The sequence below is a fragment of the Bacteroides clarus YIT 12056 genome, assembly GCF_900129655.1.
GTDB classification, from domain to species: domain Bacteria; phylum Bacteroidota; class Bacteroidia; order Bacteroidales; family Bacteroidaceae; genus Bacteroides; species Bacteroides clarus.
Window position 1 is genome coordinate 57,672 of sequence record NZ_FQWK01000008.1, and the last position, 57,671, is coordinate 115,342.

The 57,671-nt window shown below is 45.0% G+C and carries 52 protein-coding genes (2 of these 52 cut by a window edge); 16 read left to right on the top strand and 36 right to left on the bottom strand.

The features are described from left to right. From BUB52_RS14115 to rimP, 10 genes are all read right to left on the bottom strand, one after another. A protein-coding gene (locus BUB52_RS14115) for a sodium-translocating pyrophosphatase (protein WP_009120288.1) crosses the window boundary here: on the bottom strand, window positions 1-34 show its 5' portion. 2,168 nt of this gene lie to the left of the window's left edge; 34 of the gene's 2,202 nt are visible here — the first part of the coding sequence; it begins with the start codon at window positions 32-34; its stop codon lies off the left edge, out of view. Between the two features lie 100 nt (window positions 35-134). After that, window positions 135-455, bottom strand: coding sequence for a heavy metal-binding domain-containing protein (locus tag BUB52_RS14120; protein WP_009120287.1), 321 nt, complete (start codon window positions 453-455; stop codon window positions 135-137). Between the two features lie 65 nt (window positions 456-520). Continuing rightward, the gene (locus tag BUB52_RS14125; protein ID WP_039950134.1) at window positions 521-1,732 is read right to left on the bottom strand and encodes an aminotransferase class V-fold PLP-dependent enzyme; all 1,212 of its coding nucleotides are present in this window, start codon (window positions 1,730-1,732) and stop codon (window positions 521-523) included. A 92-nt stretch (window positions 1,733-1,824) separates the two neighbouring features. Next, window positions 1,825-3,168, bottom strand: coding sequence for a Fe-S cluster assembly protein SufD (gene sufD / locus BUB52_RS14130; protein ID WP_009120285.1), 1,344 nt, complete (start codon window positions 3,166-3,168; stop codon window positions 1,825-1,827). Window positions 3,169-3,254: 86 nt separating this feature from the next. Beyond that, entirely contained in the window at window positions 3,255-4,010 is a 756-nt protein-coding gene (sufC, locus tag BUB52_RS14135; RefSeq protein ID WP_009120284.1) for a Fe-S cluster assembly ATPase SufC, read from the bottom strand. 134 nt (window positions 4,011-4,144) lie between these two features. Continuing rightward, the gene (sufB, locus tag BUB52_RS14140; protein WP_009120283.1) at window positions 4,145-5,599 is read right to left on the bottom strand and encodes a Fe-S cluster assembly protein SufB; all 1,455 of its coding nucleotides are present in this window, start codon (window positions 5,597-5,599) and stop codon (window positions 4,145-4,147) included. Next, a complete protein-coding gene (locus BUB52_RS14145) occupies window positions 5,599-6,105 on the bottom strand; it encodes a CvpA family protein (RefSeq protein WP_009120282.1) in 507 nt (168 codons plus the stop codon). Before BUB52_RS14145 ends, sufB begins: the two co-directional genes overlap by 1 nt. 101 nt (window positions 6,106-6,206) lie before the next feature. Beyond that, window positions 6,207-9,158 (bottom strand): translation initiation factor IF-2, encoded by a 2,952-nt coding sequence (gene infB, locus BUB52_RS14150; RefSeq protein WP_009120281.1) that lies wholly within the window; start codon window positions 9,156-9,158, stop codon window positions 6,207-6,209. A gap of 92 nt (window positions 9,159-9,250) precedes the next feature. Next, complete coding sequence (gene nusA / locus BUB52_RS14155) at window positions 9,251-10,516, bottom strand: transcription termination factor NusA (RefSeq protein WP_009120280.1); 1,266 nt, start codon at window positions 10,514-10,516, stop codon at window positions 9,251-9,253. Window positions 10,517-10,520: 4 nt separating this feature from the next. Then, complete coding sequence (gene rimP, locus BUB52_RS14160) at window positions 10,521-10,988, bottom strand: ribosome assembly cofactor RimP (protein WP_009120279.1); 468 nt, start codon at window positions 10,986-10,988, stop codon at window positions 10,521-10,523. 196 nt (window positions 10,989-11,184) lie between these two features. On the opposite strand from rimP, the gene BUB52_RS14165 reads away from it, so the two are divergent. After that, complete coding sequence (locus tag BUB52_RS14165; RefSeq protein ID WP_009120278.1) at window positions 11,185-11,586, top strand: hypothetical protein; 402 nt, start codon at window positions 11,185-11,187, stop codon at window positions 11,584-11,586. Window positions 11,587-11,699: 113 nt separating this feature from the next. On the opposite strand, the gene BUB52_RS14170 is transcribed toward BUB52_RS14165, so the two are convergent. Next, window positions 11,700-12,404, bottom strand: a complete 705-nt coding sequence (locus BUB52_RS14170) for a YgjP family zinc-dependent metalloprotease (protein WP_009120277.1) — start codon at window positions 12,402-12,404, stop codon at window positions 11,700-11,702. Window positions 12,405-12,668: 264 nt separating this feature from the next. Here BUB52_RS14170 and BUB52_RS14175 point away from each other — a divergent pair, with 264 nt between their 5' ends. Continuing rightward, a complete protein-coding gene (locus tag BUB52_RS14175) occupies window positions 12,669-13,532 on the top strand; it encodes a head GIN domain-containing protein (protein WP_039950133.1) in 864 nt (287 codons plus the stop codon). Between the two features lie 195 nt (window positions 13,533-13,727). Here BUB52_RS14175 and BUB52_RS14180 read toward each other — a convergent pair whose 3' ends face one another. The 6 genes from BUB52_RS14180 to BUB52_RS14205 form a co-directional block, all read right to left on the bottom strand. Then, window positions 13,728-14,210, bottom strand: a complete 483-nt coding sequence (locus BUB52_RS14180) for a hypothetical protein (protein ID WP_009120275.1) — start codon at window positions 14,208-14,210, stop codon at window positions 13,728-13,730. Continuing rightward, complete coding sequence (locus BUB52_RS14185) at window positions 14,200-14,709, bottom strand: RNA polymerase sigma factor (protein ID WP_009120274.1); 510 nt, start codon at window positions 14,707-14,709, stop codon at window positions 14,200-14,202. Before BUB52_RS14185 ends, BUB52_RS14180 begins: the two co-directional genes overlap by 11 nt. Window positions 14,710-14,768: 59 nt before the next feature. Beyond that, entirely contained in the window at window positions 14,769-15,542 is a 774-nt protein-coding gene (gene argB, locus BUB52_RS14190; protein WP_009120273.1) for an acetylglutamate kinase, read from the bottom strand. Further along, the gene (speA, locus tag BUB52_RS14195; RefSeq protein ID WP_009120272.1) at window positions 15,542-17,434 is read right to left on the bottom strand and encodes a biosynthetic arginine decarboxylase; all 1,893 of its coding nucleotides are present in this window, start codon (window positions 17,432-17,434) and stop codon (window positions 15,542-15,544) included. The genes argB and speA overlap by 1 nt, the downstream gene beginning before the upstream one ends. A 110-nt stretch (window positions 17,435-17,544) precedes the next feature. After that, window positions 17,545-18,072, bottom strand: a complete 528-nt coding sequence (locus tag BUB52_RS14200) for a shikimate kinase (protein WP_009120271.1) — start codon at window positions 18,070-18,072, stop codon at window positions 17,545-17,547. A gap of 57 nt (window positions 18,073-18,129) precedes the next feature. Further along, window positions 18,130-18,732: a nitroreductase family protein gene (locus BUB52_RS14205; protein ID WP_009120270.1), complete on the bottom strand. Its 603-nt coding sequence runs from the start codon at window positions 18,730-18,732 to the stop codon at window positions 18,130-18,132. A 163-nt stretch (window positions 18,733-18,895) separates the two neighbouring features. Here BUB52_RS14205 and BUB52_RS14210 point away from each other — a divergent pair, with 163 nt between their 5' ends. Next, entirely contained in the window at window positions 18,896-19,540 is a 645-nt protein-coding gene (locus BUB52_RS14210; protein ID WP_009120269.1) for a ribonuclease H1 domain-containing protein, read from the top strand. A gap of 134 nt (window positions 19,541-19,674) precedes the next feature. Here BUB52_RS14210 and BUB52_RS14215 read toward each other — a convergent pair whose 3' ends face one another. Beyond that, a complete protein-coding gene (locus BUB52_RS14215; RefSeq protein WP_009120268.1) occupies window positions 19,675-21,513 on the bottom strand; it encodes an ABC transporter ATP-binding protein in 1,839 nt (612 codons plus the stop codon). 210 nt (window positions 21,514-21,723) lie between these two features. Between BUB52_RS14215 and glf the strand changes: the two genes are divergently transcribed. Beyond that, complete coding sequence (gene glf / locus BUB52_RS14220; RefSeq protein ID WP_009120267.1) at window positions 21,724-22,845, top strand: UDP-galactopyranose mutase; 1,122 nt, start codon at window positions 21,724-21,726, stop codon at window positions 22,843-22,845. Here the strand turns inward: glf and BUB52_RS14225 are convergent. From BUB52_RS14225 to BUB52_RS15920, 8 genes are all read right to left on the bottom strand, one after another. Continuing rightward, window positions 22,835-23,752: a WaaS/CpsH family glycosyltransferase gene (locus BUB52_RS14225; RefSeq protein ID WP_009120266.1), complete on the bottom strand. Its 918-nt coding sequence runs from the start codon at window positions 23,750-23,752 to the stop codon at window positions 22,835-22,837. The genes glf and BUB52_RS14225 overlap by 11 nt on opposite strands. Window positions 23,753-23,768: 16 nt before the next feature. Further along, window positions 23,769-24,653 (bottom strand): capsular polysaccharide synthesis protein, encoded by an 885-nt coding sequence (locus BUB52_RS14230; protein ID WP_009120265.1) that lies wholly within the window; start codon window positions 24,651-24,653, stop codon window positions 23,769-23,771. Between the two features lie 24 nt (window positions 24,654-24,677). After that, entirely contained in the window at window positions 24,678-25,592 is a 915-nt protein-coding gene (locus BUB52_RS14235; protein ID WP_009120264.1) for a glycosyltransferase family 8 protein, read from the bottom strand. Between the two features lie 12 nt (window positions 25,593-25,604). Further along, complete coding sequence (locus BUB52_RS14240) at window positions 25,605-26,621, bottom strand: glycosyl transferase family 90 (RefSeq protein WP_009120263.1); 1,017 nt, start codon at window positions 26,619-26,621, stop codon at window positions 25,605-25,607. Between the two features lie 86 nt (window positions 26,622-26,707). Beyond that, a complete protein-coding gene (locus BUB52_RS14245) occupies window positions 26,708-27,604 on the bottom strand; it encodes a glycosyltransferase family 2 protein (RefSeq protein WP_009120262.1) in 897 nt (298 codons plus the stop codon). Between the two features lie 7 nt (window positions 27,605-27,611). After that, a complete protein-coding gene (locus BUB52_RS14250) occupies window positions 27,612-28,376 on the bottom strand; it encodes a lipopolysaccharide kinase InaA family protein (protein ID WP_009120261.1) in 765 nt (254 codons plus the stop codon). A gap of 7 nt (window positions 28,377-28,383) precedes the next feature. Beyond that, window positions 28,384-29,100 (bottom strand): hypothetical protein, encoded by a 717-nt coding sequence (locus BUB52_RS14255; RefSeq protein WP_009120260.1) that lies wholly within the window; start codon window positions 29,098-29,100, stop codon window positions 28,384-28,386. 97 nt (window positions 29,101-29,197) lie between these two features. Beyond that, window positions 29,198-29,335 (bottom strand): hypothetical protein, encoded by a 138-nt coding sequence (locus BUB52_RS15920; protein WP_009120259.1) that lies wholly within the window; start codon window positions 29,333-29,335, stop codon window positions 29,198-29,200. 289 nt (window positions 29,336-29,624) lie between these two features. Between BUB52_RS15920 and pdxB the strand changes: the two genes are divergently transcribed. Further along, a complete protein-coding gene (pdxB, locus tag BUB52_RS14265) occupies window positions 29,625-30,674 on the top strand; it encodes a 4-phosphoerythronate dehydrogenase PdxB (protein ID WP_009120258.1) in 1,050 nt (349 codons plus the stop codon). 38 nt (window positions 30,675-30,712) lie between these two features. Here the strand turns inward: pdxB and purN are convergent, their stop codons facing one another. After that, a complete protein-coding gene (gene purN / locus BUB52_RS14270) occupies window positions 30,713-31,339 on the bottom strand; it encodes a phosphoribosylglycinamide formyltransferase (protein ID WP_009120257.1) in 627 nt (208 codons plus the stop codon). 98 nt (window positions 31,340-31,437) lie between these two features. Between purN and BUB52_RS14275 the strand changes: the two genes are divergently transcribed. The 3 genes from BUB52_RS14275 to rnc are packed head-to-tail and all read left to right on the top strand — an operon-like array spanning window position 31,438 to window position 33,915. Beyond that, entirely contained in the window at window positions 31,438-31,674 is a 237-nt protein-coding gene (locus tag BUB52_RS14275; RefSeq protein WP_004291965.1) for an acyl carrier protein, read from the top strand. Window positions 31,675-31,697: 23 nt separating this feature from the next. Next, window positions 31,698-32,960, top strand: a complete 1,263-nt coding sequence (gene fabF / locus BUB52_RS14280) for a beta-ketoacyl-ACP synthase II (protein ID WP_009120256.1) — start codon at window positions 31,698-31,700, stop codon at window positions 32,958-32,960. 7 nt (window positions 32,961-32,967) lie between these two features. Then, window positions 32,968-33,915, top strand: a complete 948-nt coding sequence (gene rnc / locus BUB52_RS14285; protein ID WP_039950125.1) for a ribonuclease III — start codon at window positions 32,968-32,970, stop codon at window positions 33,913-33,915. Here the strand turns inward: rnc and BUB52_RS14290 are convergent. Continuing rightward, window positions 33,874-34,884 carry an ATP-dependent 6-phosphofructokinase gene (locus BUB52_RS14290; protein ID WP_009120254.1) on the bottom strand — a complete coding sequence of 337 codons (1,011 nt, stop codon included), beginning with the start codon at window positions 34,882-34,884 and terminating at the stop codon, window positions 33,874-33,876. The genes rnc and BUB52_RS14290 overlap by 42 nt on opposite strands. A 129-nt stretch (window positions 34,885-35,013) precedes the next feature. On the opposite strand from BUB52_RS14290, the gene BUB52_RS14295 reads away from it, so the two are divergent. Beyond that, a complete protein-coding gene (locus BUB52_RS14295; protein WP_009120253.1) occupies window positions 35,014-36,531 on the top strand; it encodes a GH3 auxin-responsive promoter family protein in 1,518 nt (505 codons plus the stop codon). Here the strand turns inward: BUB52_RS14295 and mnmA are convergent. Continuing rightward, window positions 36,521-37,573, bottom strand: a complete 1,053-nt coding sequence (mnmA, locus tag BUB52_RS14300) for a tRNA 2-thiouridine(34) synthase MnmA (RefSeq protein ID WP_009120252.1) — start codon at window positions 37,571-37,573, stop codon at window positions 36,521-36,523. The two genes, BUB52_RS14295 and mnmA, sit on opposite strands and share 11 nt — an antisense overlap. A 73-nt stretch (window positions 37,574-37,646) precedes the next feature. Between mnmA and BUB52_RS14305 the strand changes: the two genes are divergently transcribed. Both BUB52_RS14305 and cysS read left to right on the top strand, forming a co-directional pair. Further along, window positions 37,647-38,468: a Cof-type HAD-IIB family hydrolase gene (locus BUB52_RS14305; RefSeq protein ID WP_009120251.1), complete on the top strand. Its 822-nt coding sequence runs from the start codon at window positions 37,647-37,649 to the stop codon at window positions 38,466-38,468. Between the two features lie 71 nt (window positions 38,469-38,539). Then, on the top strand, window positions 38,540-40,015 hold the full coding sequence (gene cysS / locus BUB52_RS14310) for a cysteine--tRNA ligase (protein ID WP_009120250.1): 1,476 nt from the start codon (window positions 38,540-38,542) through the stop codon (window positions 40,013-40,015). A gap of 4 nt (window positions 40,016-40,019) precedes the next feature. Here the strand turns inward: cysS and BUB52_RS14315 are convergent, their stop codons facing one another. The 3 genes from BUB52_RS14315 to BUB52_RS14325 form a co-directional block, all read right to left on the bottom strand. Continuing rightward, entirely contained in the window at window positions 40,020-42,050 is a 2,031-nt protein-coding gene (locus BUB52_RS14315) for a patatin-like phospholipase family protein (RefSeq protein WP_009120249.1), read from the bottom strand. Between the two features lie 188 nt (window positions 42,051-42,238). Continuing rightward, window positions 42,239-43,789 (bottom strand): sulfatase family protein, encoded by a 1,551-nt coding sequence (locus BUB52_RS14320; protein WP_009120248.1) that lies wholly within the window; start codon window positions 43,787-43,789, stop codon window positions 42,239-42,241. Beyond that, complete coding sequence (locus tag BUB52_RS14325) at window positions 43,786-44,985, bottom strand: glycoside hydrolase family 88 protein (protein WP_022217784.1); 1,200 nt, start codon at window positions 44,983-44,985, stop codon at window positions 43,786-43,788. The genes BUB52_RS14320 and BUB52_RS14325 overlap by 4 nt, the downstream gene beginning before the upstream one ends. A 187-nt stretch (window positions 44,986-45,172) precedes the next feature. On the opposite strand from BUB52_RS14325, the gene BUB52_RS14330 reads away from it, so the two are divergent. Further along, window positions 45,173-45,577 carry a hotdog fold thioesterase gene (locus tag BUB52_RS14330; RefSeq protein WP_009120246.1) on the top strand — a complete coding sequence of 135 codons (405 nt, stop codon included), beginning with the start codon at window positions 45,173-45,175 and terminating at the stop codon, window positions 45,575-45,577. Here the strand turns inward: BUB52_RS14330 and BUB52_RS14335 are convergent. Together BUB52_RS14335 and BUB52_RS14340 are read right to left on the bottom strand one after the other, a co-directional pair. Then, window positions 45,567-46,475 (bottom strand): DUF3108 domain-containing protein, encoded by a 909-nt coding sequence (locus BUB52_RS14335; protein WP_009120245.1) that lies wholly within the window; start codon window positions 46,473-46,475, stop codon window positions 45,567-45,569. The genes BUB52_RS14330 and BUB52_RS14335 overlap by 11 nt on opposite strands. Then, entirely contained in the window at window positions 46,396-48,360 is a 1,965-nt protein-coding gene (locus BUB52_RS14340; RefSeq protein ID WP_009120244.1) for an Ig-like domain-containing protein, read from the bottom strand. Before BUB52_RS14340 ends, BUB52_RS14335 begins: the two co-directional genes overlap by 80 nt. Window positions 48,361-48,620: 260 nt before the next feature. On the opposite strand from BUB52_RS14340, the gene BUB52_RS14345 reads away from it, so the two are divergent. From BUB52_RS14345 to lpxA, 4 genes are all read left to right on the top strand, one after another. Next, window positions 48,621-49,796, top strand: coding sequence for an efflux RND transporter periplasmic adaptor subunit (locus BUB52_RS14345; protein ID WP_009120243.1), 1,176 nt, complete (start codon window positions 48,621-48,623; stop codon window positions 49,794-49,796). 28 nt (window positions 49,797-49,824) lie between these two features. Further along, window positions 49,825-53,241, top strand: coding sequence for an efflux RND transporter permease subunit (locus BUB52_RS14350; RefSeq protein ID WP_009120242.1), 3,417 nt, complete (start codon window positions 49,825-49,827; stop codon window positions 53,239-53,241). Window positions 53,242-53,344: 103 nt separating this feature from the next. Continuing rightward, complete coding sequence (locus tag BUB52_RS14355; protein WP_009120241.1) at window positions 53,345-54,727, top strand: TolC family protein; 1,383 nt, start codon at window positions 53,345-53,347, stop codon at window positions 54,725-54,727. Between the two features lie 99 nt (window positions 54,728-54,826). Next, window positions 54,827-55,594: an acyl-ACP--UDP-N-acetylglucosamine O-acyltransferase gene (lpxA, locus tag BUB52_RS14360; RefSeq protein WP_009120240.1), complete on the top strand. Its 768-nt coding sequence runs from the start codon at window positions 54,827-54,829 to the stop codon at window positions 55,592-55,594. 310 nt (window positions 55,595-55,904) lie between these two features. On the opposite strand, the gene BUB52_RS14365 is transcribed toward lpxA, so the two are convergent. Beyond that, window positions 55,905-56,606 carry a carbohydrate-binding family 9-like protein gene (locus tag BUB52_RS14365; protein ID WP_373129599.1) on the bottom strand — a complete coding sequence of 234 codons (702 nt, stop codon included), beginning with the start codon at window positions 56,604-56,606 and terminating at the stop codon, window positions 55,905-55,907. A 23-nt stretch (window positions 56,607-56,629) separates the two neighbouring features. Next, a protein-coding gene (locus tag BUB52_RS14370; protein ID WP_009120238.1) for a phosphotransferase enzyme family protein crosses the window boundary here: on the bottom strand, window positions 56,630-57,671 show its 3' portion. 41 nt of this gene lie beyond the right edge of the window; only the last 1,042 of its 1,083 coding nucleotides appear in the window; its start codon lies off the right edge, out of view; its stop codon occupies window positions 56,630-56,632.

Here is a 57,671-nt window from a genome sequence, read left to right on the forward strand (position 1 = left end):
CGGCTGGAACCAGCCAGAAAAGCAATTGGTCCATAGCATAAATCGTATTAAAAGGTTGAACGAAAGCCTAAAAGTATTGATTTGGAATGAAATAAGCAAACGATTAACCGAATTTATGCCAGGGAGAGAACGCTTTATTCTATCGTTACAGCCGTACCGCAGGCAGTTACCATCAGCATACTGCCGCTGCCGCCTACCGTTTCGTAATCAAGGTCAACGCCAATCACAGCGTTAGCGCCCAACAGACGGGCTTGTTCCTGCATCTCGCGAAGCGCCGTGTCTTTGGCCTCGCGGAGCACTTCCTCGTACGAACCGCTGCGTCCGCCCACCACATCGCGGATACTGGCAAAGAAATCACGAAAGACGTTGGCACCGATAATCGTTTCACCGCTGACGATACCAAAATAACGGGTGATACGTGCACCCTCGATAGTGGGAGTTGTTGTTACTAACATAGTTCCGTATTTTTAAGTTCTTGATATATCTCAGACGCAGAGCAACTCAAAAAAGTTGCAAAGCATCAAAACATTTTACTGACGCGCTCGATACCTGCCGCCAATATATCTATCTCCTCTTTCGTATTATACAGGCCGAACGAAGCGCGTACCGTGCCTTCAATGCCGAGACGTTGCATCAGCGGCTGCGCGCAATGATGTCCCGTACGTACGGCAATGCCGAGACGGTCGAGTAAGGTACCCATATCGAAATGGTGGATATCGCCTACGAGGAAGGAAATGACGCTCCCTTTCTCTTGCGCCTCACCGAAGATGCGCATACCGGGAATCTCTTTCAGGCGGGACATAGCATACATGGTCAGTTCGTGTTCATGGGCGGCAATCTTCTCCATGCCGATGGCAGAAACGTAATCCAATGCCTTGGCAAGCCCGGTCGTACCGATATAATCGGGTGTTCCCGCCTCGAACTTGAAAGGGAGTTCATTGAAAGTAGTCCGTTCAAACGATACGTGTTGTATCATTTCGCCGCCACCTTGATAAGGGGGCATCTTGTCGAGCCATTCTTCTTTACCGTAAAGCACGCCCACACCGGTAGGCCCGTATACCTTATGACCGGAAAAAACGTAGAAATCCGCATCCAAGTCCCGTACATCCACCGGCATATGCGGAATGGACTGGGCACCGTCTACAAGCACGGGAACGCCCTGCTCGTGGGCATAGCCTATCATCTCCCCAACAGGGTTCATCGTACCCAGCACATTGGATACATGCGCCACGCTGACAATCTTTGTACGCTCGGAAAACAGCTGTTTGTACTCATCCAACAGAAGTTCGCCTCTGTCATTCATCGGAATGACTTTAATGGCAATCCCCCTCTTGGCAGCCAGCAACTGCCAGGGAACGATATTGCTGTGATGCTCCATAACGGAGAGAATCACCTCATCCCCCTCCTGCATAAACTCTTCACCGAAGCTGGACACAAACAGATTGATACTTTCCGTCGTACCGCGGGTAAAGATGATTTCATTCGTACTGCCGGCATTGATGAACTTCCGCACCGTCTCACGAGACGCCTCGTGCAGCTCCGTAGCTTGCTGCGAAAGGAAATGCACACCACGATGCACATTGGCGTTGACCGAATAGTACTCGTCCGTAATGGCGTCCACCACCTGACGGGGCTTCTGCGTAGTCGCACCGTTATCAAAGTAAACCAACGGCTTACCATATACCTCACGGGAAAGTATCGGAAAATCAGCTCTTATCTTTTGAAGGTTCATATCTTTTAAATTATGAATGATGAATGAATAATGAAGAATTGCCATGCGGGATGCTGATGCTGCGCAGCCCATTCTTCATTCATCATTCTTCATTATTTACATATCGCGCACCCCTGACACTTGTTCAGTTCACCGCGGAAACGTTTCTCTACCAGCAGATGCAGGCGGTCTTTCAAGGCATCCAGACGGATTGTGTCGATTACTTCGTTTACGAAGGCAAACATCAACAGTAAACGGGCTTCACGCATGGAGATACCGCGTTGCCGCATATAGAACAGGGCGCTTTCATCAAGCTGGCCTACCGTAGCGCCATGACTGCACTTTACATCATCGGCGTAAATCTCCAGTTGCGGCTGGGTGTACATATGCGCTTCGCGGGTGGCGCAAAGATTACGGTTCGTTTGTTGGGAACTGGTATGCTGCGCGTCGGGACGTACCAACACCAGACCTGCAAAAGCACCGACGGACTGGTCATCGAGCACATATTTAAAGAGTTCATTGCTGGTGCAGTTGGGCACTGCATGGTCTATGGTGGTATTATTGTCCACATGCTGGTTCTTGTCCGCGATAGCCATACCGCAAAGGTTCAGTTCGGCGCCCTCGCCGGCAAGCGTCACTTCGGTCGTATTACGGGTAGTACCGTTATGCAAGGTCATTCCATTCAGCAGAACGTTGCTGTTGGCCTCTTGTCTGACGTATAAACTGCTGATACGTACCGTACTGGTGTGTGTCTCTTCCAGTTCATAGAAATCGAAAGTGGCATTCTCACCGATGAACGCCTCTACCACTTGCGTTGCAAGGAAGTTTACACCGTCCATTGCATGGTCGCAGGCCAAAAGACGGGCTTGCGCACCTTCTTCCAAAATGATGAGCACACGACGGTTCACCATAAAGTTGACATCGCCGCGCAGGATGTTCACTAACTGGATAGGCTTTTCCACTACCACATTCTTAGGAACATACAGCAATACACCGTCTTGCGCAAAGGCGGTATTAAAGGCCGTCACTCCATCTTTGGAAGTATCCGCCAGCTTGCCGTAGTATTTCTTCACCAATTCCGGATGCTGTTCCGCCATATCCTTCAAACTGCCGAAAATAACACCTTCGGGCAAATGCGACTTGGGCAAAGCCTTGCCATAGAAAGCGTCGTTCACAACAAAGTAAAGGGAAGTGCTCATATTCGGCACATCGCATTTGAATACTTCATAGGGGTTGACAGGAATGTCCAAACGGTTCAGGTTCAGACCGTAGTCGGGTTCAAAGAACTTGCTGACATCGGTATATTTGTATTTCTCCGTCTTACGGGTAGGAAAACCAAGCCGCTCGAAATCGGCAAACGCGGCCGCACGCGGGGCATTCAGCACCTCGGCGCTGTGGCGGCATATCATCGCTTCCGTTTGGGAGAAAAGGTCTATATATTGTTGCTCTACACTCATGTTGTCTAATTATGAGTTTTGAATTACGAGTGATGAATCGCCGCGCTATTACATTGCAGAGCGATTCATCACTCGTAATTCATAATTTATAATTCACTTGCTTCTTTCTTTATCCAATCGAAGCCGCGTGCTTCAATCTCCTTCGCCAGTTCGGGGCCACCTGTCTTTACGATACGTCCGCCAAGCAATACATGGACGGTATCCGGTTTCAGGTAGTCCAACAGACGTTGATAGTGAGTGATAACCATCGCACTGGTCCGGGGAGTCTTTAGCTTGTTGAAGCCATCGGCCACAATACGCAGAGCGTCTACATCAAGGCCGGAATCCGTTTCGTCGAGAATGGCGAAAGTAGGTTCCAGCATAGCCATCTGGAAGATTTCGTTACGCTTCTTCTCACCACCGCTGAAGCCTTCGTTTACGCTACGGTTGGCAAGTTTGTTATCCAACTCGACAATGGCGCGCTTTTCGCGCATCAGCTTCAAGAATTCACTGGCTGACAAGGCGGGTAAATGGCGGTATTTGCGTTGTTCGTTAACGGCAGCACGCATAAAATTCACCATAGAAACACCCGGTATCTCCACCGGCATCTGGAATGAAAGGAAAATACCTTCATGGGCACGGTCTTCGGGACTCATAGCCAAAAGGTCCTTACCGTTGAAAGTTACGGTACCGCGTGTAACCTCGTATGCAGGATGTCCCACCAGCACATTACTCAAGGTGCTTTTCCCGGCTCCGTTTTGTCCCATCAGGGCGTGTACCTCACCGTCACGAATCGTAAGGTTGATACCTTTCAATATTTCTTTGCCATTGATGCTGGCATGCAGGTCTTTTATCTCTAACATTATACTTTTAAATTAAGAATGAAGAATTAAGAATGAAGAATAACCATGCGGCATAACAGTGCGTGGTCCATTTCATCATCCTTAATTCTCCATTGTTTATTTTAATTCTTCATTCTTCATTCTTAATTCCTCATTTATCCTACGCTTCCTTCCAATGAAATAGCCAACAATTTCTGAGCTTCTACGGCAAACTCCATAGGCAGCTTGTTGAGTACTTCTTTTGCATAGCCGTTTACAATCAGCCCGACGGCATCTTCCGTAGAAATACCGCGCTGATTGCAATAGAATATCTGGTCTTCGCTAATCTTGCTGGTGGTTGCCTCGTGTTCTACAATGGCCGTCTCATTATGGATATCCATGTAGGGGAAAGTATGCGCACCGCATTTATCGCCCAGCAGCAAGGAGTCGCACTGGCTATAGTTGCGGGCATTGTCCGCCTTTTGGGCTACACGCACCAGCCCACGATAAGAATTCTCGCTCCGTCCGGCGGAAATACCTTTGCTGACAATAGTACTGCGGGTATTCTTTCCAAGATGAATCATCTTTGTACCGGTATCTGCCTGTTGATAGTTGTTGGTGACCGCCACACTGTAAAATTCCGCCGTAGAGTTGTCACCGGAAAGGATGCAAGAGGGATATTTCCAGGTAATGGCCGAACCGGTTTCCACCTGTGTCCAGGACAGTTTGCTGTTTATGCCCTTGCAGTGCCCGCGCTTCGTTACAAAGTTATAGACGCCGCCCTTGCCTTCGGCATCTCCCGGATACCAGTTTTGAACGGTACTGTACTTCACTTCGGCACGGTCGTGTACCACAATCTCCACAATAGCGGCGTGCAATTGGTTTTCGTCACGCATCGGCGCCGTACATCCTTCCAAATAGGAAACATACGAATCATCATCGGCTACAATCAACGTTCTTTCAAACTGCCCGGTATTACGGGCATTGATACGGAAGTAAGTGGACAGCTCCATCGGGCAGCGTACCCCTTTCGGTATATAGACGAAAGAACCGTCGGAGAATACCGCGGAATTCAGCGCCGCAAAGAAATTATCACGATACCCCACGACCGAGCCCAGATACTTCTGCACCAAATCGGGATGCTCGCGTACAGCCTCGCTGAACGAACAGAAAATAATTCCCTTTTCCATAAGCGTCTCCTTGAAAGTCGTCTTTACAGACACAGAGTCCATTACGGCATCCACCGCCATACCGCTCAGCGCCATTTGTTCTTCCAAAGGAATGCCCAGTTTATTAAAGGTCTTGACCAACTCCGGGTCTACCTCGTCCATGCTTTTAGGGCCGTCCTTCTTCTTGGTAGGATCGGCGTAGTATGAAATAGCCTGATAATCTATCTCGGGAATACGGAGATGCGCCCATGTAGGCATCTCCAGCGTCAGCCAGTGACGGTACGCTTTCAGACGGAACTCCAGCAACCACTCGGGTTCTTCCTTTTTCTCAGAAATCAACCGCACCACATCCTCATTCAAGCCACGCTCAATGATGTCTGTATGTACGTCGGTCGTAAAACCGTACTTGTACTTCTCCTGAGTGAGTTCCTTTACATATTTATTGGGTTCTTCTTGTTGCATTATTCATTCAATATATATTGTTCTGTAACATGCTTAGCCGCGGGAAAGAATATCCCGGCAAACGACTTCATAGGATAATATAACACCGATTCCTTCTTTTTTGTTTGGCTGAGCAGCGTATTGTCCGCATCCATGAATTCAATGACACCGACCAGCAGACTCACCAGTAAAAGGGACTTCAACGCCCCCAGTCCGGAACCCAGCCAACGGTTCAGCCAGCCGAGCGAAACCGCTTCCATTGCCTTTGTCAGCAGCGAGGCTACCAGTGTAAAAACCAGCGGCACGGCTATCCAAATCGCGATGAATGCCAGTACTTGCGCCACCGTCATCGAATCGGTAACCTTAGAAAACACCTTTTCGGCCACGGAAGCATACAAAGCCTTTGCTGCCAGCAAACCGACAATCAGCCCCAGCAGAGTGGCCAGTTGTTTCACGAATCCCTTCATGAAGCCAATAACCGCTCCCGCACCGATAATTACCAATATTACGATGTCTATAACAGCCATATATGATATTAAAAAGGCACGGATTACACGGATCAACACGGTTTTTCTTTTAACCAATCCGTGAAATTCGTGTAATCCGTGCCTAAAGATTTACTGTTTTCTTACAAAGTCTGTTTTACCTCCACTTCTTCGTAAGATTCTATGATATCTCCCACCTTGATATCGTTGCAGTTTGTCAAACTGATACCGCATTCAAAGTTGGTACCTACTTCCTTCACATCGTCCTTGAAGCGCTTCAATGCATTGATGTTGCCTGTGAAGATAACGATACCGTCGCGAATCAGACGAGCCTTGTCACTGCGTTTCACCTTTCCGGTCTTCACCATAGCACCTGCCACGAGACCCACTTTGGTAATGTTGAACACTTCGCGAACTTCGATAGTCGCCGTAACCTGTTCTTTCAAAGTCGGCGCCAGCATACCTTCCATGGCAGCCTTTACCTCTTCAATGGCATCATAGATGACAGAATACTTGCGGATATCCACACCTTCCTGTTCAGCCAGTTTAGCGGCAGCACCCGAAGGACGAACCTGGAACCCTACAATAATCGCATCCGAAGCGGCAGCCAGAGATACATCCGATTCGGAGATAGCACCGACCCCCTTATGGATAACGTTCACCTGTACCTGTTCGGTAGACAGCTTAATCAACGAGTCGCTCAACGCTTCAACAGAGCCGTCCACGTCACCCTTCACGATGATGTTCAGTTCGTGGAAGTCGCCCAATGCCAAACGGCGGCCTACTTCATCCAGTGTCAACATCTTCTGTGTACGCAAGCCTTGTTCACGCTGCAACTGCTCACGCTTGTTAGCGATTTCACGCGCTTCCTGTTCGGTCTCGATTACATGGAATGTATCACCTGCGGCCGGCGCTCCGTTCAAGCCCAAAATCAAAGCTGGCTCCGAAGGACCCGCCTCTTTCAGACGCTGGTTACGCTCGTTGAACATGGCTTTCACCTTACCGTAGCTTGTACCTGCGAGCACAATGTCGCCCATCTTCAAAGTACCGTTGGATACCAGCACCGTAGCTACATAGCCACGACCCTTATCCAATGAGGACTCGATGATGGAACCGGTAGCACGGCGGTTCGGGTTTGCCTTCAAATCCAGCATTTCAGCTTCCAGCAATACTTTCTCCATCAAATCGCTTACACCAAGACCTTTCTTGGCGGAAATATCTTGAGACTGATACTTACCGCCCCATTCCTCAACGAGGAAGTTCATGGCAGCCAGTTCTTCTTTAATCTTATCGGGATTAGCGGTCGGCTTATCAATCTTGTTGATGGCGAATACGATAGGCACACCGGCAGCCATAGCATGGTTGATGGCTTCTTTGGTCTGCGGCATCACGTTGTCATCGGCAGCTACGATGATAATGGCAATATCCGTCGCTTTGGCACCGCGGGCACGCATGGCGGTAAACGCCTCATGACCCGGAGTATCGAGGAACGTTATCTTACGTCCGTCTTCCAACGTCACGTGATAAGCACCGATGTGCTGTGTAATACCACCGGCTTCACCGGCAATAACATTCGCCTTACGGATATAGTCGAGCAACGAAGTTTTACCGTGGTCTACGTGACCCATTACCGTTACAATCGGAGCGCGATGCTCTAAATCTTCCTCGGCATCTTCTTCCTCAACGATAGCCTGGGCTACTTCCGCACTTACGTATTCAGTCTTGAAGCCGAATTCTTCTGCCACCAGATTGATTGTTTCGGCATCCAGACGTTGGTTAATGGAAACCATCATACCGATACTCATACAAGTAGCGATGACCTGTGTTACGGAAACATCCATCATGCTTGCCAACTCATTGGCAGTCACGAATTCAGTCAGCTTCAGTACCTTGCTTTCCGCCATTTCCTGGTCTTCCAGTTCCTGCATACGGTTGGATGCCAAGTCGCGTTTCTCCTTACGGTATTTCGCTCCCTTGTTCTTACCCTTAGAGGTCAGACGCGCCAACGTTTCCTTTACCTGTTTCGCTACATCCTCTTCACTTACCTCTTGCTTGATTACAGGTTTCTTGAAACGGTCTTTGCTCTTGTTCTTACCGGCTTGTTGGTTATTACCGCCTTGCTGGCTACCACCTTTCAAACGATCGTTTCCGCCACGCTGGAAGTTGGATGCATTGTTGATATCCACCTTTTCCTTGTTGATACGGACACGTTTCTTCTTGCCATTGGCATCGGTACTGTCTTTCAAGTCCTTCGTCTTATTATCATCGCGGCGGATTTCCTTGATAATAGCCTCTTTCATCAGCTTCTTCTGATCCTGACGCTGCTTTTCTTTTTCTTCACGCTCCTTACGTTTTTCTTCTTTCGATTTTTTCTTCGGGCGTGTAGACTGGTTCAGCGCGGCGAGGTCTATTTGTCCGATGACGTTAATCTTCGATACAAACTCAGGCTGATGTATTTTGAATATTTCTTCTTTATCTTCCGAAACCGCTTCTTCGGTTGCGGCGGGAGCAGGTTCTTCGTCAGATGCCGGTGTAGGCTCAACAGCAACAGACACCGGTTCTTCCACAACAGGGGCAGGTTCTACCACCGGAGCAGGTATCGGCTCGGGCTGAGGTTCGGGAACAGGTTCCGGTTTCGGCGCCTCAACAACAGATACAGGCTCTTCCGCCTTCACTTCTTCAATCACCGGCTTCTCCGGTTCCGCTTCTTTCTCTTTTTCCACAGTATGTTTGCGATTCAGCTTATCCAAATCAATTTTACCGACAGGCTTAAACTTCGGACGTGCATCTTCGGGAACCACAGCCTTGACCACCTCTTCGGCTTTCGGTTTTTCCTGTGTTTCCTTGTCATAACCGTCAATAGACACTGATGCCTTGTTGCGATCCTTACTCTGACGTTCCTGAATGAAACGCTCCGTTTTCAATTTAAGATCCTTATCTGTACTAAACTCTTTCACGAGCAAATCATACTGCTCGTCGGTAATCTTCGTATTGGGATTTGCTTCAATGGCATATCCCTTCTTTTGCAAGAACTCAACTACCGTCGTGATTCCTACATTTAAATCTCTTGTTACTTTATTTAACCTTATCGTCATACTTTAATTTAATGAATGATGGAGAAAGAAGCGGATTTCAGTGATTAGTGATAATGATTAGTCGCTAAACACTAAGCACTAAACGCTAAACACTAATTATTCTCTTCTTCAAACTCCGATTTCAAAATGCGTAATACTTCGTCCACCGTTTCCTCTTCCAAATCCGTCTTCTCAATCAACATCTCGCGCGGAGCATTCAACACAGCCTTGGCGGTATCAATACCGATAGCCTTAATCGCATCGATTACCCAACCGTCAATCTCATCGCGGAATTCATCCAAATAGATGTCTTCATCCTCTACCGCTTCATCCAATTCGCGGAATACGTCAATAGTGTACTCAGTCAACATACTGGCCAGTTTGATATTCAAACCACCTTTACCGATAGCCAGCGATACCTCTTCCGGTTTCAGGAAAACTTCCGCCTTGTGTTCTTCTTCGTTCAGACGGATAGAAGATATCTTGGCAGGGCTAAGGGCACGCTGTATAAACAACTGAATATTCGATGTATAGTTGATAACATCGATATTCTCGTTGCGAAGCTCACGGACAATACCATGGATACGGCTGCCTTTTACACCGACGCAAGCACCCACCGGGTCAATACGGTCATCGTACGACTCAACGGCAATCTTGGCACGCTCACCGGGAATACGGGCAATCTTCTTGATAGTAATCAGTCCGTCATTGATTTCAGGTACCTCCATTTCAAACAGGCGTTGCAGGAAAACGGGTGACGTACGGCTCAAGATAATCTTCGGATTATTATTCTTGTTGTCAACGCGGGCCACCACGGCACGGGCAGTCTCACCCTTACGATAGAAGTCACTCGGAATCTGCTCGGTCTTGGGCAACAGCAATTCATTGCCTTCGTCATCGAGCAGCAACATCTCCTTTTTCCAAATCTGATAAACTTCTGCATTGATAATAGTACCTACCTTATCAATGTATTTATTATAAATACTGTCTTTTTCCAGTTCCAAAATTTTGGAAGCCAATGTCTGGCGCAAGTTCAGGATAGCACGGCGGCCAAACTTCGCAAAGTTCACTTCATCCGTCACTTCCTCTCCCACTTCATACGAAGCGTCAATCTTCCGGGCTTCGCTCAAAGAAATCTGCAAGTTCGGATTTTCAAGGTCTTCATCTGCCACAACTTCACGATTACGCCATATTTCGAAGTCACCCTTGTCCGGGTTCACAATTACGTCGTAATTCTCATCGGTACCGAACATCTTTGCAATCACACTGCGAAACGACTCTTCGAGTACGCTTACCATAGTGGTTCTATCAATATTCTTCAGTTCTTTAAATTCCGAAAAGGTATCTATCAAGCTGATAGTTTCTTCTTTCTTGGCCATAGTCTTATTTAAAACTAATTAAGTATTTAGTATATTTTATCTCTTCGTATGTAAAGGTTATATCTTCATCCACCATTTTAGGACGCTTGGCTCCCTCCTCTTTCACTTTCTTCTGAACGGTAACGGTAAATTGCCGCTCGTCGGCATCTTTCAATGTTCCGCAATACTTGCGACCGTCTTTAGCCAGCACTTCCACATCTTTGCCGATGTGGTTGGTGTATTGCTGTAACACTTTAAACGGTTGTCCGATGCCGGCAGAACCGACTTCCAGCTCGTAATCCTCATCCTCACGATTCAGTCGGGACTCTATGTAGCGGCTCAGCTCTACACAATCCTCAATCCAAACACCTTCTTTGTGGTCTATCTCCACCACAATCTTGTCATCAGGGCTGATTATGACTTCCACCAGGAAGTAATCTTTATCCTTCAGCCACTCGTCTACAATCTGACAAACTGTTTTCTTTTCTATCATAGATTAACCATTAAGAACGAAAAAGAGGAGCTTAATCGCCCCTCCACCTTTCATCCGTTTCGGTTGCAAAGATATAAATAATCTGTTCGACTACAAAATAATAGGAGAAAAAAAGAATATTTAGCACTCCTGCCGAAATTTATCCTCCATTCAAAATTAATCACTACATTTGCATGGTTATTTAAACTCAATCATCATGGTACATCACCTGAATACCAATAAACAGTTTATGATAGGTAACGGCATCCTTGCGTTTGCCGTAATATTCGTTGTTGTCATTTTTGTCTATATGAGTATGCGTTTGCAGCGCCAAAAGGAAGGTGAACGATACTTTGCCGAGACCTATAATGTCACTTTAGTAAAAGGATTCACCGGTGATTCCATATCCATCCTGCTCAATGACAGCGTACTGATAGACCAACGTATCGACAAAGAACCTTTCAATTTCGAGATAAAACGGTTTGCCGAGCAAAGCGCCCTAATGATAGTGGACAAGACAACCGACAAGCTCTCCCTGTTTGAGCTGAGCGAAAAAGGCGGTAGCTATCGTTTTGAAAAAGACGACGACGAAGTGAAGCTACTGGCACAGGAAGAGTAAAACCGCAACCGCACCATCCGTGCCAGCTTATTGGCACAGCCGTGCCTGTTTGATGGCACAGTTGTGCCTGTTCAATGGCAAAACAGTGCCTATCCGTCGGCACAACACCCGTTTTAGAAGTCCGTCTTATACTTTCTCAGTTCATTGCGTAAAAGTTGCGCCTTACCGTCTGTCATGCCGTTAAGCAATGCCCAAAAGCGTTCGCCGTGGTTCATTTCACGGGTATGCGCCAACTCGTGCAACAATACGTAATCAATCAAATGCCGGGGCAACAGGACAAGGAAATAGGACAGGTTGATGTTTCCTCGGGCGGAGCAACTTCCCCAACGCCCGCTACTGGAATTGATTTTCACGCTTTTATAAGAAAGATTGTGCTGCAGCGAAAGCGCATAAAGCCGGGGCGGAAGAATAATCTTGGCATTACGTCGCAAAGCTTCCTCTATCACCTTACGCAGCCAGGCTTGCAGCTCTTTATTTGAGAAGTCTGCATTCGGCGGACAGATAATCTGCATCTCTCCCAATTCCGAACGTGAAAGGAAACGGTCTCGTTCTCCACTAACCAGGCTCAATTTAAAGAACTCCGTATCGATACGGTAGTTCAAATCAATCAACGGGCGGCTTTGTCTCTGTCGGGCAACCCTCAGTCGGGAACGCAACTGTTCTACGGCATTCTTTACTTCCCCAATGGTTGTACCCGGTGGAACAGTCACATGAACAGCATCCTCACGCGTACGAAAAGTCAAACGTCGGGCACGGATATTCACCCGTACCAACAAGCGTCCCAACTCTTCATCCTCTAAAACATGTTCCGTTATCATCTGTTCTTTTCTCCTTGAAATAAGGACAAAAGAACGAAGAATCGTTCGAAAAAGCAAGCGGTTCTCTATCAAAAACGAACAATGTGTTCAAAAACGCACACTGCACTATCATTGTTACAACCTCAAAAACAGAAACTTATGATTATGGCATAGAATTTGAATAGTAATCGATAACAAGACGTTCCCGGCAAAAAAATCATGAGCCTCGCAACTTTTTGAGCAAAGACTCCGTCTAACAAACAAAAGAACTTAAAATAAATGAGTATGAAAACTTTAGCAACAATCATCGCATTCAGTATTTTCACATTAAGCGTAACAGCTTGCTCACACAATCACACGTACAGCTCCGGCCTGTTTGGTGGAAAGACAATCAAAGCAAGCAAAAACTATGTAACCAAGAATATCAAAGTGGATAATTTCACCGGTCTGAACTTAGCAGGCAGTCCGGACGTTACGTACACACAAAAGGCGGGAAAGCCCACAGTAGAAGTATATACTTCCGACAATATCGTAGACCTTCTGGACATTAACGTAGTCAACAATACACTGAATATAAAATTCAAGAAAGGCGTTAATGTATCTTATAATAAACTGGAAATCCGTATCTCTTCCGAAACACTTAATAATATCTCCGTTGCAGGATCGGGAAATGTAACATTAGCCAACGGCTTGAAAACAAATCAACTGAAAATGTCTGTAGCAGGCTCGGGAGATATCAATGCAAACAACATCGCTTGCACTAACGAGCTTAGCATATCCATCGCCGGCTCCGGTGATATACAAGGCAGTAATATCATTTGCACCAATCTCAAAACATCTGTAGCCGGTTCGGGAGATTTGAAACTCAACAATGTATCGGCTACCGATACCGAAGCATCTGTTGCGGGGTCGGGTACGGCAATATTGACAGGAACAACTCAAGAAGCCAGTTATCGTGTAGCCGGCTCAGGTGACCTGTTCGCTTCCGACTTGCAAGCAAAACGTGTCTCAGCAAGCGTATCCGGTTCGGGAGACATCAAATGCCATGCCACCGACTTTTTGAAAGCGCGTACCAGCGGAAGCGGAGATATCGGTTATAAAGGCAATCCGGAATTGGACTTCCCCAAAAAAGGATTATACAAACTCTGATTTGGTTATTCATTGCAAAGGATACATAAAAGGGACGCTGCATCACGCGGCGTCCCATCTATCTTAGTTAGTTTTTATAAAATTTTGAGAGAATTGAAACTTCACAGCCTCTGTTTTTTGTTTTAATAAAAGCACACTAACTATATTATATTTAAAGCAAATGAAAATGTTATTTTAAAAAGCAAATGAAAACATCTATTCTTTGACTTCCTTCCCCTTGTTTACACGATGCAGACTATCCAGAATCTGTTTTTCGTGCGTCACGGTTATATCTCCCGAAAGAGCAACCGACGGAGCGGAAATCTGTTTACCGATAGTATCGGCTGCGGCTACTTCCTTTACATCGGCAAAGAACGAGTGTTGCATTACATTACCCAATGAAAGTACCACTGCCACTACTGCTGCGGCTTTGAATAACGGCATGAAGCGTGCGGTCAATGTCATACGCTTGGCTTTCACAACCGGAACCTCAATCTCAGCAAGCACCCGTGCATCAAAATCCGCACCTAAATGTTCCTCTTGCTGGAATTGCTGATATACAAACAAATCTTTATAACGCAGCAGATGTTCGGGGATTTCCTCTTTTGTAAAGAAAGCACGCAACTGCGCTTCTTCCTCAAGAGAAGTCTCACACCGCCAATAGCGTTCTAAAAGTTGTTCTATATATTTAAAGTCCATAACCTTCTATATCAATAAACCGTTGTTTAACTTTTTGCCGCGCCCTGAAAAGATTCACTTTAACTTGTTCCTCTGTCAAACTCAAGACAACCGCAATTTCTTTGTAACTCTTACCTTCAACATCCCTCAACTGCATAATCAGCCGTTGTTTTTCGGGAAGCTCATTCATCAGCCGGTGTATCAAAATCATCCGTTCTTTACTTACCAAGCTTTCGTAAGGGCTTGATGCATCGGAAGTTTCTTCCATATCGGGCGTAAGTTCCACCGTTTGAGCATCTCTCCTTTCACTACGGTCTATCGCCAAATTCCTTGCCACTGTCAGACAATAGGCTTCGACAGAACCGAACTGCGTCCACTCATCACGCTTGTTCCATACCCTAATCAGCGTATCCTGCACAACATCTTCCGCTTCCGCCCGATTGAATGTAATTCTTAAGGCCAACCGAAAGAGCTTGTCCTTCAGAGGGAGAATGTCATCACGAAAACTGATTTCTTGCATCTCTAATTAATTGACGGTTCAGTAAGCCGAAAGTTACAACCTACCACCACTTTTTTGAATTATTTTTTGATACGGGTTCCGCTATCACTGTTTATGGCTGAAGCTAAGGTAATTACAACTTCCGAGACACCGGCATCCAAAGCTTCAAAAGAATTCTCCAGCTTAGGAATCATACCGCCTTGAATAACTCCTTCGGCAACATATTGCTTAAACTCTTCCGGAGTAATCTGGGGAATCACACTGTCATCGTCATTCTCGTCACGCAGTACACCTTTCTTCTCAAAGCAATACACCAGCGTCACATCAAATTGTCCGGACAATGCCTTAGCCGTTTCTCCGGCAATCGTGTCGGCATTCGTGTTCAGCATACATCCCTTACCGTCATGCGTCAACGGAGCCATTACCGGCACAACTCCCTTATGAATAAGGTCACTCAGAAAAGTACCGTTCACTTGCCTTACATCACCTACAAAACCATAGTCCACCTCTTTTACCGGACGTTTCACGGAGCGGATTACATCCATGTCCGCACCCGTCAGACCGAGTGCATTGACACCGCGCGCCTGCAAACCGGCAACTATGTTCTTGTTTACCAATCCACCATATACCATTGTCACCACTTTCAAGGTTTCGGCATCGGTGATACGGCGCCCGTTTACCATTTCGCTTTCAATACCCAACCGGGCTGCGATTTTCGTTGCCGAACGTCCGCCGCCGTGCACCAACACTTTATAACCTTCGATAGCGGCAAAATCATCCAACAACTTGCAGAGAGTGGCTTCTTCTTCCACAATTTTGCCACCCACTTTGATTACTGTCAGTTTCTCTCTCATTATTCCAAATATGTATATCCGTACAAACCGGAACGATAATTAGACAAAAATTCCTTCCCTTCTTCCAAAGATATACGCCCTTCCTTTACAGATTGGGTTACCCATGTTTCTAAAGTACGTACCAGCTTCTTCGGACTGTATTGCACATAATCCAAAACTTCCGCCACTGTCTCACCGTCAATGACCTGTTCTATTGTATAGCCCTTGTCGCTTACAGATACATGTACCGCATTCGTATCACCAAACAAGTTGTGCATATCGCCGAGAATTTCCTGATACGCACCCACAAGGAATACACCCACATAATAGGGTTCCTTGCTCTTCAAAGAGTGCACCGGCAAATAATGCGAAACATTTTTGGTAGAGATGAAGTTGGCAATCTTGCCATCCGAATCGCAGGTAATATCCTGTAACGTAGCCGTCCGGTCAGGTTTCTCGTCCAAACGCTGGATAGGCATGATGGGGAATATCTGGTCTATCGCCCAAGAGTCAGGCAAAGACTGGAAAAGTGAGAAATTACAGAAGTATTTATCCGCCAGCAACTTGGGAAGTCCGCGGAATTCATCGGGAGCATGCTTCAAACCGCCGGCTATCTGGTTTACTTCACGCATGATAGACCAATACAACCGTTCAATCTTGGCACGGGTCTGCAAGTCTACAATACCATGACTGAATAAGTCGAGCGCCTCTTCGCGTATCTGTTGCGCATCATGCCAGGCTTCCAGCATCTTGTTCTGGTTCAATGTATCCCAAATACCGTAAAGCTCCCGCAACAGTTCGTGATCGTTTTCGGTTACCTCTTCCTCATCGTCCCATTCGGGAAGATTGGTTGTCTCCAGCACCTCGAAAATGAGTACGGAATGATGTGCCGTCAAAGCTCGTCCGCTCTCCGTTATTATATTGGGATGAGGAATACCGTTCTTATCGCTGGCATCGACCAAAGTAGATATAGAGTCATTCACATACTCCTGAATGGAATAATTCACGCTACCTTCACTGTTGGAAGAACGCGTTCCGTCATAATCCACACCCAAACCGCCGCCGATATCCACAAACTCGACTTTGAATCCCATGCTGTGCAACTGCACATAGAACTGAGACGCTTCACGCAAGGCTGTCTTAATGCGGCGAATCTTCGTAACTTGGCTTCCGATATGGAAATGTATCAATTTCAGACAATCCTGCATACCCTTATCCGCCATAAAGTCGAGCGCTTCAAGTAATTCACTGGAAGACAGTCCGAATTTGCTTGCATCACCACCGGAGTCTTCCCATTTACCACTTCCCGATGAGGCCAACTTAATACGAATACCGATATTAGGCTTCACGTTCAATTGCTTCGCCATTTTGGCTATCAACTTCAGCTCGTTCAGTTTTTCTACTACGAGGAAGATGCGTTTTCCCATCTTCTGCGCCAGCAAAGCAAGTTCAATGTAGCTTTCATCTTTATATCCGTTACAGATGATCAGCGAATCGGAGTCCATATTGATAGCAATCACTGCATGCAGTTCGGGCTTGGAACCAGCCTCCAGTCCAAGATTGAACTTCTTACCGTGGCTGATGATCTCCTCAACCACCGGGCGCATCTGATTCACTTTAATAGGATAGATAATAAAATTCTCCGCCTTGTAGCCATATTCCTCAGCCGCCTGTCTGAAACAACAGGAAATCTTCTCAATCCGGTTGTCGAGGATGTCGGGAAAGCGAACCAGCATGGGAGCCGTCACGTCACGCAGTTGCAATTCGTCGACCAATTCTTTTAAATCGACGCCAACTCCGTCTTTACGCGGTGTTACTACAACATGACCTTTGTCATTGATACCAAAGTACGAAGTGCCCCAACCGGTAATGTTGTACAGCTCTTCTGAATCTTCAATACGCCATTTTCTCATTTCTTGTTACTCTGCTGTTTTAGTAGTTTATTTATAAAAAGGGATACAAAAATACATATAAATCTGAAACATCCTGCCTTTTCGGATGAAAAACACACATTTACAAGGGATTAAATGTCCAACAAATTACGTAACTGCTGTACGGACTCAGCTATCTGACGTCTGCTTTCCAAACGTCCGGCATCAAAACGGTAGCGAGCCTGCAAATAGAAAGGAGCTCGTTTATCCAATGCGTCCACAATAAAGGCGCGCAACTCCTCGTCCGTCTTTCCTTGCAGGATAGGGCGCTGATGGGTTGCCACTCGTAAACGATTGAATAATATATCGGGATGCACATCCAAGAATACGGTTTGCCCATGTCCGTTCATGTAGTCCATATTGTCGAAGAAACAGGGAGTGCCGCCACCGGTCGAGATAATGACATTTTCAAACTCAGATACCTCATGCAGCATATTTCGCTCCAATTCACGAAAAGAGGCCTCTCCCCGCTCGACGAACAATTCACGAATAGATTTGTGAAAGCGTTCTTCTATGTACCAGTCCAAGTCGATGAAGGGTACATTTAATTCGCGGGCAAAAGCCTTTCCTAAAGTTGTTTTACCAGCTCCCATGTAGCCGGTCAAAAAGATACGTATCATAATTGCTTACCGTTTGCGGGCAAAGATAAGCAATTCCATAGTGAGACTACCTCACAATCAACGGAAAATTTTAATCCGCTCGCTCAACTCCTGAAACTCCTTCTCTCCGGGTTCGGCGGTCGGCGTACCAAAAGGCATTTCGGCTATCAGCATCCAACTTTCCGGTAAATCCCAGGTACGACGTACTTCATCATCGATCAGCGGATTATAATGTTGCAATGAGGCTCCCAAACCCGCGTCTTCCAGCATCGTCCAAATAGCAAACTGATGCATGGCCGATGTATGCTGTGACCAAGTCGGGAAGTTTTCGCTATAAGAGGGGAATGCGTCCTGCAATTTCTTTACAACCGCAGTGTCCTCAAAATACAGCACAGTACCATGTCCGGCAGCAAAGCAACCGTCAATCTTGGCTTCCGTCTTAACGAAAGCTTCAGGAGAAATACGCTGTTTCAACGTGTTCTTTACAATATCCCATAATTTCTTATGCTCATCACCCAGCAACAGAACGATTCTTGTTGACTGCGAATTAAAGGCCGACGGCACATTCTTTACTGCCGTACGGACAATATGTACCACTTCCTCGTCCAAAACCGGAGAATCGTTACCTATGGAATAATAGCTGCGTCGATGCTCCAACGCTTCTGCAAATGTTCTCTTCATATATTTTTATTTTATTATTAGTTTATCCATAATTCGTGAATTACAAAGCGGGGCTTAAGCCATACTTCCCCTTAACCCCTCAACTCTCCTCAATTTAAAAGAACAAATGAAAAAGACCAATTGTTCGAATTTGTGAAATATATTTGTACCTTTGCCATAAGTTATGAAGAAAGAAAAATTCTACGTTGTATGGACGGGTGGCACTCCGGGTATTTATACATCCTGGACTGACTGCCAACTACAAACCAAAGGCTACGAAGGAGCGAAATACAAATCGTTCGAGACTCGCGAAGAAGCAGAAAAGGCCTTTGCCTCTTCACCATACGATTACATCAAGCGCAATATATCCGCAGACGGCAGGCGACCCAAGCTTTCTCAAAACACAGACGCCCTCTACCCGGCCGCCGTCCTCGAAAACAGTCTTGCCGTAGATGCCGCATGCAGTGGAAATCCCGGAGCAATGGAATATCGGGGAGTGCACGTTGCCAGCCGCCAGCAGGTTTTTCACTTCGGCCCCATGTACGGCACCAATAACATCGGAGAGTTTCTTGCCATTGTTCACGGCCTGGCCTTGCTGAAACAAAAAGGCTTCGATATGCCTATTTACAGCGACAGCGTTAATGCCATCAGCTGGGTGAAACAGAAGAAATGCAAGACCAAATTACCCCGCGACCCCAAAACCGAACAACTTTTCCAACTGATAGAACGCGCTGAGAAATGGCTGCGTGAGAACACCTATTCCACCCCTATCCTAAAATGGGAAACCCAACAATGGGGTGAAATACCCGCAGACTTCGGAAGAAAATAACAGGGCGGAACGTTTATATCCTCATGGCTGAATACCCGAATATTCAGCGTATCATGTCGTTACGCCTAAACTTCATCCTGCAGTTGGAAAACAGGATTTACTTATAGAGCTCCCGTGTTATACATGCTCCGCCTTTATCCCAAAGACTGCATATCATTCAGTTTTTTATAGTAGCCGTCTTTAGCGAGAAGTTCCTCATGCTTGCCGCGTTCTACGATTTCTCCCTCATAGAGTACGCAGATTTCATCCGCATTCTTAATTGTAGAAAGACGATGCGCAATGGCAATCGTGGTACGAGTCTTCATCAATCGCTCCAAAGCCTCTTGCACCAAGCGTTCCGACTCCGTATCGAGTGCGGAAGTGGCCTCATCCAGAATCAGTATAGGAGGATTCTTGAGGATGGCGCGGGCAATACTGATACGTTGGCGTTGTCCGCCGGAAAGTTTGCCGCCACGGTCACCGATATTGGTATCGTAACCTTTCTCGGTATCCATAATAAAATCGTGGGCATTCGCTATCTTGGCAGCTTCGATAACTTGTTCCATTGTGGCATTCTCTACACCGAAAGCTATGTTATTGAAGAAAGTGTCATTAAAGAGAATGGCTTCCTGATTGACGTTTCCTATCAGACTGCGCAAATCGGAAATACGCGTATCTTTGATGTTAAGACCGTCTATCAATATCTCGCCCGATTGTACATCGTGATAACGGGGCAACAAATCCACCAACGTGGATTTTCCGGAACCGGATTGTCCTACTAATGCGATAGTCTTGCCTTTGGGCACTGTCAGATTGATATGCTTCAATACTTGGCGGGAACCGTCGTAACTGAAACTGATGTCCTTAAATTCCACCTTATCATTCAACGAGGAAAGCAGCTTCGGCCGGATAGGTTCTTTAATAGGATTCTCCGCAAAGAGTATCTTGTCGATACGTTCCATGGAGGCGAGTCCTTTGGGTATGTTGTATCCGGCTTTGGAGAATTCCTTCAACGGATTGATAACGCTGTACAGTATCACCAAGTAATAGATGAACGAAGGGGCATCGATTGTAGCGCTATTACTGAGAATCAACGTTCCGCCAAACCACAGTACGATAACGATAACGCATGTTCCCAAGAACTCGCTCATGGGATGCGCCAATGCCTGACGGGTAGCTACCCGATTGATGGCGTCGCGATATTCGTTGCTGCACTTATTAAAACGTTCCATCATCTTATTCTCGGCGATGAAAGCTTTGATGATACGCAATCCGCCCAAGGTTTCTTCCAGCTGCGACATGGTATCGCTCCATTTTGCCTGAGCATCCAGCGACTGTCGTTTCAGCTTTTTACCTACCGTACCCATTATCCAGCCCATGCCCGGAAGAACCAGCAATGTAAACAGCGTCAGCTGCCAACTGATAGCTATCAAAGTGCCGAAATAGGCTATGATCAGTATCGGGTTCTTTATCAGCATATCCAGCGAACTGGTAACAGATGTCTCCACCTCGGTAACGTCACCGCTCATGCGGGCAATAATATCGCCTTTCCGTTCTTCGGAGAAAAAACTCAACGGCAGGTGTAACACCTTATTATATACTTGTGCACGGATATCACGCACCACACCCGTACGAAGAGGAATCATCACAGCCGAAGAGGCGAAATAAGAGAATGCTTTCAGTAAAGTCATTACTGCCAGGAAGACACCCAAAATCAGCAATGTTAATGAACCGCCCTGCGAGGCTATCATCTCGGTGACGTAATAATAGAAATTATTAACCGCTATATCTTTCAACCCCACTCCCACAGCATCCCAAGGGATAAATTCGTAGGTCTTGGTATCCATTTTGAAAAGTATCTGAAGAATAGGAATAATCAGAGCGAAAGAGAATATATTCAGAATTGCCGATAGCAAGTTCAGGAACAATGCCCATATCAGATATTTCTTATAAGGCGGAACAAAACGCCGCAGAAGTCGGAGGAATTCTTTCATTCGGTTAGCAGTTAATTCATTACATTGTGTATTGGGGACAAAGATAGTACAAACCAAGGGGAGAATAAAATGCGGAACAGATATTTTTATCAAACGCAACATGATAATCGCGGTTTTTTCGTAATCTTGGCAATAATTGTGTAGCTTTGTAGTTAAATCAAGAAATGATTAATCGACTTGATAAGTTAAGAAACTAACTCTAAAAAAGAAATGAAACCATACGATTATCTGATTGTAGGCAGCGGTTTATTCGGAGCTGTATTCGCTCATGAGGCTCATGAAGCCGGTAAGAGATGCCTTGTAATAGAAAAACGCCATCACATTGGCGGTAACATCTATTGTGAGGAAATAAATGGTATTAATGTACACAAATATGGCGCCCATATTTTTCATACTGATAATAAAAAGGTCTGGCAGTATGTAAATCAGCTGGTGGAATTTAACAGATATACCAATTCTCCAATCGCCAACTATAAAGGAAAATTATACAATCTTCCTTTTAATATGAATACTTTCTATCAGTTATGGAATGTGCGTACTCCGGCAGAAGCCAAAGCAAAAATACAAGAACAATGTAAAGAGTACGAACATATAACCAACCCGCAAAATTTAGAAGAACAGGCACTAAAACTTTGCGGAAAAGATATTTACCAGCGACTGATAAAAGGATATACGGAGAAACAATGGGGACGTTCTGCAACAGAGCTTCCGGCATTTATCATTAAACGCATTCCGTTCCGCTTTATTTTCGATAATAATTATTTCAACGATTCATATCAAGGTATTCCCATCGGTGGTTATAATCGTTTAATCGACGCTTTGCTGGAGAATATAGAAGTCCGCACCGGAATTGATTATACGGAACACCGCAAAGAACTGGACTCTTTAGCGGAAAAAGTGCTCTACACCGGCTGTATAGATGAATATTTCGACTATGCATGCGGACATTTGGAATATCGCAGCTTACGGTTCGATCACAAGCTTCTTGCCGATGTAGAGGATTTCCAAGGTAATGCAGTTGTAAACTATACTGACCGTGACACTCCTTACACCCGCATAATCGAACATAAGCATTTTGAATTCGGCAAACAGCCTTCTACTGTCATCACCTACGAATATCCCGACAACTTCGAACAAGGGAAAGAGCCTTATTATCCGGTAAATAACGAGAATAATACCCAAATCTTCAATAGGTATCAGGAATTGGCTCAACAACAGAAAACCATGTTATTCGGAGGCAGATTGGCACAATATACTTATGCAGACATGGACGACACAGTAGCAGCGGCATTGGCATTGTGGGAAAAAGAAATTACTGTAACTAATAATTAAGTATCCAGGAATTTATATCAAACTCCTCTTTTACTTTCTCACTTACTGCAGTTACCGGGGTAGTGACAAACTCCGGTAACTTACGCAGATCATCTTCTTCCAATATAAAGATGTTATTAGGGTGATAAAAAGAATACTCCTTAATACTCTTATTATTCGTTATCAGCTTCTTATCAAAAAATAGAGCTTCCAAAGGCCTTAAGGAGATACCTGTCTGTTCTGTTGTTATATCGACGACACAACTACACCGGCTCACATTCTGTATATTTTCGAAATAAGATATACCTTTCATTTTTCTTTTGAATATTAGGAATGAGCACGGCAAGCCCAGCCTTTCAAATAAAGCCTTGTATTCCAACAAGACATCTCGGCGATTCTTTTCATAACCGATAAAGTACAATCCTTGTGTTACATCAGACGTTAGTTTACTTTTGTTGGGAAATCTAAAAAAAGGAGGTTTTACCGCAATCTCCGGATAAATACGTGCATCATCCGCATTGAAGCTACTTATCCGATACATCTTACTGATAGCTTTCATATATTTACTTCTCTTTTCAGAAGTATAACGATGAAAAAGCTGACAAATTGGAGTCCAATAAAAAAGATTTCGCTCTACGGAAGAAGGTAATATTTTATCGATAATACGCAAATCTACAAGATGCCTGTTATCAATAATAATTATTCTCGCATTTTCTTCGATAAGCGAAAGTTGTTCCAAGGATTCGCTTCTAATATACAAGCTGCGGAAAACCCAATATAATCCCAGTCGACGAAGCAATCCACGCACACAACGTAATAGCAACGTATCTTTAATGTCTTTTAAACAAATTTCCTTTATTTGAGAACTATCAACCCCTGAAATAATATAATTCAAAGGCTGATAATCAGCATGTATAATATAAGTCATATATTCTTAAAACGATTTACTTCAGATAAGTTTCGATAATGTGTCCGTAGAAAGTCTTTTTCCCTTCCGGAGTTTTGAGAGATAACGGTATCTTATAGGTTAATTTATGAAAATCATAATTAGAACAAAATTCAATCCACCGTTCTTCCGTGTATTCTTGATTTAAACACTTACCAAGAGGTCCCATAACTGTTATCGGTACTTCTTCAATCATTTGATGTATAGCTGGCACATTGGCACGAGCTATGGCGAATGTATAATCAATCAATAAATATTCTATCAGTTTATTATGGTTCTGCCAATATTTTAAGAACATATCTGAAATAAATGCCGGCAATAGATTTCCCTTGCCACATGCCAGAAAAAATCCGGTCCATCCTCCTCTTGAAATATTATAATAAATAGGTAAATGATGGCAACTCCAAAATATCCTAGAGGGCTTGATAAAATCACCGATATTCTTGCAAGGAAGCAACACTGTGCTATCCATCCAGATTCCGCCATGAGCCTTCAACAATAACATACGCAATATATCGGACAAATGAGTCAAAGTTATGTTACCCGCTTTCCATTTCTGCAAAATACAATCCGGCAAAGTGACATATTCATGATAATTATCCCCTGTTATCAATATAACCGGATGGTTGTCAGCATGCATTAAAATAGAATTATAACAGGCTTTCACAATATCCGGCATAGAATCCCTGCCTTGCCACCAACAAACCCAAATAGGAGACACATCTGTAATCTGTTCACTGTTTTCTAATGAAGAATGTTTATAGTTAGCAATGACTTCCTTACCGCCGGAAAACAACAGATGACGTACAATAACATATTGCTTACAAGAAACAATAAATCTTTCTATGCGTTTGAAAAAACGTTTAGTCTTAGATTGTTGCATCGGGAAATGGCTCATTTCTTCAAGTTATAATTTCATATATTTAGGCTTACGTAGTTTCAATACATACGGAAGCAATTTAATAAACCGCAATAAACTGTTCTTCAAAGACAACAAGGGACGTTTACCTCTCCAAGGAGTCATATCCAAATAAGTATAGTATTCTCTTCGTAAAGGATGCATACTATCATAGTTCCAGGGTTTCTTATTAGTATAGTGTAATATAACCGGACTTTCCAAATCTTGCTTTAACGTCGGCCAATGCTCAATCTTTTTTTCCATGCCATACCGGTAGAAAGCATCTTGCATATTCCACTTTAGAGACATAAATAACTTATGTTCATGCAACAGGGCGTTCAAAAGGTCTTGGTCATTGTAACGGATTCTTTCGGGATAAGCCAAGAAATACTTAACGCATTGTTCATCTACTTTATGTTCTCTCCAATACTTCAGATTAATCAATAACACACCTGCATTGAAATAAGAATATTTAGAATCGTATTTCAAAGTTTCATAACGCTCCATATCATCGTACCCGATATCTTCTACGCATCCCACTGCATAATCCGTAAGATCTGTATTCCAAAACTCCGATATGTCTCCTAAAATAACAATATCACAATCCAGATACAACACTTTATCTACCGTTGCAGGTAAAATAGCGGAAAACATGCAACGATAATAAGTAGCCATAGAAATACGTTTACCAAACTTCCTGATAGAGAAATTTGCCAATAACTCCGGCGAAGGGAAGTAAAAGCAAACCTCATTACCATAAGAAGCAGCTAAAGACTTCAATATATTCTGATCTTTTTCCGGTAAACCCGGAGCAACAATATGCACACAAATATCAGCCGTTTTATTGTTCTCAAATAAAGAGACCAATGTAACAGCGCAATGTTGCGTAAAATTAGCATCAATATTGCAAGCTATATGAATCATAAGAAGATTTGATTAATTATTATTTTGACCTGTCATCTGAAAATATTTATCCATCACAAGCAATGAAATCAACCGCTCCCGTTCAGCATCAAAAAATTGAGCGACATATTCATGAGCATGCTTAACAATCTGTTCCGCTTCTACCGGATGATTGATATAATAAGTTAGTTTTTCTTCTAAGTCGGAAAGATCATCTTTAATCTCTATGTAATGATAGTCAGGAATAAGTTTTCCTTCCATAAACCAAGTCTCACAGGTAGGACGTGTCATTACAGCAATAGAATTAGAAGACATTACCCATTTCAGATTAGAAGCAACATCATTCCCTTCAAGCGCCATAATAAATTTATAATCAAGATGTTCTCGAATAGTTTTCTTGGGAGTCATCCAAACCTCAGGATAACCTTCATTCCTACCTACCACGCCGCAATCACAAATAGAAGAACCAAAATATTTTTGAAGGAATTTCTCACGAATACGACTAAGGCGGATTTTACCACGAAAAACAGCCTGATCGCGTTTTTGTGAGAAAGGAACAGGATCATTCAGAAAAATAAAATGACGTAGCTTATCCAATTTAAGTATGACCGAATATGCATTATCTTCTTTCAGTAATCTACTTTTTACAATCGAGGGAAATTCCGGAGTAAAATATACATCCCCGGGAATATAGGCAATACGCAAACTTCGACTAAACCAACGTACAGCATATTGCAAATCAAAATAATACGCTTTATGGAAAGTAGATGGACGAAAATTCTTTATCTCATCCAAATATACATAGTAACTATGTTTATGCTCATGCAATATTTTATCAGGCAATTCTACCGGATACTGCATTTTATTATAATAGTTCACTCGTTCGTAGATATAATCTCTATCCGGTCGAGTCTCTACTTGTTTCAAATACTCTTTTCTACGTATACGATAAAAGCCATTAGGCACACACATCTGCAGATATCCTTTTAAAAAAAAGAGTATTTTGGGCGGCTTTCCACTGCGAAGTTTATATAAGAGGCTATCGCTCATTTAGAAATAGTATATATTAAATATTCATTGAATAGACACAAAGATAGAAGTTATTTCTTATCTAAAAAATTGTTATACGTTTTTTCTCACATCTTACCCAAGCGTTCATGTATCCCGTCGTAATACGCTTTCCATAATTTAGGAATATCACCCCACTGATAGGCATCGGAAAACGGACAGGTTACAAAAGCTGTTAAGATATAACCTATTACTCCATTAAAACCGCGAAGATATTTTACCGCCCAATTACGGCCATAATGATGATTCAAATAAGTAGAATTACGTATCTGGTAAAAACGTTTCCACTTTTTCTTTTTGTTCCGCTCACTCCAACTATCATTTGAAAAAAACTTTTCTTTATCCATTAATGCTGTGGGAACATACAATATCTTATAACCGGACTGCACTGTACGAAGACAATAGTCCGTATCATCACAAAAGATAAACAGTTCTTTATTCGGGTAACCTATCTTCTCAATGACCTCACGCTTTATGAATGGTCCTTCAAAGGCTGCCCCTTGTATCTCGACAGGCTCAGTTACCGTTTGCCTTGATAATTTTCCGGTATACATGGAAGCAAAAGGATTTGTCAAATTATATCCTTGAAACTCATGTGTAAAGAGCTTACCTTCCTGTAAACGACGCGGTGCAAGTATCCCTATATTCTTCTGATCGGCATGCAGTAACAACTGTTCTAAACAATCAGCACGTGGAAAAACATCGTCATCCATACACCAAATCCAATCCGCACCTGCCTGATACGCATATTGCATCCCGGTATAAAATCCGCCTGAACCTCCCACATTAGTTTGATTGATAACAGTCAGTTCCGGTTGCGTCTTCAACCACTCGGCAGTAGCATCGGTACTTCCATTATTGACAACTACGATTGAAGTAACCGGTTTATTCTGCCGTAGGCAGTGAACAGTCCGCTTCAACAGTTCTATTCGATTATAGGTGACTACTACAGCTATAATATTCATGGCTATTTTAATAAAGATTATTAATCTTTCCCGGTTGAGTACTTCTATAGGAAACCATCAACTCAAAACACTTTTCCGCATCAAATCCACGAACCTTTGCATACTCTTCCGCCATCCAACGATGCATCTGCGGAGTAGCCGGTAAACGTTCAAAGTTCTTACAACCGGCTTTCATGCCGATAGTCCCGATAAACATACGATTCAAATCCACAATCTCCAGTTTAATTCCCCCCGGTACTTTCTGAAACAGAATATTTTCGCGCCCATAATCTTTATGAGCATATCCATGTTCATGGAGGATAGCAGTTACCCGCCCTATCTCACGCAAAACCTCCTCTTCATATTCAAACTTTTGTTTGAATAAGTCATTATAAACATAAGGACATGTTGACAAACAGCTCACATAGTAACTTCTATCAAACAAGAGGCCACTGCGAACGTTAAGATATCCTACCGGCCGGGGAGTCCCCACTCCTATCTTCAGGTACATGTCGGCATGATCATAAGAACGCTTTGCTTTAGAAGGGCGGAAAATACCATACACAAAACGATTGATAAAGTTAGGACGATGAAAAGACTTGACAACATATTCTCGACCATTATACTTCATCTTTCTTAATTCATTACGCCCTTTATGAATAACAACACCTTCATTTCTTTCAAAACGTTCTGGTAAAGACAAGATAAAATCTCTTAACTCTTCAAAATCCTGATGAATAACTAAAGTACGAGGATGAAGTATATCGTTTTTCCGGTTCATTTCAGATTCCATAAATATATCAAATTTTATCTAATCCTCTCGTATACTTCAACCAATAGTATTTCAACGGATTTTTATATTTCAACTGTTTCCACGGACGGCTACCATGCGGCTGGTGTAACACCGGCAATGTAGTAAACAGATAATTCTTAAACCCTTCTTTCAAAGATTGATGCGAAATGGTCACATCATGCCAGTTCTTTTCAGGATTTAATTGATGAAAATCGAAAGCTTTCAGAAAATTCAAAGTCAGCAGAGAGCAACAAAAACTACAATGTTTCTTCTCGGGAAAAACCTGGTTCTCCTTACCTTTCGCGAAAAGATAAGGGTAATTGATTTCTCCTTTTTCATCTACTGTGACGGCGGCGGCGATACCACAGTCTATTCGCTCCGTCGCTCCGTCAAATAAAGCTTGCAATGTGTTCTTCTTTACCAAAACATCCGACTCGACAATAATCAAACCTGCCTCCGCTTCAATGGCACGTTGTTGAGCCATTTGCAGAACCAACAAATAGTTCGGTGATGGATGATCCGTAATTTCTGCAAGATTCACCAACTCAAAGCCCTGTTTTTCAGACGCTTCTTTCAACCTAGCCGTGTTTTCTTCCGTACTGAAATCATTGTAGACGGTATAAGTAAACGGCGTTTGAAAACCGGATGCCATAATGGCTTCCACGGTTTGCAGCGTCAATTCAATAGAATCCTTTACGGGAGTAATGATATGAATACACTTCATTGGATATATAATTAGTCTTTATTCAACAAGCTATAAGATTCCCACAAGTTGACAAAACTATACAATATTTTGCATACAGCCAAACAGTTCCCTGCATTTATTCCTTATCCGCTTTCCGCTTAACCGTATGCTTTACTTTCAATACGGCAAGATTTAATTCGATAGTTGTTTCCGAATCCGTCGCTTGAAGATTATTATCCAATAAATCGGAAAACAAATCACCGCTTTTCTCCAATCAAGGATTTCTGTTATTCCTCAGAAGCATCTGGCAAACTGTTTATTGTACGGGAAAGTTCACGCAATTTGGAAAAAGTCTCAATTATCATAAACGTTGCATTATGGCACGGAAACTTTTCAAGATGGCAGCAAGCATATAAAGGCCTCTTTCTGCAAAATTTAGCAAGCGCATTCATCAGTATATAAATTTATGATTTAAACAATTGGTCAAAGGTATGCATTATTACATTAGGAACATCTGTTCTCACGAATTATTTCTAACTTTGCCTGCAATAAACAAAAGCGTTATGAAAGTAATTGTCGATAATAAAATACCTTTTATAAAGGAAGCCATCGAAAAAATAGCCGATGAAGTGGTCTATGCGCCGGGAAAAGACTTCACCCCCTCTCTGGTGAAAGATGCGGATGCACTCATCATCCGCACACGCACTCATTGCAACCGAGGATTATTGGAGGGCAGTAAAGTAAAGTTTATTGCTACGGCAACCATCGGCTTCGACCACATCGATACGGAATACTGCCGTGAAGCCGGTATTACATGGACGAATGCCCCCGGCTGCAATTCCGCTTCCGTAGCCCAATACCTACATTCATCTTTAATTTTACTGCAAGAATCGAAAGGTATTAATTTATCGGAAGCTACTATTGGCATCATCGGAGTAGGGAATGTAGGTAGTAAAGTTGCAAAAGTGGCACAAGAATTGGGAATGCGTATCTTACTGAACGACCTTCCTCGTGAAGACAAAGAGGGGAAACAGAACTTTTCATCCCTGCAAACACTTGCAAAAGAATGTAACGTACTCACTTTCCACGTACCTTTATATAAAGAAGGTAAATACAGAACCTACCATCTGGCCGACACAGCCTTTTTCCAATCATTAAAGCAAAAACCCGTCATCATTAACACCTCACGCGGAGAAGTAATCGAAACCGATGCACTGCTGAACGCTTTGGAAACAAAACTGATTTCAGACGCTATCATCGATGTTTGGGAAAATGAACCGGCTATAAACCTCACCCTATTAAAGAAGGTATTCCTCGGTACACCGCACATCGCCGGTTATTCGGCAGACGGTAAAGCCAATGCAACCCGTATGTCGCTGGATGCTCTATGCCGGTATTTCAATATACAGGCGGACTATCAGATTATTCCTCCTGCCCCAAGCCAACCGCAAATTACGGCAGAAACCTTGTCAGATGCCTATTTGCAAATATATGATCCCCGACAAGATAGTAATGCACTCAAAACACATCCGGAATTATTTGAAAAGTTACGGGGGGACTACCCTCTAAGAAGAGAAAAAAAAGCATACACAATTCTGAACCATTCGGAATAATATGTCGCTTCTCTTAGAAATCGTATTCCGAAAGGCTATCAGCGCACTTCCGACAACAAACTGTCGATAACCTTCGGATAATACTCATACTCCAGCGCATGTACTTTCTTTGCTACATCCCCTGCTGTATCCTCCGCCACAACAGGACATTTGTACTGTACTATAATTTCGCCTTCATCGAAATGTTCATTTAAATAATGTATGGTAATACCGGTTTCTGTTTCACCGGCAGCCACTACTGCTTCATGCACCCGATCACCATACATCCCCTTACCGCCAAACTTAGGCAATAAGGAAGGATGAATATTTATAATTTTATTAGGATAAGCATGCAAGATACAGTCCGGCACACGTGCAAGGAAACCGGCAAGGACGATAAAGTCGATTCCTCTATTTTCCAACAAAGACAATACAGCTGTCCCGTCCATCCATTCGGCCTTGCCCATACAGGCGAACGGAACATTCAGACTACGTGCACGTTCCAAAACAAAGGCACTCTCTCTATTAGTCAAAACCAGCTCTACGTTCACCAATTCGCTATTTTGGAAATAACGGATGATATTCTCTGCATTTGTCCCGTTACCGGAAGCAAAAATAGCAATGTTTTTACTCATAAACCCTCCAATCCCTGCACAAAACCGTGAAAAATGTGCAAAAATGTGCATTTAATTCATCAAATATTTGCGAGGAATGATAAATATTCATTCCTTTGCACCGCAAATTTAAAGAAATAAAACTAATTATTAATTAAAAACTTAAAGTTATGTCTGAAATTGCATCAAGAGTGAAAGCGATTATCGTCGACAAATTAGGCGTTGAAGAATCAGAAGTTACTAACGAAGCTAGCTTCACTAACGATTTGGGAGCAGATTCTCTTGACACTGTAGAACTTATCATGGAATTCGAAAAAGAATTCGGTATCTCTATTCCTGATGACCAAGCTGAGAAGATTGGTACTGTAGGCGATGCTGTATCTTATATCGAAGAACACGCTAAGTAATCTTAATCCATTCATTTCTTAGTATGGAATTAAAAAGAGTTGTAGTAACAGGTCTTGGCGCCATTACTCCCATTGGCAACACAGTACCCGAATTTTGGGAAAATCTCGTGAATGGGGTTAGTGGAGCGGGGCCTATTACTCATTTCGACGCATCGCTTTTCAAGACCCAATTCGCATGCGAAGTGAAGAACTTTGATGCCAATCAATATATCGACCGCAAAGAGGCTCGCAAGATGGACTTGTACACTCAATATGCCATCGGTGTAGCCAAGCAAGCGGTAGAAGATTCCGGTCTTGATGTCGAAAATGAGGATTTGAACAAAATCGGCGTCATCTTTGGTGCCGGTATTGGTGGAATCCGTACATTTGAAGAAGAAGCAGGTAACTATGCCCTCCATAAAGAAAACGGTCCCAAGTTCAATCCGTTCTTCATCCCGAAGATGATTTCGGATATTGCTGCCGGACAAATTTCTATTCTGTACGGTTTTCATGGTCCTAACTACGCGACTTGCTCCGCATGCGCCACTTCTACCAATGCTATCGCTGACGCATTCAACCTCATCCGTTTGGGTAAGGCTAACGCTATCATCAGCGGTGGTTCGGAAGCAGCTATTGCCGCTTGTGGTGTAGGTGGTTTCAATGCCATGCATGCTTTATCTACCCGTAATGACTCTCCGGAAACCGCATCTCGCCCGTTCAGCGCGAGCCGCGACGGTTTCATCATGGGTGAAGGCGGCGGATGTCTGGTTCTTGAGGAACTGGAACACGCTAAAGCACGTGGTGCCAAGATTTATGCAGAGGTTGCCGGTGTGGGAATGTCTGCCGACGCTCATCACTTAACCGCTTCTCATCCGGAAGGTTTGGGAGCCAAACTGGTAATGACAAATGCATTGGAAGATGCAGAAATGAAACCCGAAGAAGTAGATTACATCAATGTTCATGGTACATCTACTCCTGTCGGTGATATCTCGGAAGTGAAAGCTATCCAAGAGGTATTCGGAAAACATGCCTACGAGTTGAATATCAGCTCCACCAAATCCATGACAGGTCACTTGCTGGGTGCTGCCGGTGCGGTAGAGGCTATTGCAAGTATACTTGCCATCCAAAACGGCATTGTTCCTCCGACTATCAATCACGAAGAGGGTGATAACGACGAAAACATCGACTATGACCTGAACTTTACGTTCAACAAGGCTCAGAAGCGTGAAGTGAACGTGGCTTTATCCAATACTTTTGGATTCGGCGGTCATAACGCATGTGTTATTTTCAAGAAATACGCAGAATAATACGGTCGTGTTACGTAACCAAATAGACAAAATAAGGCTCTTATTCCGTAAGGATAGAGAGTCTTATTTTTGTTTTTACAGGATACTTGGTTTTTTTCCCCGTGATATTCGGTTCTATCAGCAGGCTCTACTGCATAAATCCACCTCTGTCCGCTCCGAGAAAGGACGTCCGTTAAACAACGAGCGATTGGAATTTTTGGGTGACGCCATCTTGGACGCCATCGTAGGAGACATTGTATACAAGCACTTCGAAGGCCGTCGTGAAGGTTTTCTTACCAATACCCGTTCTAAAATCGTGCAACGGGAAACCTTGAACAAACTGGCCGTAGAAATAGGACTGGACAAACTTGTCAAGTATTCCACCCGTTCTTCGTCACACAACAGCTATATGTACGGCAACGCCTTCGAAGCATTTATCGGAGCTATCTATTTGGACCAAGGCTACGAACGTTGCAAGCAGTTCATGGAGAAAAAAATCCTCAAGAACTACATCGACCTCGACAAGATGTCACGCAAGGAAGTCAACTTCAAATCCAAACTTATCGAATGGAGCCAGAAAAACAAAATGGAGGTTTCCTTTGAGTTGATAGAACAGTTCCTCGACAGGGATTACAACCCGATGTTTCACACAGAAGTTCGCATAGAAAGCCTTTCTGCCGGCACAGGTACGGGCTATTCCAAAAAAGAGTCACAGCAAAACGCCGCACAAATGGCATTGAAAAAAATCAAGAACGACGAAGCCTTCAAAGAAGCCATTGAAACTGCCAAAATACAGAACCACGCGGCAAAGGAAGATATTGCAGCAGAGGAAAACGAAACCGTCACAGAAAATACTCCCGTTGCAGAGACATCAGAGGTTCTCGAAGTTACGGATAATACAGAACCTACGGATACTGTACAAGATACAGCCAAATCACCCGAAACAAATCCCCATACGCTTACCCTGAACGACTAAATCATGGTCTTCAGTCACTAATTTGAGTTTTCCGGCTATCTCCTCCAGAGGCGCGGAAGATATTTCATTCCCTTTCAACGTTACCATACGTCCAAACTGCCCTCCTGCAATCAATTCCGTAGCATGACCACCCATACGGGTCGACAAATTGCGGTCAAAAGGCGTAGGCGAACCACCGCGCTGAATATAGCCCAAAACAGTCTCACGTGTTTCAATACCCGTTTCGTATTCAATCTCTTGTGCGATATATTCAGCTGCGCGTTTCCTGCCATCCGTCTGAATCCCCTCGGCAACCACAACAATAGAATAAGGCTTCCCCTTCTTCAGACGATTCAAAATCGTATCGCCTATATTATGGATATTATAAGAAAGCTCGGGAATTAAAATCACATCACCGCCACCGGCCATACCGGAGTACAGCGCAATCCAGCCCGCTTTATGCCCCATCACCTCTATCACCATCACCCGCTTGTGCGAACTGGCGGTAGAGTGTAACCGGTCTATGGCATCCGTAGCAATACTGACGGCAGAATCAAAGCCGAAAGAGAAATCGGTTCCCCAAATGTCATTATCAATGGTCTTAGGTACGGAAACGATATTCAATCCCATAGCAGCCAGCTTGGCAGCTGTTTTCTGCGTGCCGTTACCGCCGATACAGACTATGCAGTCCAGCCCCAGCTCCTTTACATTCTGTTCTATCAGAGCAGGTTTGTCTACATCGGATACCACCCCGTTTTTCTTAAACGGCTTTTCACGGGAAGTACCCAACATCGTACCGCCCAGATTCAATAATCCCGACAGAGACTTGTCCGTAAACGACTCCACATCTTTTGTCAACAGTCCTTGAAAACCGCTATGGATACCTACCACCTCCATTCCGTAGTAATTGATGGCGGTTTTACAAACGCCGCGAATAGTTGCATTGATACCGGGGCAATCCCCGCCTGAAGTCAGAATACCGATTCTCATGATGTTTTAGTTTAAATTACGGTTCTTTTCACCTATACGGACGTAAAGATAGAAAAAAAAGAGAAAAAAGATAGAGATGCCGATAAATAAGATTATTTTTGCGCACTTAAACAGATTTCAATAAGAACGATGAATATTACAAAATTTCTGAATAAAGTATACTTCACCCCCCGCTTGAAAGAAATCGAACTGTATACCGACCATGCAAGCGAACTGCAAGCAGGTGTTCTGAGACGTTTGGTACGCATGGCCGCCAATACGGAATGGGGAAAGAAATATGACTACGCTTCTATTCGTACTTATGAAGATTTCAAAAAACGCCTTCCTATACAAACTTACGAAGAAATCAAACCTTATGTAGCCCGTTTGCGTGCCGGTGAGCAGAATCTGCTATGGCCTTCGGAAATACGCTGGTTTGCCAAGTCTTCAGGAACCACCAATGATAAAAGTAAATTCTTACCTGTCAGCAAAGAATCTCTGCAAGATACTCATTATCAAGGCGGGAAAGATGCCGTCTCCATCTATTTGGGAATAAATCCCGAAAGCCGCTTTTTCTCCGGAAAAGGATTGATTCTCGGTGGCAGTCACAGCCCTAATCTAAACTCCAATCATAGTCTGGTGGGCGACTTGTCCGCCATCCTGATACAGAACGTACACCCGCTGGTCAACCACATTCGCGTACCAAGCAAGGAAATCGCTCTGATGAGCGAGTTCGAACCCAAAATGGAAGCCATAGCCAGCAGCACGCTTCATACCAACGTCACCAATCTTTCGGGTGTACCTTCCTGGATGCTGGTACTTATCAAACATATACTCGAGAAAACCGGAAAACAGTCTTTAGAGGAAGTATGGCCTAATCTGGAAGTATTCTTCCATGGCGGAGTAGCTTTTACTCCTTACCGGGAGCAATACAGACAGGTTATCAAAAGCTCCAAGATGCACTATATAGAAACATACAATGCGTCCGAAGGCTATTTTGGCACACAGAACGACCCGAACGATCCGGCTATGCTGCTGATGATCGATTACGGTATCTTCTATGAGTTTATTCCATTGGAAGATGTCGGTAAGGAAAATCCTCGTATCTGTTGTCTGGAAGAAGTGGAACTCAATAAAAACTACGCAATGGTTATCTCCACTTCTGCCGGGCTTTGGCGTTATATGATTGGAGATACTGTGAAGTTCACCGGTAACCACCCGTATAAATTCGTCATTACCGGACGTACTAAGCATTTCATCAACGCTTTCGGCGAAGAACTGATTGTAGACAATGCGGAAAAAGGGCTGACTAAAGCCTGCGCTGCCACGGGAGCACAAATTATAGACTATTCCGCCGCTCCTGTTTTTATGGACGAACATGCCAAATGCCGTCATCAATGGCTGATTGAGTTTGCTCAAATGCCGGATAGTCCGGAGAAATTTGCCCAAATACTGGATGACACCCTCAAAGAAGTAAACTCCGATTATGAAGCTAAACGACAGAACGACTTGGCTTTGCAGCCATTAGAGATAATTGTCGCTCGCAAAGGCCTGTTCCATGATTGGTTGGACAGTAAAGGCAAGCTTGGCGGACAACATAAGGTACCGCGCCTCAGTAACACGAGGGAACATATTGAGGAAATGTTGAAACTCAATTTCAAAGAATAATACCACCGCCCAACAGCAAGCCGGTTGCATCATAGAAAGCGGCGGCTTGCCCCGGAGCGATAGACTCCAACGGTTCCAACAACGATACTCGCAGATGTCCGTCCCCTTCCAAAGTAACCATACAACGGTTTGCTTGTTTACGATAGCGTATCTTTACGATCACTGTCTCCGCCCCTAACACCCGATGTGTACTGATAAGGTTCCAGTCCTTAAGATACATTTCATTTTTATACAGGGAGGCAAGCGGTGCAAGTACCACCTCGTTCGTGTCCATTTTGATTTCCTTCACAAATACGGCACGATTCAGATGAAGCCCCAGTCCACGCCGCTGACCTATCGTATAGAAAGGATATCCTTCATGCCATCCTAATATTTCCCCCTTTTCATCGAGAAAATGTCCCCTGCCCGGAAGCTGTTCCGCAGGGACTTCACGTTTCAAGAAAGAACGATAGTCCAACGGACAGAAACACACTCCTATACTGTCTTTCTTAGTGGCGACACGCATAAATCCACGTCCAGCGGCATAAGCACGTGCCTCCTCCTTTGTCATATCCCCCATCGGGAGTAACATTCGTTTCAGGATATCTTGCTTCAAACCCCACAAAAAGAAAGTCTGATCCTTATCTCTGTCGGCTGCCGGAGCGATATAATAGGTGTCCTCTAAAAGGAGTTTACGTACGTAATGTCCGGTAGAAATCCAATAAATTCCCTTTTCATCGGCTATTTCCGCCAAAAGCTTCCATTTCAGCTCATTATTGCAAAGGATGCAGGGAACAGGAGTATGCCCCGCCAGGTATTCATCTATAAAATAGCGAATAATACGTTCACGGAAAAGCTTCCTCGCATCATATATAATATGCTCAATACCCAGTCTATCAGCCAGCGTACGGGCATCTTCCAGATATTCCGCTTTTCCATCCGCCTCATAAAAACGAAAGGTAACCCCCGTTACTTCATAGCCGGCCTCCTGCAATTTCATAGCAGTCACAGAACTATCCGTGCCGCCGCTCATACCCAATAATACACGTTCTTTTGAGTTCATGCTGCAAAAATAGTATTTCATCCTGAGAAAACTCTATCTTTGTCACTTTCAAAAAAATAATCAATTTCAAACCATGAGACAAGACTATCGCCTGCTCGTCCTCGACCTGGATGGCACCCTGACTAATTCGAAGAAAGAAATATCACCACGCAACCTTCGTACTCTACTGCGTCTGCAACAAAGCGGCGTACGCCTGGTGCTGGCTTCCGGCCGTCCCACCTACGGTATTACTCCCCTGGCAGAACAGTTACAAATGAAAGAACACAACGGGTACATTCTTTCCTACAATGGCGGAGAAATCATAAACTGGAACACCGGCGAACTACTATACAAAAACCTGCTTCCCGATGAAGTGCTTCCTATCCTTTATGAAACCGCTATTGACAACCGGCAAACCATCCTCACCTACGACAATGAGTTCATCCTCACCGAAAATCCCGACGACCCATATGTCAAGAAAGAAGCATTCCTCAACAAAATGCAGGTGCGACGCGTAGATAACTTTCTGCAAGAGACGCCCCGCCCCCTTCCCAAATGCCTCATCGTAGGCGAACCGGAACAACTCATAAATACGGAAACCGAACTCAGCCTGCGTCTGCAAAGGCAAATCAGCGTATACCGTTCGGAACCTTATTTTCTCGAACTCGTACCGTTAGGCATAGACAAAGCCCGCTCTCTCGCCGTATTGCTGGAAAAAACAGGTATCACCCGCGAAGAAATGATAGCCATGGGGGACGGTTACAATGACCTCAGCATGATAAAATATGCCGGACTCGGCATAGCCATGGGAAATGCGCAGGAACCTGTCAAAGCAGCGGCGGATTACATTGCTCCAGGCAATGACGAAGATGGAGTAGCCATAGCCGTAGAACAACACTTCCTACATGCTTTTTAGAACAGATAGCCCTAATTTACAAATATTTGTTATACCTTTGCCTTTCCAAAAAGAACTAATTATCAAACGTTATGGAACAACAACTGACCATTTACAACACCTTAGATAGAAAAAAGGAGTTATTCGTGCCTCTGCATGCTCCTCACGTGGGCATGTATGTTTGTGGACCGACCGTTTACGGAGATGCCCACTTGGGGCATGCACGTCCTGCCATTACTTTCGATTTGCTTTTCCGCTATCTCACACACATCGGCTATAAAGTACGTTATGTCCGCAACATCACCGATGTAGGACACTTAGAGCATGACGCAGACGATGGCGAAGATAAAATCGCGAAAAAAGCCCGTTTGGAGCAACTCGAACCCATGGAAGTGGCACAGTATTATATCAACCGTTACCACAAGGCAATGGAAGCGTTGAACGTGCTTTCTCCAAGCATCGAACCACATGCATCGGGACACATCATCGAGCAGATAGAACTGGTAAAAGAGATATTAAAGAACGGCTACGCTTACGAAAGCGAAGGCTCCATTTACTTTGATGTAGCCAAATACAACAAAGACCATCATTACGGCAAACTGTCCGGACGTAACCTGGATGATGTACTGAACACCACCCGCGAACTGGACGGCCAGGAAGAAAAGCATAATCCCGCTGACTTTGCATTGTGGAAGCGCGCCCAACCCGAACATATCATGCGCTGGCCAAGCCCGTGGAGTGACGGTTTCCCCGGCTGGCACGCCGAATGTACCGCAATGGGTAAGAAATATCTGGGTAAGCATTTCGATATCCACGGTGGCGGCATGGACCTCGTTTTCCCGCATCACGAATGTGAAATCGCACAATCCGTAGCATCACAGGGCGATGACATGGTACACTATTGGATGCATAACAATATGATAACCATCAACGGGCAGAAAATGGGTAAAAGCCTCGGCAACTTCATCACACTGGATGAATTCTTCACCGGTTCAAACAAGACGCTGGCACAGGCTTACAGTCCGATGACTATTCGTTTCTTTATCCTTCAGGCACACTACCGCAGTACGGTAGACTTCAGCAACGAAGCCCTGCAAGCAGCGGAAAAAGGCCTGACAAGACTTATGGATGCCGTACATGGGCTGGAAAAGATTACGCCGGGCAAGGCTTCTACGGTAGACGTAAAAACATTACGCGCCAAATGCTATGAAGCTATGAACGATGATTTGAACTCTCCGATTGTAATAGCCCATCTTTTTGACGGCGCCAGAATGATAAACAACATTATTGCAGGCAATGACACCATTACAGCCGAGGACTTGCAAGAGTTGAAAGAAACTTTCCACCTCTTCTGCTTCGACATATTGGGACTGAAAGAAGAGAACAACTCCAACGAAGAACGCGAAGCCGCCTTCGGTAAAGTAGTGGATATGCTGCTGGAAGAGCGCATAAAAGCCAAAGCCAACAAGGATTGGGCTACATCCGACAAAATCCGCGATAAACTGACCGCATTAGGTTTTGCCATCAAAGACACCAAAGACGGATGTGAATGGAAGCTGAACAAATAAAAATCTAAAAGACGAATCCGAAGCCGGCGTACCAGCCGAGCTTCTTCGTCTGATTAGACCAATTCAACTCTATTTCCAACGGTCCCAAAAAACTATTATACATATAGCCGATGCCCGTTCCTACCAAGTCGTAAGAGTGGGAATCCTCAAATAACTCATGCAACTTATCGGAGCTGCGTCCGTAGTTTCCCGTCACCGATACATACTGATTCTTAAATATCCGCTGACGAAGCTTCAAACCGGCAACAATCAATGAACCGGAAGCCAACTCCGCACGGTTAATCCCTACAAAAGGTATTTGTTGGGGCATATAACGTCCGGCAATATTTCCACCCAACATATTAGTAACAGCAAAAGAATAGTTATCACCTCCGGTAAGAATACGCCCGTCAATAGACGGAATAATCGTAAAATTCTTTAACGGAGTGAAACACCCTTGCCAATGCGCCGAGAAGGCCAAAATAGGGCTGTTATCTTCGTATTGAAACAGATTATCCGTATACAGATGATACATTACGGACCATGACAGACCTTTGGTGGGTACGCTTCTTCCATTCAGATTATTATACAACAGCCCGGCAAAATAGGTAAACAGCGACTTATTTCCAAACATAAGTGCATCCACCGGCTCCAACGACAGCAAATCATGGTAGTTGTAGTGCTCGAAATTAAGACCTGCACTCACTTGAATCTTATTCCAATCCTTTGCGACTCCGGCGGTAAGCTGCTGATGGGTAAAAGTCAAATCAAGTGTACGCTTTCCCTCATTATAAATATTAATATCCTTGTAATCAAACCGGTAATTAATTCCCGTCTGCCAGCCCTTACTCCACTGATAATTATAACCGATTCTTGCCATCGTCCGTTTTCCTAAACGGGCGGTAAGGCTCACTTGCGATTCTTTTTGTTTTCCCAGATAAATATCCGTATTCGCCTGCAAGGCTGCCAGCTCTTCCGTATCAAAACGGATACCGACATTCAGCTTGTTTTCCCGTATGGCAGGAGCGGCTATCTGTGGATCAACGGGAATAGTCTTGCTCTTTTCCGCGTCAGGGATAGGAAAAGGTCCCGGGCGACGGGGCTGATAATCTTCTCTTAGCCCCATCTTCTTTTTTAATGTAAGCAGTTTATCCCAATCGGCCATAGCCGCCTGTTCTCCACGCACTATCAAGGTATCAATCGCTTCTTTGGTGAAACTTGCCGCAGAATAACCCGATACATCCACTTTAATATGTAAATCGGTCTTGCGAAGATTCTCTTGATATTTTTTCTCTCCCTGCAGATTAATGATTTGCCCGAATATATCTTTCACCGATTTCAGTTGCCCGGCATCCAGCAAAGGACTTTGTACATCCACTCCGATAATAATATCAGCCCCCATCTGCAAGGCCACATCTACCGGATAATTATTCACCATACCTCCATCTACCAAGACCCTGCCATTCAGATTGACAGGTGCAAATACCCCGGGTATCGACATACTGGAGCGCATGGCCGTAGCCAACACACCTCTGTGAAACACAACCTCGCTCCCATCCACCAGGTTTTCGGAGACACATGCGAACGGAATAGGCAGCCGGCTAAAGTTTACAGAATCCTGATAACCCTCTGTCAATACCGAAAACAACTGTGCAATATTCTTCCCCTTAATAATTCCCGCATCCGAAATGTCCGCCGACTTCAACGTAAAAGGAATAGACAGCACATAACGCTCCGACCGTAAACGATCGTCGAGCAATACATCTTTAGGATTGGGAGCGTCCGACAAAACGAACTTCCAGTTCTGCGCATTCACCATACTGTCCAATTGCTCCGGAGTATACCCTATGGCATATAAGCCTCCAACAATAGCCCCCATACTGGTGCCCACCACATAATCTATCGGAATACCCGCTTTCTCTATCACTTTCAAGGCACCGATATGAGCCGTACCCTTCGCTCCGCCTCCACTCAGCACAACGGCAACTTTCGGACGCTCTTGCGCCATAAGCAATAACGGAAGCAACAGCAACCAGCCCAATAACCTATATTTCATCTTCGTATGGATTTACATGAGTAAGAGAAAATAAAACAACTTATTCTTCCGATAGTTCACTGCCGGTAAAAGGAGTTACCGCCGGTTCACACAAAAAAAGAAAGGTCCTTCTTCACAGAAAAACCTTTCTTCCCTACAAAAGGATGTATAACAAAATACTTTGCAACAACCTTTCACAACAGTTATTTCTATTTATCGTATGGTATTATGTCAGATAAGATGCGCTCTCTATACCAGGGATCATCAATCTCTTTCAAGACTTTCCCCATTTCCGCACACAACTCGTTTACTACTTCTTTATTCTCCTCTAACGGAAGATTATTCATTTGATAGGGGTCTTTCTCGTCATCGAACAACAAACTCTTTACAAGCTTGCGATTATCACGGTCTATATAAAGCGCCAGTGTGTAACGGGCCGATTTAAAGCCGCGCGATGAAGGGAAATAAGAACGAACTTTACCGTCCGCATCTTTCTTTCCGTCCAGGTTCTGAATATAGAGAGCGCCCGTAGGACGTACAATATCAGCTTTTTCATTGAAAAACAGCGGAGCATAGTTACGTCCCTGCACATCCGTAGGAATGGAATCGGACAGACCTGCCAATCCCAATAAAGTAGGCATGATATCCGGAGAGGAAAGCATCAAGTCATCCAAACGGGGCTTAATCTTATCAGGGAAACGAACGATGAACGGTACGTTCATGGACTCGGAGAACGGGGAATTCTTCGGGTCATCCGTATGCTGGCTGCACATTGTTTCGCCGTGATCGGAAGAAAAGACTACAATTGTATTTTTGTCCAGTCCCAATTCCTTCAAAGCATCGAGTATCTGTCCGAAAGCGCGGTCTACACCCGTAACTGAAGCAAAATAATAACGTGCGCTTTCCGCTTTCTTCATTGTAGGATCAGCATTAGGACGAATCAATAAGCTATCCAATGGCTGGTCCTTATATAAATTGAAGTCCTGCTCCATGCAGTCGTCCAATGAGCGATAAGGGCTATGCGGCGGATTCATACCTACCATTATAAAGAACGGTTTCTTCGGGTCGCGTACATTTCCCTCATTCTTCAGATAAGAAACAACCTTACCCGACTCATGCAGCGGAGACCATTCACGCGGATCATGCCGTTTACCGTCTGTGTCCCAATAATGCGGATTCTTATGCTCATCGAATGTTCCGTAAGCGTACCAATAGTTAAATCCATGACGACGGTCCTTCGGTGTATAAGCGTCCCATGCGGGTACACGGTCTTCTACGTATTTTCCCGGACGCTGGGGGTCATTGGGAGTCGGGAAGTCAGCATGCAGTTTACCGAAATAGGCACAGTCATATCCCGCATTACTGAATACATCGCTTACACAGTCTACATCCTCGCGCAATGAGCTGATAGGACGGTCCGAATTACAGTTCAAAGGGATACCGCTCTTGTTAGGATACATTCCCGTCAGCAATGAACCCCGATGAGGGCTGCTCAACGGACAGTTGCTCATGGCAGAAGTCAGTACCAAAGACTCTCTCGCAAAATCATTCAAACGAGGGGTATGCACCGGGTCATTCCGGAAGTTCACTTTCTCCCGAAAACCTTCCTGTCCCCAAAATTCCATCGCCTGATTACGGTACTGGTCAGGAAAGACATAAATAACGTTCGGTTGTCGGGCCTGTTCCGCCTGCGGAGCTTTACAACCCTGCAAGGCGAACAAGCCTAAACCACCTAACAATATATTCAATTGATTTCTCATTTCTCCAAGTCTCTTTTACGCATCAAAGCTTCCAAGAAATAATAATCGGCATAGTTCAGAGGAACATCTATTTCCGCGCCGTGAGGAATACTGCCTACCGAATGCATCAGGATAAAGTTGCCGTTAGTTCCTACCTCCGCACGATAGGCCGGAGAAGCGAGGCTTTCCATAATTCGGTCTGCTGTTTCCTTATAACCCTTATTAGGAATATACGTACTCAATTCGTAAAGCGCAGAAGCCGTACATGCTGCGGCAGAAGCATCACGAGGCTCGTTCGGAATGTTGGGAGCATCGTAATCCCAATAAGGAACCAAATCCTCCGGAAGATTCTTGTTATTGAAGATAAAGTCATAAACTTTTTCAGCGTGATCCAAATATTTGGAATCGTGAGTGTAACGATAGCACATTGTATAACCGTATAACGCCCATGCCTGTCCGCGAGCCCAAGACGATTCATCAGCATAGCCTTGCGCCGTCTGTTTCTTGCGAACCTCACCGGTTGCGGGATCATAATCTACTACGTGATAGCAACTGTTGTCGGCCCTGAAATGGTTAGCCATGGTAGTATCGGCATGTTTCACGGCTATATTATAGAAAGTAGAGTCACCCGACAGCTTGGTAGCTTCGAACAACAGCTCCAAGTTCATCATATTGTCGATGATTACCGGACATTTCCAACCGCGTTCTGCCTGCCAGCCTTTGTCGGCATCCCAAGATTGAATAACGCCTGCGCCCGGACGGAAGCGGGTAGACAATGATTTGGCAGTCTGAATAATTACAGGTTTGTATTCCTCTTTATTGGCAAAACGGTATCCGTTCAGATAACTGGAACCGATCATAAAGCCTACATCATGATGCCAGGTCAGATATTGTACGGAATCCAAGGCTTCCGTATACTTTTCCGCCAGCGGCAACCACTTGTCGTCACCGGTCAACTCGTATGTATACCAAATATTACCGGGAAAGAAGCCGGAGCACCAGTCATCAATGGGAACATAATGAATGCTGCCATCCTTATTAATGGTACGCGGATTAAGAATTTTACCTGATTTCTCGATAATGTCCGTCTGAAGCATTTCCTGTGCCACTGCATTATCAATATTCTCCTGGATGAAGTCATTTGCAGGCTGCTTTTGTCCTGTACAACCTGCCAAAACAAGAAGGGAAATACCCAATGTAGTAAGAGCTGTTTTCATAATAAAGGATTTATTTATTAATTGTTGTCGTTTTTTCGATGGCAAATGTAGCGCGGTTATACGGAAATGACCCACCTAAATCATCCAATTAAAAGCTAAAATTGTTACATTTGCATCGGAAAGCATCTGTTTTTCTTTATGCTGTCCGTGAATCATTGAATCACCAATCATTAAATCCCTAAATTCCATGACTCCACAAGAGTTTTTCAAAAAAGATCTTTTTGCCGGCAAAACCGGTGTAGAACTGATAGAAATAAAAGAAGGATATAGCAAAGCGCGTCTGGTAATTACGGAAGAACATCTCAATGCCGGACACCGCACCCAAGGCGGAGCGCTCTTTACGTTAGCCGACCTCGCTTTGGCCGCAGCCGCCAACTCTCACGGCGTACTGTCCTTTTCACTGTCTTCCAATATCACTTTCCTGCGCGGCAGCGGTGTAGGCGACACATTGTACGCCGAAGCCCGTGAACGATACGTCGGACGCACTACCGGATATTATCAAATTGACGTTACCAACCAGAAAGGAGAACTGATAGCCACATTCGAGTCCAGCGTTTTCAGAAAGGGGGACGCATTGCCCTTTACTTTGTAACCACGGAAGTCATCGGATAACGATTGCCTCTTACACTTTTGAGAAACGCTTTTGCCGAACCGAAGTTCAAATACATATCCAAGCGTATGGGAAGGTGGTTTTTATCGTCTGAAACGAAGAAAGTAATCACTTCCTTCTCTTTTCCCTTTTTGTATTCCACAAAAGAAAATACAAGACAACGGTAGATTGTATCGTTGTTTGCCTCTATTTCTTCCTTTCCGCGGTAAATCAGAGTCTGTTCTTCCACCCTGCGTCCCGTTGCCATAGGGAAAAGTATCTTCTCGCCTATCTTATAGTCTTTGGGATCGTAAGAGCGGGCTTGCGCCAGAATACTCAGCATATCAAAAATACAACGGCTGTCACTGTATTCCATTTCCTGCGGTTCACGCACAGGATTATGCCAGGTACGTCTCTGCTTCACGGTAGACACACCGTCATTATACGAGAACCACGCCTCGTCTACCGTATAGCGTTTTCCCTCCTCGGCTGCCTTACGAAAATAGAGCGGTTCGAGTTTATCGCTGACATAGCAGGTCAGCGTATCACGCATCTTAAAGAAGAAATCCGTCTTCTTACTGCCCACAGAAAGAAGATTGAAACGATAGGCAGGACGGGAACGGTAAGTGGTAGCATTCGTTGTCAGACTCGCCAGCCCTACTTTCTTCCAGATAAATTTCCAGTTGAAATACAAATCATACATTACATGTTCCCCCGATTGGAACGCCTCATTCTTAGCCACACATTGAGCCTGCACAGGCATCATGCCGCCCAGACACATAAGTCCCGCCAGCAAGAGCAATCCCGCGATTCGTTGCTTTTTAGTAACTATATCCCCTACCGCTGTTGCGATTGCTGTTGTTACGGTTATTCCGGCTATTTTTCTTTTTCTTGTCTTCATCTGGTTTTTGTTTTTTCAGTTCATCCGGCTTTTGCTTATCCAACGGCTTTTCTTTCACGTTCCAATCCTGAATCAAATCAAAGTTGGCCTTAAATTCCAGTACTTGCGGATAATAATAAACCATTTCAGGCTGGCGTTTGGTGGCATAATCACCTGTATCCCATACGCCATTCCCGTTTGTATCGTTAATGAGCCGGGCCCCATATTTACCCGGATTCAAATAATAAAAGTCTGCTTTTCCTTCCACGACCGGCACAGTTCGTACCACCTTGTCTTGGGCATCCAGCAGTTCTACGAATGCCAAAGAATCGGCTCCGGTAATATTGAAGAATATCTGCCCGTACTCTTCCAGTTTTTTCACCGTGAACTCTTTCTTCACTTTATCGGTAAACAAGCCATATAATCCGTGAAAAGCGGTCGAGTCTACTTCAAAGGCGTAACTTTCACCCGGTTTCCAGTCCGCATACAGATTGTAGCGTTTCAAATCCAGCGAATCCCGCATGAAATCAAACGGCACATCCTGCCATAACGTATCCACCTTCTGCCTTACATGCAAGGCGGTGTCACTAAAGCTGGCTATCGGTTCCGTAAAGCTCAATGTGATATAATCGTACACATCCATTGCCGAAGGCGCATATACATCCATTGCCAGAAACGGGGTCGGTTCCGGTTCTTCCTCACCCTTTTTCCTTCTTTTCTTCTTCTCTTTCTCGGCCTTTTCCTTCTCTTCCTGTTTCTTATCCTGCAGTTTCTTCCAACTTACCTTCGATACCATTCTCAAGGTATCTGTCCGGGGAACCAGCTGATTCAAAGTATCCGTGTACAAATAAGTCAGGCTCATCCGCAACGTATCTTGCTGATAAAGCAAAGAATCCTTTATCCAATAATGAATCGTATCATTCCGTCCGGTGGTCTGCTCAATGACAAAAGCATCCTTTTCATCGAAATTCAGCCCTTTCATCAGAGGCAGGCTATCGGCCGGAGCCGTAAAATAGAAAGAGAACTTCTCCGGAGTCAGGCGCTCTGTTTTCATAAGGCGCTGCGAGAAAGTCTTTTCTTTGAAGCTGCGCAACAACACATCATCCGGCAAGAAATGAGTATATCTTCTCTCTACAATCGTGTCTATGGTCAAAGAGTCTCTCCAGAGAGTATCCTGGCGCGTACGTTCTTCCATGGAAGGGATAATGATGGAATCATTAAAAGCTATGGTTTCCGTAGGCTGGGAGAACTTGAAATTCTGGTCGGCATCCATTAAAGCATAAATACGGTATTTACCCGGAGCAACTCCACGGATAGAAAATCTTCCGCGGCTATCCGTACGACCTACACGATCGAAAGGCAACGTCGTGAAAGCCGAATCGGCCAGATTGGCATGCAAGCCGACCAGCACACCTTTTACCGGTTCCAGATTCGACGCGTCAAGCAACGTGCCGGCAATAGCCATCGAATCGAGCTCCGCACCGGTAGAAAACGTATAAGTAAAGCTCTCCATCGGATTTCCTTCATTATTATCCTGGATAGCATCGGCAAAGTCGATAGTATATGTGGTATTAGCCTTCAGCGTATCTTGCAGGTTGACCACTACCCTCTTGCCGTTCGCCTTTATTTCCGGCTGCTGCACCTGAGGCGGTGAAATAACAACTTTCTCATTCGCTTTCTCCAACTTGATAAACTCGTCAAACTCAATGGATATTTTACTTTTCTTATTATGGAGAGCGCCCGGCAATGGAGAACTCGTGACAAAACGAGGCGGCTCTTCGTCAATCGAGCCACCTTCCAGGCGGCCCACACTGGCACAAGAATATAAAACAGCCGCACTTATGACTGCCCCCAGCAACCGGCGTACAAACGGTTTCATTGTATTATGATGCTTGTAATCTAACATGATGCAAAAATAAAGGTTATCCCGCAATTAGCAGTATGCTTTACAGTATTTTAATCAAAAAACAAGTATTTCTCCCGAGTATATATAAAACATAGTTAAAAAACAGGGATATTCACACCTTATATACAGAGAAAAGAATAATTTTGCGACCGAAAACTAAACAAGAGTATTCAGTTTTCACCGCTATCCTTTTTCTTCTATGATTTACACACAAAAGCTTCAGATTAACTAGAACAAAATTATACAGAGAATAAAAGAGTATGAAGAGTAGATTAGTATTATTGGCATGTTGCCTGGCACTGCTCAGCAGTTGTGGACAAGGTGACAAAAGCACGGGCAAAGCACCCGAATTTGCAGTGATTGCAGTAGAAACTACCACTGCTAACTTGACAAACAGTTATCCGGCTACTATTAAAGGTAAACAAGACGTGGAAATTCGCCCGATGGTGAGTGGTTTTATCACTAAATTGCATGTGGACGAAGGTTCCGTCGTTCGTAAAGGACAAGTATTGTTCAGTATCGACCCTGTGCAGTACCAAGCTGCTGTAAACTCTGCCAAAGCCGCGGTTGAAACCGCAAAAGCCGCTGTAAACACACAAGAACTTACAGTAAACAACAAGCGTACGCTGAATCAAAAGAATATCATCAGCGATTACGACTTGCAAATGGCCGAAAACCAATTAGCACAAACCAAAGCGCAACTGGCGCAGGCGGAAGCACAACTGGTTAATGCCAAGAACAACCTGTCATATACCAGCGTAACAAGTCCCAGCGACGGTATCGTAGGTACCATCCCCTACCGTGTAGGTAGCTTGGTAAGCCCCTCCATGGCCACTCCGCTGACTACGGTTGCCGATATCTCCGAAATGTTCGCTTACTTCTCTATGACCGAAAGACAACTCCTATCGCTGATACGCGAGGGTGGCAGCATCAAGGAAATCCTGGCAAAAATGCCTCAGGTACAGTTGCAGCTGATTGACGGAACCATGTATGCCGACAGCGGACGCGTAGAAACCATCAGCGGTGTTATCGACCAAACCACAGGAGCGGTGAACATGCGCGCCCTTTTCCCCAACAAGCACAACATTCTGCGTAGCGGAGGTACGGGAAACGTGGTATTCCCCAACCCGATGGAGAACGTGATTATGATTCCTCAATCGGCTACCACGGAGATACAGGACAAGAAGTTCGTATTCGTCGCACAGCCGGACAATACGCTGAAAAATACCGAGATTCAGGTATTCAGCCTGAATGACGGCAAGTACTTCTATGTTACCGGCGGTTTAAAAGCGGGTGATAAAATCGTGATAGAAGGTGTACAGAACCTCAAAGACGGACAAAGCATCACTCCTATCACTCCCGAAGAGAAAGAGGCCGAATATCAGAAAGCCCTCAAAGACCAGAAAGAAGGTAATATCCAAACTGCGTTCAATTAACGTTTAACGCCCCTAATCACTAAATAACATGAAATTAGATAGATTTATTAATCGTCCGGTGCTATCTACGGTAATCTCTATCCTGATAGTAATCCTGGGAGTTATCGGTTTGGCGACACTGCCTATCACCCAATATCCGGACATTGCACCTCCAACGGTATCGGTACGCGCTACCTATACCGGTGCCAACGCCCAAACGGTGTTGAATTCTGTCATTGCGCCGTTGGAAGACCAAATCAACGGTGTGGAGAACATGATGTACATGACCTCCAATGCTTCCAATAACGGTTCCGCCGATATTTCCATTTATTTCAAGCAGGGTACCGACCCGGATATGGCAGCCGTTAACGTACAGAACCGTGTCTCTATGGCTCAGGGTCTGCTGCCGGCCGAAGTAACCAAAGTCGGTGTAACCACGCAAAAGCGACAGACCTCAATGTTGATGGTATTCTCCATCTACGATGAGAAAGACCAGTACGACATCGAATTCCTTGAAAACTACGCCAACATCAACCTTATTCCGGAAGTAAAACGCGTAAACGGTGTAGGTGACGCTACGGTGCTCGGTCAGGACTACTCCATGCGTATCTGGCTGAAACCGGATGTAATGGCACAGTACAAGCTGATACCTAATGACATAGCCGGTGCATTGGCCGAGCAAAACATTGAAGCCGCTCCCGGTCAGTTCGGTGAACGCGGAAACCAGAGCTTCCAATACACAATCCGTTATAAAGGCCGTCTCCAACAACCGGAGGAATTTGAGAACATCGTTATCAAAGCCCTTGAAAACGGTGAAGTACTTCGTATGAAAGACATCGCCGACATCGAACTCGGACGTCTGTCATACAACTTCAACAATAAGGTAAACGGCCACAAGGCTGTATCTTGTATCGTATACCAGATGGCCGGAACCAATGCCACACAGACCATCAGTGACTTGGAAAAAGTACTTGACGAGGCTTCCGAAACGTTGCCTTCCGGTTTGAAAATCAATATCGCGCAAAGCGCCAATGACTTCTTGTTCGCTTCTATCCACGAAGTTATCAAGACCTTAATCGAGGCGTTTATCCTTGTGTTCATCGTAGTATATATCTTCTTGCAGGATATGCGTTCTACGTTGATTCCCGCCATCGCCATTCCGGTAGCGTTGATCGCGACGTTCTTCGTGCTGAAACTGATCGGATTCAGTATCAACCTGCTGACCCTCTCGGCCATGGTGCTTGCCATCGCGATTGTGGTGGACGATGCCATAGTCGTCGTCGAGGGTGTCCATGCCAAGCTCGACCAGGGATATAAATCGGCAAGGACGGCATCTATCGACGCCATGAGTGAATTGGGCGGCGCCATCATCTCCATTACGTTAGTGATGATGTCTGTGTTCGTGCCGGTAAGCTTCATGGGCGGTACCGCAGGTACGTTCTATCGCCAATTCGGTCTGACAATGGCCATCGCCATCGGTTTCTCCGCACTGAACGCCTTGACGTTGAGTCCGGCTTTGTGCGCCATCTTCCTGAAACCGCATAACAGTGATACCGGCATAAAAGAGCGGATAGGCGTTGCCACGAAAGAGGCCCGTAAAATCATGGTGGCCCGCTATGCCGATTCCATCGGTAAAATGATGCGTCCCGGTCTGACACTGCTCTTTACCGCAATTGCCATTTTAGGTATGATTTTCGGCTTGTTCAGCTTCGAGAATCATCCCGTACTTTGCCTGGTTATGATTGTAATCAGCGTATTGGCACTGGCCGGTATGACGACAGACAAGTTCAAACACTCTTTCAATGCATCTTACGACTCCATTCTGGGTAAATATAAGAAACAGGTACTTCGCTTCATCCAGAAGAAATGGCTGTCCGGCGGCATCGTCGCAGGTTCCATTGTACTGTTGATAGTCTTTATGAACATCACGCCCACAGGTATGGTGCCCAATGAAGACACCGGTACCATCATGGGTGTAGTGACGCTTCCTCCGGGTACTTCGCAAGAACGTGCCATGGAAATATTAGACCGTGTAGACAGCCTTGTGGCGGCCGACCCTGCCGTACAGTCGCGTACGGTAATTTCCGGTTTCAGTTTCATCGGCGGCCAGGGACCTTCTTACGGTTCGCTCATTATCAAGCTGAAGAACTGGGAAGAACGTTCCACGATGCAGAATTCAACGGTGGTTTACGCCACGCTTTTCATGCGTGCGCAAAAAATCATCAAGGAAGCGCAGGTTTTGTTCTTTGCTCCGCCTATGATTCCGGGTTACTCCGCATCCAGCGATATCGAATTGAACATGCAGGATAAAACCGGCGGTGACCTCAGTCACTTCTTCGATGTGGTGAACAACTATACCGCCGCTTTGGAAGCACGTCCGGAAATCAACTCCGCAAAGACCAGTTTCAACCCCAACTTCCCGCAGTATATGCTGGATATCGATGCGGCCGCCTGTAAGAAAGCAGGTCTCAGCCCGAGTGACATCCTCAGTACCATGCAGGGATATTTCGGCGGTCTGTATGCTTCCAACTTCAACAGTTTCGGTAAGATGTACCGTGTCATGATTCAAGCCGAACCGGACGCAACCAAGAACCTGGAATCGCTCTCCAGCATCAAGGTGCGCAACGGCAACGAGATGGCTCCCATCACTCAGTTTGTATCTATCAAGAAGGTATACGGCCCGGATATCATCAGCCGTTTCAACCTTTACACATCCATGAAGGTGATGGTGGCTCCCGCCAGCGGTTACACATCCGGTCAGGCATTGGCTGCCATCGCGGAGGTTGCCAAAGAAAATCTGCCGACAGGTTTTGCTTACGAGCTCGGCGGTATGGCGCGTGAAGAGGCTGAAACCAGCGGCAGCACCACAGGCTTGATTTTCATACTCTGCTTCGTATTCGTCTACCTGTTGTTGAGCGCGCAATATGAAAGTTACATCCTTCCGCTCTCCGTACTGCTCTCCGTGCCGTTCGGTTTGCTGGGTAGCTTCCTGTTTGTCAGCGGTATAGGTTCCTTAGGCAACATACCTGCACTGAAAATGATTCTGGGTACCATGTCCAATGACATCTACATGCAGATTGCCCTCATCATGTTGATGGGTCTGTTGGCCAAGAACGCCATTCTGATTGTAGAGTTTGCCCTCGACCGCCGCAGGATGGGTATGAGTATCACATGGGCTGCCGTACTGGGTGCCGCCGCCCGTTTGCGTCCTATCCTGATGACATCTCTGGCTATGATTGTCGGCTTGCTTCCGCTGATGTTTGCTTCCGGCGCAGGCGCCAACGGTAACCGTACATTGGGAACTTCGGCCATCGGCGGTATGTTAATCGGTATGATATTGCAGATATTCATCGTACCCGCTCTGTTCGTTGCCTTCCAATACCTGCAAGAAAAGGTGAAACCGATGGAATGGGAAGATGTGGATAACTCGGATGCAGAACCTGAGATTGAACAATACACTAAATAAATGCAGAATGAAGAATGATGAATGAAGAATTTTGGTTGCGACAAGCACGCTGCAAGGTAATTCTTCATTCTTCATTCATCATTCTTCATTAAAAAAAACGATTATGAAGAAAGAAATAATAACTCTGATGTGCGCAACTGCTTTATTGAGCAGCTGCCATATCTACAAATCATACGACAGACCCGAAGATATTACTGTGGAAGGTCTGTATCGCGACACCGTCGCCGGTGGCGATACGCTTGCCGCAGATACCGCCAATTTCGGTAATCTACCCTGGAAGGAAGTGTTTACAGACGCCCGGTTGCAGGCGCTTATCGAACAGGCGTTAATCAACAATCCCGACTTGCGCAGTGCGGCACTGACCGTAAAACAGGCTCAGGCTGCATTGATGTCCGCACGTTTGGCTTATGCTCCGATGCTGTCTCTCTCTCCGCAAGGAACGGTCAGCAGCTGGGATAAAGGTAAGGCTACGCAAACCTATTCGCTTCCGGTTACGGCAAGCTGGCAGATAGACCTGTTCGGCCAGTTATTGAATCCCAAGCGCAAAGCGCAGGTTTCCCTGAAACAGACGCAGTTCTATGAGCAAGCCGTACAGACGCAGGTGATTGCCAACGTAGCCAACATGTACTATACATTGCTGATGCTCGACCGCCAGCTGCAAATCAGCGAAGCGACTTGTGACATTCTGAAACGTAACCTCGAGACCGTAGAAGCAATGAAAGAGGCCGCTATGGCAAACAGCGCGGCCGTAGAGCAAAGCCGTACCGCCTATGCGCAAGTACTGGCTTCCCTGCCCGATATACGCCAAAGCATTCGCGAAACGGAGAACGCACTATGCCTGATGCTGAACCAACCGGCGCAAAGCATTGCACGCGGCGCATTGGAGGAACAACAACTGCCGTCTGAATTTTCCACAGGCATTCCCTTGCAACTGTTGTCCAACCGCCCTGATGTGAAGGCCGCCGAAATGTCGTTGGCCGCAAGCTATTACGACACCAACAGCGCACGCGCCGCATTTTATCCGCAGATTACTTTAAGCGGTTCCGCCGGCTGGACCAACAGTGCCGGTTCCGCCATCGTCAATCCGGGCAAGCTGCTGGCATCCGCCATCGGTTCGCTGACGCAGCCTTTATTCTACCGCGGCGCCAACATCGCCCGTCTGAAACAGGCCAAAGCACAGGAGGAACAAGCTAAAATCCAGTTCCAAACCACACTGCTCCAAGCCGGAAATGAGGTAAGCAACGCCTTGTATCAATATCAGATGACTTCGGATAAAGCGGTTTCACGCGAAATTCAAGTGAATTCTGCCCGTAAAGCTGCGGAAGATACAAAAGAATTGTTTAACTTAGGCACGTCAACCTATTTGGAAGTCCTGTCCGCCGAGCAGTCCTACCTCAGCGCGCAGCTTTCGGAAGTGGCCGACACCTTCGACCGCATGCAGTCTGTAATCAGCCTGTATCAAGCGTTGGGCGGTGGGAGAGAATAATATCAGTTATGAGTTATGGGTTATAAGTTATTCTTGACGGCTCATCTCCCATAACTCATAGCTAATAACTCATAACTTATAACTCATAACTAATTACTTATGATTAGTCCATTAGCATCTGTAGATTCTGCCGCAAAAATCGGTAAGAATGTAACCATTCAGCCTTTCGCTTACATCGAAGGAGATGTGGAAATCGGTGATGACTGCGTGATTATGTCAAATGCAAGTATCCTCAAGGGTACTCGCTTAGGTAAAGGAAATAAGGTACATCATGGCGCCGTACTGGGTAGTGAACCGCAAGATTTTCATTACACAGGCGAAGCAAGCCGGTTGATTATCGGTGACAACAACGACATTCGTGAAAATGTGGTTATCAGTCGTGCCACGCACGAAAGCGGATGCACGCGCATTGGCGATAATAACTATCTAATGGACGGTGTTCACCTCTGCCACGACGTGCAAATAGGCAATCACTGCGTACTGGGAATTAAGAGCACGGTGGCAGGCGACTGCCGCATAGACGACTGTACAATCCTGAGCAGTAACGTTATCCTGCATCAGAATTGCCACATCGGCAGTTGGGTATTGATTCAGGCAGGTTGCCGCATCTCGAAAGACGTACCGCCTTATGTTATTATGAACGGTAATCCGGCAGAATATCACGGTATCAATGCGGTGGTACTCCAACACAAGCATCAGGTTACCGAGCGTATCCTGCGCCATATCGTAAATGCGTACCGCCTGGTATATCAGGGAAACTTCAGCATACAGGACGCTTTGCAGAAAATCGAGGATCAGGTTCCGATGAGCGATGAAATACATAACATCATCAACTTTATCCGCGACTCGAAAGGTATTGTAAAGTAGCCTCCGGTACATAAGGAAAGAACATACAGAGTGTAGCGAACGCCGTTCCCCGGCGAATTCGCTACACTCTTTTTTTATTGGGATACGACCGGGTAAAAGTATATTTCCCCATATCGCAAAGTACTTATGGCTGCTACGCAATCTTAGAATAAAAGTTTCATTTATAAAAACCAAAGCTTTATTCTTATAAACCAAAGTCTAATTTATAAGAATAAAAGCTTTGTTTTAAGATTGCATGGCATCGGAACGGACTTTCCATCCCGGTACGGCAGGTTCTTAACAGGGAAAGCGGCAATTGCCACCTTATACTTTATTCGAAGCGTAACGCTCCGAAAAATTCCGGACAGTGGAAGTTCGGCTTTTCCAAATCAATGGGATTCCATGACAGAAAATGGGGAGTTTGCAACTTATCACCGCATTTATAGAAATTGGCACGGATAGTCTTACCGTCCAATGAGGTAATGTTATGCATAAAGAAAGCGGAATAAGGTATTACCAAGGCCACCTCCCAGCTACATTCTCCTACCCGTTCCTCAAAATCCTCACGCCCCAAGGAAGACCAACGTTGCACTTTATCAAGAATTTCCTGCGACGCATGCCGGCGATCGGAGCGTCCGGCTCCCGCGCCGATAAGCAGCCGCCCCGCACAGTTACATTCCATATTGTAATATACTCCGTCTCCGGCAGGAATGGAGAAGAACTCCACACAGGCATCTTCCCAAACCGGTCCGTTGTCTTTGCCCGCTACCGCGCGTACACTGGCCTCTTTCACTTTATAGTGAATCAGGATAGCATTGTCCGTATGGGCAATACGGAATTTAACATCCGGGCAATATGGATATGCCGCCCAGTTCACCGTACTAATCGGCTGAAAAGCCACTTTTTCTTCATCCAACAGAGCAGGCACCGCTTCTACCGGTATATTTGCCATACTCACTTTCTTGACATCCAATTCTTTCATCGTCTTATTTTTGGGAGTTAACGCGAATAAGGGCAAGACACAGCAGCCCATCATCGCCGCCATTATATACCTCTTTAAATGCATGAAGCTATGAATTTCTGCATTTCCGGAGTATGTTCCTCTACGCTTTGAAGCAGTTTGAATTGCGCCTTCGTGCGTACCAGGTTATGTTCCGGATATTGAATCTTATAATATGTATCGCCGTTGATATAATCGGCAAGGAAGCGTACGCACTGCATATAGGGGAACAGGGCGGCCGCATAGGGCAGGTTCTCTATTTCTATCGGCAGCAGGAAAGATTTGGCCGACTCCAGATAACCTTTTGTGAACGCCTTGAATATTTCCATATCGAAGTTCACATTCGCGAGGTCTTTATCATCTTCCAGTCCTGTATTGGCTCCCGAACGCAGGAAATCGCCAAAGTCGGAAAAGACAAAGCTGGGCATTACGGTATCGAGGTCGATGACGCAAAGGACATTGCCGTTTTCATCAAACATCATATTATTGACTTTCGTATCGCAATGGCAAACACGCTTGGGCAGCTTACCTTCGCGATGCAGGCGTTCCGCCTTGCACATTTCATCGGCACGACGCTCTATCTCATCCAGAAAATACCGTACTTCCTTTACACGTCCGGCAGCGTCGGCCGCCACGGCATCGCGAAGTTGTTTCAGGCGGAATTCCATATTATGGAAATCGGGAATCGTCTCGCCCAGCTCATCGGGAATATCGGCAAGCATGGCCTGGAAATTGCCGAAAGCTACGCCTGCATAATACGAATATTCGGGATCGACCGTTTCGTATGTCCTGGCATTGGGAATAAACGCCATGACACGCCAATAATTCTCTCCGTCATGCCAATAAGTTTTTCCGGTATCGGCAGGAAGGAAACGCAACACTTTACGTTCAATGTCCTTCTCGCCTTTCTCTTCCAGTTTCTTACGGATATGAGTGGTTACGGCATCGATATTGGCCTGTAACATTTCCACATTTTGGAAAATGGCATGATTGATACGCTGCAATACGTAATCGGGGGCATCGGTTCCGAGCGTGCTTACTTTATAGGTGTCATTAATAAGGCCAGCCCCTAAAGGCTTGATTTCTTGAACTGTACCC

Excerpts from the sequence above, each read along its gene's own strand:
- pdxB (WP_009120258.1), top strand. The coding sequence starts at position 29,625 with ATGAAAGTAATTGTCGATAATAAAATACCTTTTATAAAGGAAGCCATC.
- BUB52_RS14320 (WP_009120248.1), bottom strand. The coding sequence starts at position 43,789 with ATGAGAAATCAATTGAATATATTGTTAGGTGGTTTAGGCTTGTTCGCC.
- BUB52_RS14200 (WP_009120271.1), bottom strand. The coding sequence starts at position 18,072 with ATGATACGTATCTTTTTGACCGGCTACATGGGAGCTGGTAAAACAACT.
- BUB52_RS14305 (WP_009120251.1), top strand. The coding sequence starts at position 37,647 with ATGAGACAAGACTATCGCCTGCTCGTCCTCGACCTGGATGGCACCCTG.
- BUB52_RS14215 (WP_009120268.1), bottom strand. The coding sequence starts at position 21,513 with ATGAAAGAATTCCTCCGACTTCTGCGGCGTTTTGTTCCGCCTTATAAG.
- sufD (WP_009120285.1), bottom strand. The coding sequence starts at position 3,168 with ATGAGTGTAGAGCAACAATATATAGACCTTTTCTCCCAAACGGAAGCG.
- purN (WP_009120257.1), bottom strand. The coding sequence starts at position 31,339 with ATGCACATTTTTGCACATTTTTCACGGTTTTGTGCAGGGATTGGAGGG.
- BUB52_RS14295 (WP_009120253.1), top strand. The coding sequence starts at position 35,014 with ATGAATATTACAAAATTTCTGAATAAAGTATACTTCACCCCCCGCTTG.
- sufC (WP_009120284.1), bottom strand. The coding sequence starts at position 4,010 with ATGTTAGAGATAAAAGACCTGCATGCCAGCATCAATGGCAAAGAAATA.
- rimP (WP_009120279.1), bottom strand. The coding sequence starts at position 10,988 with ATGATAGAAAAGAAAACAGTTTGTCAGATTGTAGACGAGTGGCTGAAG.
- BUB52_RS14145 (WP_009120282.1), bottom strand. The coding sequence starts at position 6,105 with ATGGCTGTTATAGACATCGTAATATTGGTAATTATCGGTGCGGGAGCG.
- BUB52_RS14165 (WP_009120278.1), top strand. The coding sequence starts at position 11,185 with ATGGTACATCACCTGAATACCAATAAACAGTTTATGATAGGTAACGGC.
- argB (WP_009120273.1), bottom strand. The coding sequence starts at position 15,542 with ATGAGAGAGAAACTGACAGTAATCAAAGTGGGTGGCAAAATTGTGGAA.
- BUB52_RS14240 (WP_009120263.1), bottom strand. The coding sequence starts at position 26,621 with ATGAGCGATAGCCTCTTATATAAACTTCGCAGTGGAAAGCCGCCCAAA.
- cysS (WP_009120250.1), top strand. The coding sequence starts at position 38,540 with ATGGAACAACAACTGACCATTTACAACACCTTAGATAGAAAAAAGGAG.
- BUB52_RS14180 (WP_009120275.1), bottom strand. The coding sequence starts at position 14,210 with ATGGACTTTAAATATATAGAACAACTTTTAGAACGCTATTGGCGGTGT.
- BUB52_RS14230 (WP_009120265.1), bottom strand. The coding sequence starts at position 24,653 with ATGCAACAATCTAAGACTAAACGTTTTTTCAAACGCATAGAAAGATTT.
- sufB (WP_009120283.1), bottom strand. The coding sequence starts at position 5,599 with ATGCAACAAGAAGAACCCAATAAATATGTAAAGGAACTCACTCAGGAG.
- BUB52_RS14290 (WP_009120254.1), bottom strand. The coding sequence starts at position 34,884 with ATGAGAATCGGTATTCTGACTTCAGGCGGGGATTGCCCCGGTATCAAT.
- BUB52_RS14350 (WP_009120242.1), top strand. The coding sequence starts at position 49,825 with ATGAAATTAGATAGATTTATTAATCGTCCGGTGCTATCTACGGTAATC.
- fabF (WP_009120256.1), top strand. The coding sequence starts at position 31,698 with ATGGAATTAAAAAGAGTTGTAGTAACAGGTCTTGGCGCCATTACTCCC.
- BUB52_RS14205 (WP_009120270.1), bottom strand. The coding sequence starts at position 18,732 with ATGAAGAGAACATTTGCAGAAGCGTTGGAGCATCGACGCAGCTATTAT.
- BUB52_RS14120 (WP_009120287.1), bottom strand. The coding sequence starts at position 455 with ATGTTAGTAACAACAACTCCCACTATCGAGGGTGCACGTATCACCCGT.
- BUB52_RS14225 (WP_009120266.1), bottom strand. The coding sequence starts at position 23,752 with ATGACTTATATTATACATGCTGATTATCAGCCTTTGAATTATATTATT.
- speA (WP_009120272.1), bottom strand. The coding sequence starts at position 17,434 with ATGAGAAAATGGCGTATTGAAGATTCAGAAGAGCTGTACAACATTACC.
- BUB52_RS14210 (WP_009120269.1), top strand. The coding sequence starts at position 18,896 with ATGAAGAAAGAAAAATTCTACGTTGTATGGACGGGTGGCACTCCGGGT.
- BUB52_RS14275 (WP_004291965.1), top strand. The coding sequence starts at position 31,438 with ATGTCTGAAATTGCATCAAGAGTGAAAGCGATTATCGTCGACAAATTA.
- BUB52_RS14175 (WP_039950133.1), top strand. The coding sequence starts at position 12,669 with ATGAAAACTTTAGCAACAATCATCGCATTCAGTATTTTCACATTAAGC.
- BUB52_RS14125 (WP_039950134.1), bottom strand. The coding sequence starts at position 1,732 with ATGAACCTTCAAAAGATAAGAGCTGATTTTCCGATACTTTCCCGTGAG.
- BUB52_RS14365 (WP_373129599.1), bottom strand. The coding sequence starts at position 56,606 with ATGGGCTGCTGTGTCTTGCCCTTATTCGCGTTAACTCCCAAAAATAAG.
- BUB52_RS14185 (WP_009120274.1), bottom strand. The coding sequence starts at position 14,709 with ATGCAAGAAATCAGTTTTCGTGATGACATTCTCCCTCTGAAGGACAAG.
- glf (WP_009120267.1), top strand. The coding sequence starts at position 21,724 with ATGAAACCATACGATTATCTGATTGTAGGCAGCGGTTTATTCGGAGCT.
- BUB52_RS14330 (WP_009120246.1), top strand. The coding sequence starts at position 45,173 with ATGACTCCACAAGAGTTTTTCAAAAAAGATCTTTTTGCCGGCAAAACC.
- BUB52_RS14245 (WP_009120262.1), bottom strand. The coding sequence starts at position 27,604 with ATGAATATTATAGCTGTAGTAGTCACCTATAATCGAATAGAACTGTTG.
- BUB52_RS14250 (WP_009120261.1), bottom strand. The coding sequence starts at position 28,376 with ATGGAATCTGAAATGAACCGGAAAAACGATATACTTCATCCTCGTACT.
- nusA (WP_009120280.1), bottom strand. The coding sequence starts at position 10,516 with ATGGCCAAGAAAGAAGAAACTATCAGCTTGATAGATACCTTTTCGGAA.
- BUB52_RS14340 (WP_009120244.1), bottom strand. The coding sequence starts at position 48,360 with ATGTTAGATTACAAGCATCATAATACAATGAAACCGTTTGTACGCCGG.
- mnmA (WP_009120252.1), bottom strand. The coding sequence starts at position 37,573 with ATGAACTCAAAAGAACGTGTATTATTGGGTATGAGCGGCGGCACGGAT.
- infB (WP_009120281.1), bottom strand. The coding sequence starts at position 9,158 with ATGACGATAAGGTTAAATAAAGTAACAAGAGATTTAAATGTAGGAATC.
- BUB52_RS14170 (WP_009120277.1), bottom strand. The coding sequence starts at position 12,404 with ATGATAACGGAACATGTTTTAGAGGATGAAGAGTTGGGACGCTTGTTG.
- lpxA (WP_009120240.1), top strand. The coding sequence starts at position 54,827 with ATGATTAGTCCATTAGCATCTGTAGATTCTGCCGCAAAAATCGGTAAG.
- BUB52_RS14355 (WP_009120241.1), top strand. The coding sequence starts at position 53,345 with ATGAAGAAAGAAATAATAACTCTGATGTGCGCAACTGCTTTATTGAGC.
- BUB52_RS14255 (WP_009120260.1), bottom strand. The coding sequence starts at position 29,100 with ATGAAGTGTATTCATATCATTACTCCCGTAAAGGATTCTATTGAATTG.
- BUB52_RS14335 (WP_009120245.1), bottom strand. The coding sequence starts at position 46,475 with ATGAAGACAAGAAAAAGAAAAATAGCCGGAATAACCGTAACAACAGCA.
- BUB52_RS14325 (WP_022217784.1), bottom strand. The coding sequence starts at position 44,985 with ATGAAAACAGCTCTTACTACATTGGGTATTTCCCTTCTTGTTTTGGCA.
- BUB52_RS14345 (WP_009120243.1), top strand. The coding sequence starts at position 48,621 with ATGAAGAGTAGATTAGTATTATTGGCATGTTGCCTGGCACTGCTCAGC.
- BUB52_RS14235 (WP_009120264.1), bottom strand. The coding sequence starts at position 25,592 with ATGATTCATATAGCTTGCAATATTGATGCTAATTTTACGCAACATTGC.
- BUB52_RS14315 (WP_009120249.1), bottom strand. The coding sequence starts at position 42,050 with ATGAAATATAGGTTATTGGGCTGGTTGCTGTTGCTTCCGTTATTGCTT.